General features: G+C 71.3%; 50 protein-coding genes and 1 pseudogene (1 of these 51 cut by a window edge). 25 read left to right on the top strand and 26 right to left on the bottom strand.

The features are described from left to right. Both V3T34_RS03730 and V3T34_RS03725 read right to left on the bottom strand, forming a co-directional pair. Positions 1 to 471, bottom strand: the 5' portion of a protein-coding gene (locus V3T34_RS03730) for a flavin reductase family protein (RefSeq protein WP_060846470.1). 156 nt of this gene lie to the left of the window's left edge; the window shows 471 of its 627 coding nt (coding positions 1-471); the start codon lies at positions 469 to 471; its stop codon lies beyond the left edge, outside the window. Between the two features lie 74 nt (positions 472 to 545). Continuing rightward, positions 546 to 1,109 (bottom strand): nitroreductase family protein, encoded by a 564-nt coding sequence (locus V3T34_RS03725; protein WP_305078022.1) that lies wholly within the window; start codon positions 1,107 to 1,109, stop codon positions 546 to 548. Positions 1,110 to 1,274: 165 nt separating this feature from the next. Between V3T34_RS03725 and V3T34_RS03720 the strand changes: the two genes are divergently transcribed. The 11 genes from V3T34_RS03720 to V3T34_RS03670 all read left to right on the top strand — a co-directional run bounded on the left by V3T34_RS03720 (position 1,275) and on the right by V3T34_RS03670 (position 15,447). Next, the gene (locus tag V3T34_RS03720) at positions 1,275 to 3,698 is read left to right on the top strand and encodes a glycosyltransferase family protein (protein WP_305078021.1); all 2,424 of its coding nucleotides are present in this window, start codon (positions 1,275 to 1,277) and stop codon (positions 3,696 to 3,698) included. After that, the gene (locus V3T34_RS03715; protein ID WP_305078020.1) at positions 3,670 to 4,617 is read left to right on the top strand and encodes a hypothetical protein; all 948 of its coding nucleotides are present in this window, start codon (positions 3,670 to 3,672) and stop codon (positions 4,615 to 4,617) included. Before V3T34_RS03720 ends, V3T34_RS03715 begins: the two co-directional genes overlap by 29 nt. A 208-nt stretch (positions 4,618 to 4,825) precedes the next feature. Continuing rightward, positions 4,826 to 5,374, top strand: a complete 549-nt coding sequence (locus V3T34_RS03710) for a TadE/TadG family type IV pilus assembly protein (protein WP_305078019.1) — start codon at positions 4,826 to 4,828, stop codon at positions 5,372 to 5,374. Next, on the top strand, positions 5,374 to 6,090 hold the full coding sequence (locus V3T34_RS03705) for a TadE/TadG family type IV pilus assembly protein (protein ID WP_305078018.1): 717 nt from the start codon (positions 5,374 to 5,376) through the stop codon (positions 6,088 to 6,090). Before V3T34_RS03710 ends, V3T34_RS03705 begins: the two co-directional genes overlap by 1 nt. After that, a complete protein-coding gene (locus V3T34_RS03700) occupies positions 6,084 to 7,520 on the top strand; it encodes a pilus assembly protein TadG-related protein (RefSeq protein WP_305078017.1) in 1,437 nt (478 codons plus the stop codon). The genes V3T34_RS03705 and V3T34_RS03700 overlap by 7 nt, the downstream gene beginning before the upstream one ends. A gap of 945 nt (positions 7,521 to 8,465) precedes the next feature. Further along, complete coding sequence (locus tag V3T34_RS03695; protein WP_236012980.1) at positions 8,466 to 10,472, top strand: methyl-accepting chemotaxis protein; 2,007 nt, start codon at positions 8,466 to 8,468, stop codon at positions 10,470 to 10,472. Positions 10,473 to 10,722: 250 nt separating this feature from the next. Beyond that, on the top strand, positions 10,723 to 11,820 hold the full coding sequence (alr, locus tag V3T34_RS03690; protein WP_305078016.1) for an alanine racemase: 1,098 nt from the start codon (positions 10,723 to 10,725) through the stop codon (positions 11,818 to 11,820). 229 nt (positions 11,821 to 12,049) lie between these two features. Next, positions 12,050 to 13,300, top strand: coding sequence for an acyl-CoA dehydrogenase family protein (locus V3T34_RS03685; RefSeq protein WP_305078015.1), 1,251 nt, complete (start codon positions 12,050 to 12,052; stop codon positions 13,298 to 13,300). 177 nt (positions 13,301 to 13,477) lie between these two features. Next, the gene (gene sfnG / locus V3T34_RS03680) at positions 13,478 to 14,578 is read left to right on the top strand and encodes a dimethylsulfone monooxygenase SfnG (protein ID WP_305078014.1); all 1,101 of its coding nucleotides are present in this window, start codon (positions 13,478 to 13,480) and stop codon (positions 14,576 to 14,578) included. A gap of 92 nt (positions 14,579 to 14,670) precedes the next feature. Beyond that, the gene (locus tag V3T34_RS03675; protein ID WP_305078013.1) at positions 14,671 to 14,925 is read left to right on the top strand and encodes a hypothetical protein; all 255 of its coding nucleotides are present in this window, start codon (positions 14,671 to 14,673) and stop codon (positions 14,923 to 14,925) included. A 51-nt stretch (positions 14,926 to 14,976) separates the two neighbouring features. Further along, positions 14,977 to 15,447 (top strand): opioid growth factor receptor-related protein, encoded by a 471-nt coding sequence (locus V3T34_RS03670; protein ID WP_305078012.1) that lies wholly within the window; start codon positions 14,977 to 14,979, stop codon positions 15,445 to 15,447. Here the strand turns inward: V3T34_RS03670 and V3T34_RS03665 are convergent. The 8 genes from V3T34_RS03665 to cyoA form a co-directional block, all read right to left on the bottom strand. Beyond that, a complete protein-coding gene (locus V3T34_RS03665) occupies positions 15,444 to 16,691 on the bottom strand; it encodes an acyl-CoA dehydrogenase (RefSeq protein ID WP_060846482.1) in 1,248 nt (415 codons plus the stop codon). The two genes, V3T34_RS03670 and V3T34_RS03665, sit on opposite strands and share 4 nt — an antisense overlap. 138 nt (positions 16,692 to 16,829) lie before the next feature. Beyond that, positions 16,830 to 17,366 (bottom strand): response regulator transcription factor, encoded by a 537-nt coding sequence (locus tag V3T34_RS03660; RefSeq protein ID WP_060846483.1) that lies wholly within the window; start codon positions 17,364 to 17,366, stop codon positions 16,830 to 16,832. 1 nt (position 17,367) lies between these two features. Further along, positions 17,368 to 18,738 carry an ATP-binding protein gene (locus V3T34_RS03655; RefSeq protein WP_091890514.1) on the bottom strand — a complete coding sequence of 457 codons (1,371 nt, stop codon included), beginning with the start codon at positions 18,736 to 18,738 and terminating at the stop codon, positions 17,368 to 17,370. 58 nt (positions 18,739 to 18,796) lie between these two features. Continuing rightward, on the bottom strand, positions 18,797 to 19,555 hold the full coding sequence (locus tag V3T34_RS03650; protein ID WP_407942664.1) for an SURF1 family protein: 759 nt from the start codon (positions 19,553 to 19,555) through the stop codon (positions 18,797 to 18,799). Next, on the bottom strand, positions 19,552 to 19,947 hold the full coding sequence (gene cyoD, locus V3T34_RS03645) for a cytochrome o ubiquinol oxidase subunit IV (RefSeq protein WP_060846485.1): 396 nt from the start codon (positions 19,945 to 19,947) through the stop codon (positions 19,552 to 19,554). The genes V3T34_RS03650 and cyoD overlap by 4 nt, the downstream gene beginning before the upstream one ends. Further along, positions 19,944 to 20,573 (bottom strand): cytochrome o ubiquinol oxidase subunit III, encoded by a 630-nt coding sequence (gene cyoC, locus V3T34_RS03640; RefSeq protein WP_060846486.1) that lies wholly within the window; start codon positions 20,571 to 20,573, stop codon positions 19,944 to 19,946. The genes cyoD and cyoC overlap by 4 nt, the downstream gene beginning before the upstream one ends. Before the next feature lie 10 nt (positions 20,574 to 20,583). Next, positions 20,584 to 22,629: a cytochrome o ubiquinol oxidase subunit I gene (gene cyoB, locus V3T34_RS03635; RefSeq protein WP_060846487.1), complete on the bottom strand. Its 2,046-nt coding sequence runs from the start codon at positions 22,627 to 22,629 to the stop codon at positions 20,584 to 20,586. A 131-nt stretch (positions 22,630 to 22,760) separates the two neighbouring features. Beyond that, positions 22,761 to 23,861, bottom strand: a complete 1,101-nt coding sequence (cyoA, locus tag V3T34_RS03630; RefSeq protein WP_091890468.1) for a ubiquinol oxidase subunit II — start codon at positions 23,859 to 23,861, stop codon at positions 22,761 to 22,763. A 145-nt stretch (positions 23,862 to 24,006) separates the two neighbouring features. On the opposite strand from cyoA, the gene V3T34_RS03625 reads away from it, so the two are divergent. Further along, positions 24,007 to 25,353 (top strand): MFS transporter, encoded by a 1,347-nt coding sequence (locus V3T34_RS03625; protein ID WP_305078011.1) that lies wholly within the window; start codon positions 24,007 to 24,009, stop codon positions 25,351 to 25,353. Between the two features lie 146 nt (positions 25,354 to 25,499). Here the strand turns inward: V3T34_RS03625 and V3T34_RS03620 are convergent, their stop codons facing one another. Next, a complete protein-coding gene (locus V3T34_RS03620) occupies positions 25,500 to 26,342 on the bottom strand; it encodes a chorismate mutase (RefSeq protein ID WP_305078010.1) in 843 nt (280 codons plus the stop codon). A 248-nt stretch (positions 26,343 to 26,590) separates the two neighbouring features. Between V3T34_RS03620 and metX the strand changes: the two genes are divergently transcribed. Next, entirely contained in the window at positions 26,591 to 27,763 is a 1,173-nt protein-coding gene (metX, locus tag V3T34_RS03615) for a homoserine O-acetyltransferase MetX (RefSeq protein ID WP_060846491.1), read from the top strand. Next, positions 27,760 to 28,416 carry a methionine biosynthesis protein MetW gene (gene metW, locus V3T34_RS03610; protein WP_060846492.1) on the top strand — a complete coding sequence of 219 codons (657 nt, stop codon included), beginning with the start codon at positions 27,760 to 27,762 and terminating at the stop codon, positions 28,414 to 28,416. Before metX ends, metW begins: the two co-directional genes overlap by 4 nt. Positions 28,417 to 28,437: 21 nt before the next feature. Here metW and V3T34_RS03605 read toward each other — a convergent pair whose 3' ends face one another. From V3T34_RS03605 to V3T34_RS03595, 3 genes are all read right to left on the bottom strand, one after another. Further along, positions 28,438 to 28,848: a type II toxin-antitoxin system HicB family antitoxin gene (locus V3T34_RS03605; RefSeq protein ID WP_305078009.1), complete on the bottom strand. Its 411-nt coding sequence runs from the start codon at positions 28,846 to 28,848 to the stop codon at positions 28,438 to 28,440. Positions 28,849 to 28,857: 9 nt separating this feature from the next. Next, positions 28,858 to 29,052 (bottom strand): hypothetical protein, encoded by a 195-nt coding sequence (locus tag V3T34_RS03600; protein ID WP_305078008.1) that lies wholly within the window; start codon positions 29,050 to 29,052, stop codon positions 28,858 to 28,860. Between the two features lie 199 nt (positions 29,053 to 29,251). Then, positions 29,252 to 31,348, bottom strand: coding sequence for an FUSC family protein (locus tag V3T34_RS03595; RefSeq protein ID WP_305078007.1), 2,097 nt, complete (start codon positions 31,346 to 31,348; stop codon positions 29,252 to 29,254). Between the two features lie 289 nt (positions 31,349 to 31,637). Here V3T34_RS03595 and V3T34_RS03590 point away from each other — a divergent pair, with 289 nt between their 5' ends. Both V3T34_RS03590 and V3T34_RS03585 read left to right on the top strand, forming a co-directional pair. Then, positions 31,638 to 32,042, top strand: coding sequence for a hypothetical protein (locus tag V3T34_RS03590; RefSeq protein ID WP_305078006.1), 405 nt, complete (start codon positions 31,638 to 31,640; stop codon positions 32,040 to 32,042). A gap of 17 nt (positions 32,043 to 32,059) precedes the next feature. Then, the gene (locus V3T34_RS03585) at positions 32,060 to 32,959 is read left to right on the top strand and encodes a polysaccharide deacetylase family protein (protein ID WP_305078005.1); all 900 of its coding nucleotides are present in this window, start codon (positions 32,060 to 32,062) and stop codon (positions 32,957 to 32,959) included. Positions 32,960 to 32,977: 18 nt separating this feature from the next. Here the strand turns inward: V3T34_RS03585 and V3T34_RS03580 are convergent, their stop codons facing one another. Next, entirely contained in the window at positions 32,978 to 33,766 is a 789-nt protein-coding gene (locus V3T34_RS03580; protein WP_305078004.1) for an enoyl-CoA hydratase, read from the bottom strand. A 214-nt stretch (positions 33,767 to 33,980) separates the two neighbouring features. Between V3T34_RS03580 and V3T34_RS03575 the strand changes: the two genes are divergently transcribed. The 3 genes from V3T34_RS03575 (at position 33,981) to V3T34_RS03565 (ending at position 37,117) form a co-directional block, all read left to right on the top strand. Beyond that, entirely contained in the window at positions 33,981 to 34,370 is a 390-nt protein-coding gene (locus V3T34_RS03575) for a DUF3140 domain-containing protein (RefSeq protein WP_060846497.1), read from the top strand. A gap of 311 nt (positions 34,371 to 34,681) precedes the next feature. Continuing rightward, the gene (locus tag V3T34_RS03570) at positions 34,682 to 35,899 is read left to right on the top strand and encodes a COG3904 family protein (protein ID WP_305078003.1); all 1,218 of its coding nucleotides are present in this window, start codon (positions 34,682 to 34,684) and stop codon (positions 35,897 to 35,899) included. Positions 35,900 to 35,989: 90 nt separating this feature from the next. After that, entirely contained in the window at positions 35,990 to 37,117 is a 1,128-nt protein-coding gene (locus tag V3T34_RS03565; RefSeq protein WP_305078002.1) for an FAD-binding domain-containing protein, read from the top strand. 63 nt (positions 37,118 to 37,180) lie between these two features. Here the strand turns inward: V3T34_RS03565 and katG are convergent, their stop codons facing one another. The 7 genes from katG to V3T34_RS03530 all read right to left on the bottom strand — a co-directional run bounded on the left by katG (position 37,181) and on the right by V3T34_RS03530 (position 44,349). Continuing rightward, entirely contained in the window at positions 37,181 to 39,490 is a 2,310-nt protein-coding gene (gene katG / locus V3T34_RS03560; protein WP_407942666.1) for a catalase/peroxidase HPI, read from the bottom strand. 276 nt (positions 39,491 to 39,766) lie between these two features. Next, entirely contained in the window at positions 39,767 to 40,381 is a 615-nt protein-coding gene (locus V3T34_RS03555) for a MerR family transcriptional regulator (protein ID WP_407942663.1), read from the bottom strand. A 32-nt stretch (positions 40,382 to 40,413) separates the two neighbouring features. Continuing rightward, positions 40,414 to 40,731 carry an integration host factor subunit alpha gene (locus tag V3T34_RS03550; RefSeq protein WP_091754730.1) on the bottom strand — a complete coding sequence of 106 codons (318 nt, stop codon included), beginning with the start codon at positions 40,729 to 40,731 and terminating at the stop codon, positions 40,414 to 40,416. A 133-nt stretch (positions 40,732 to 40,864) separates the two neighbouring features. After that, a complete protein-coding gene (locus V3T34_RS03545; RefSeq protein ID WP_305078000.1) occupies positions 40,865 to 41,842 on the bottom strand; it encodes a beta-ketoacyl-ACP synthase III in 978 nt (325 codons plus the stop codon). 29 nt (positions 41,843 to 41,871) lie between these two features. Then, positions 41,872 to 42,906 (bottom strand): phosphate acyltransferase PlsX, encoded by a 1,035-nt coding sequence (gene plsX / locus V3T34_RS03540; RefSeq protein ID WP_060846503.1) that lies wholly within the window; start codon positions 42,904 to 42,906, stop codon positions 41,872 to 41,874. 217 nt (positions 42,907 to 43,123) lie between these two features. Further along, positions 43,124 to 43,630 carry a YceD family protein gene (locus tag V3T34_RS03535; protein WP_305077999.1) on the bottom strand — a complete coding sequence of 169 codons (507 nt, stop codon included), beginning with the start codon at positions 43,628 to 43,630 and terminating at the stop codon, positions 43,124 to 43,126. A gap of 161 nt (positions 43,631 to 43,791) precedes the next feature. After that, entirely contained in the window at positions 43,792 to 44,349 is a 558-nt protein-coding gene (locus tag V3T34_RS03530; RefSeq protein ID WP_305077998.1) for a ubiquinol-cytochrome C chaperone family protein, read from the bottom strand. Between the two features lie 223 nt (positions 44,350 to 44,572). Here V3T34_RS03530 and V3T34_RS03525 point away from each other — a divergent pair, with 223 nt between their 5' ends. Next, positions 44,573 to 45,037, top strand: coding sequence for an outer membrane protein assembly factor BamE (locus V3T34_RS03525; RefSeq protein ID WP_060846506.1), 465 nt, complete (start codon positions 44,573 to 44,575; stop codon positions 45,035 to 45,037). Positions 45,038 to 45,389: 352 nt separating this feature from the next. Here V3T34_RS03525 and V3T34_RS03520 read toward each other — a convergent pair whose 3' ends face one another. After that, complete coding sequence (locus V3T34_RS03520; RefSeq protein ID WP_305077997.1) at positions 45,390 to 47,249, bottom strand: ABC transporter ATP-binding protein; 1,860 nt, start codon at positions 47,247 to 47,249, stop codon at positions 45,390 to 45,392. Between the two features lie 123 nt (positions 47,250 to 47,372). Here V3T34_RS03520 and V3T34_RS03515 point away from each other — a divergent pair, with 123 nt between their 5' ends. From V3T34_RS03515 to V3T34_RS03500, 4 genes are read left to right on the top strand one after another with little or no spacing between them, the layout of a single operon-like run. Then, positions 47,373 to 47,861, top strand: coding sequence for a tRNA (cytidine(34)-2'-O)-methyltransferase (locus V3T34_RS03515; RefSeq protein WP_091890498.1), 489 nt, complete (start codon positions 47,373 to 47,375; stop codon positions 47,859 to 47,861). Between the two features lie 8 nt (positions 47,862 to 47,869). Beyond that, positions 47,870 to 48,766, top strand: coding sequence for an oxygen-dependent coproporphyrinogen oxidase (hemF, locus tag V3T34_RS03510; protein ID WP_305077996.1), 897 nt, complete (start codon positions 47,870 to 47,872; stop codon positions 48,764 to 48,766). Positions 48,767 to 48,774: 8 nt separating this feature from the next. Further along, positions 48,775 to 49,683: a DMT family transporter gene (locus V3T34_RS03505; RefSeq protein WP_305077995.1), complete on the top strand. Its 909-nt coding sequence runs from the start codon at positions 48,775 to 48,777 to the stop codon at positions 49,681 to 49,683. Positions 49,684 to 49,716: 33 nt separating this feature from the next. Then, positions 49,717 to 50,892, top strand: coding sequence for a vWA domain-containing protein (locus V3T34_RS03500; RefSeq protein ID WP_305077994.1), 1,176 nt, complete (start codon positions 49,717 to 49,719; stop codon positions 50,890 to 50,892). Positions 50,893 to 50,905: 13 nt separating this feature from the next. On the opposite strand, the gene V3T34_RS03495 is transcribed toward V3T34_RS03500, so the two are convergent. From V3T34_RS03495 to V3T34_RS03485, 3 genes are all read right to left on the bottom strand, one after another. Then, positions 50,906 to 51,970 (bottom strand): methyl-accepting chemotaxis protein, encoded by a 1,065-nt coding sequence (locus tag V3T34_RS03495; protein WP_407942665.1) that lies wholly within the window; start codon positions 51,968 to 51,970, stop codon positions 50,906 to 50,908. Positions 51,971 to 52,267: 297 nt separating this feature from the next. After that, positions 52,268 to 52,588 carry a 2Fe-2S iron-sulfur cluster-binding protein gene (locus V3T34_RS03490; protein WP_060846512.1) on the bottom strand — a complete coding sequence of 107 codons (321 nt, stop codon included), beginning with the start codon at positions 52,586 to 52,588 and terminating at the stop codon, positions 52,268 to 52,270. A 139-nt stretch (positions 52,589 to 52,727) separates the two neighbouring features. Further along, positions 52,728 to 53,045, bottom strand: a complete 318-nt coding sequence (locus V3T34_RS03485; protein ID WP_060846513.1) for an Hpt domain-containing protein — start codon at positions 53,043 to 53,045, stop codon at positions 52,728 to 52,730. A gap of 444 nt (positions 53,046 to 53,489) precedes the next feature. Between V3T34_RS03485 and V3T34_RS03480 the strand changes: the two are divergent. Beyond that, a pseudogene (locus V3T34_RS03480) lies at positions 53,490 to 55,858 on the top strand (hypothetical protein); the annotation flags it as partial.

Genomic DNA, 55,858 nt, shown 5'->3' with positions numbered 1-55,858 from the left:
GTACATCGACACCACCTGGCCGATCACCATGAAGTAGGCCGCCTCGCCGCCATCGGCCGGCACCAGCGGGATGGTCTGGAGCCACTTGCATTCGAGGGCGGCGGGCGCGTCCGCGACCCGCGGCGGGCGGACCTTGCGCGAGGGGGCGGTGGCGAGGTGGGCGAAGTCGAACTCGCTCTCGCCCCGCGGCAGCGGCGCCGAGGACTGGTTCATCCCCTCGCGGGTGTCGAATGTGGCGAGGCTGCACACGAACTCGCCGCCCTCCTCCGCGAAGGTGAGCGCGTCCTTGCGGCCGAAGGACGAGAACATCACCATCTCGGGGTTGTCCCCGATGCCGTTGAAGAACGAGTAGGGCGAGAGGTTCAGCGCCCCGGAGGCGCCGATCGCGCTGACCCAGCCGATCGGGCGGGGCGCGACCAGCGCCTTGAACGGGTTGTGCGGCAGGGTGCGGGTCTCGGCGTCGTAATGCATCGGCGGCCTCTCTCGGCGGCGGCCCGTCGCTCGCGGGCTCGCCGCCGCCAGTTAGAGCATCCCGGGGCCCGGCGTCAGTACCGGGTGACGATCTCGGCGAGCGCCGGGCGCGGCCGGTCGGGGGGCACCTGCTCGGCCCGGCCGACATGGACGAAGCCCGCCAGGCGCTCGGCCGGGTCGAGGCCGAGCGCGTCGAGGATGCGGCGGTCGTAGGCCATCCACTCGGTGAGCCAAGCCGTGCGGAACCCCAGGGCATTGGCCGCCACGGTCAGGTTCATCGCTACGGCCCCGGCCGAGAGCACCTGCTCCCAGTCCGGGATCTTGGCGTGCGGCCCGGCCCGCGACACGATCGCGACGACGAGCGGCGCGTGGGCGAGGCGCCTGGCCTCGAGGGCGAGGCGGGCCTCGTCGGCCTCGGGGTGGTCGGCCCGGTAGGTCTCGGCGATCACCCGGCCGATGCGCTCCCGGCCCTCGCCCTCGATCAGGACGAAGCGCCAGGGCGCGAGCTTGCCGTGATCCGGCACCCGGGAGGCGGCCGCCAGGATGGCGTCCAGCTCCTCCGGCGAGGGGCCGGGGCCGGCGAGCTGGATCGGCGGAACCGAGCGGCGGGTGTGGAGAAGGTCGAGGGTCGCGTTCATCTCGGCTTCAGTGGCTTGAGCTACATCGTGCGGGACGGTGGAGGAGCGGCTGCCATCCTGGCGCCCCGATGCCCCCTTTAAGCACCATTCCGCCCCGGTCGGCCACGGCCGGGCCGTGACGAGACGCCCCGGGGCCCTCCCGGTGTCGAGGATGCCGACTGCACCATGACGCGCTCAGCCCTCCCTTCCCCCCATCCGCTCCATGCCTGGACCGCGCGGGACTTCTGGCTGGCGCTCGCCGCCGTCATGCTGTTCTGGGCCGCGGCCGCCGCGGTCTGGCCGCTCACCGGCGCGGTGGTGCCGTGGGATTCCAAGAACCACTTCTACCCGATGCTGCGCTACCTCGGCGCGGCGCTGGCGAACGGCGAATTGCCGCTGTGGAACCCCTACCACTTCGCCGGCCACCCCTCGGTGGCGGATCCGCAATCGCTCCTCTTCACCCCGACCATGCTGTTCTTCGCGTGGCTCGACCCCTCGCCGTCGATGGAGCTGTTCGACGCGGTGGTGTTCGCCCACCTGATCCCCGGCGCGGTCGCGACGCTGCTGCTGTTTCGCCGCCGCGGCTGGCACCCGGTCGGCGCCGTGGCGGCCGCGATGGTGTTCGTGCTCGGCGGCTCGGCCTCGGCCCGGCTGCAGCATACCGGCATGATCATCTCGTACGGCTTCGTGCCGCTGGCCTGGTGGCTGCTGGAGGAGGCGCTGGCGCGCCGCTCCTACGTCTTCGGTCTCGCCTTCGCGGTGGTGGCCGCCGTGATGACGGTGGGGCGCGACCAGGTGGCGTTCCTGTGCGGCCTGAGCCTGATCGGCGTCGCCGTCCACGCGATCCTGACCGCGCCGGCGCCGCTGTCCTACCTGCGCGCCCGGATCGGGGTGCTCGCCGCGATGGGCGTGGTCGGGGGGGCGCTGCTCGCCGTGCCCTCGCTCCTCACCATGCAGTTACTGATGACCTCGACCCGGCCGTCCTTCGGCTACGGCGCGGCCATCATGGGCTCGCTGCCGCCCTCGAGCTTCGCCACCGCCCTCTTCGCCGACGTGTTCGGCTCGCTGCGCTGGACCTACGATTACTGGGGTCCCGACTGGCAGTCGATGGACGGCAATACCTGGACCGACCGGGCGGTGAACTACCTTTTCGCCGGCACCCTGCCGGCGGTGCTGATCCTCTGGCACGGCATCGCCGGCGGGCGCCTCGCCGCCCGGGAGGTCCGCTACCCGGTGATCGTGCTCGCCGCCGCGATCCTGTACGCGCTCGGGCGCTACACCCCGGTCTTCGCGCCGATCTTCGACCACTTCCCCGGTGTCGACCTCTACCGCCGGCCCGCCGATGCGACCTTCGTCGTCAATATCGGGCTCGCGCTCACCGCCGGCTACCTCGTCCACCGCTACGTCATGGAGGGCGCGCCCCGGCTGCGAACCGGCCTCCCCGCCTTCCGCGTCGCCCTGCCGGCCCTGGCGGTCGCGGGCCTCGGCGGCATCCTGTTCGTGTCCTACGCCTACGCGGCGAAGGCCCACCACCTGCCGGACGCGCTGCGCGATGGCCTGATCGGCACCGGCATCGCGCTCGCCGCCGTCGCGGCGATGCTGTGGGCCGGTCCGCGCCGGCGGACGCTCGCCGCCGCCGGCCTCGTCGCGCTGCTCGGCGCGGAACTCGTCTGGCGCAACGCCGGCAACTCGCTCAACGCCGAGCCGGCGGGGCGCTACGCGGTGTTCCAGCAACTGCCGCCCGAGCAGCTCCAGGGGCTGACGGCCCTCAAGGCCGAGCTCGACGCGCGCCACGCCAAGGGCGAGCACCCGCGGGTCGAGATCCTGGGCCTGGGCGGTGCCTGGCAGAACGCCTCGATGGTGCTCGGGCTCGAGGACACGATCGGCTACAACCCGCTGCGCCTCGCCGATTACGAGCGCGCCGTCGGCCCGGGCGAGAACGCCGCGGACCCGAACCTGCGCCAGTTCCCGGGCCTCTTTCGCGGCTACCGCTCGCGGCTCGCCAGCCTGCTCGGCCTCGAATATCTCGTCCTCGACCGGCCGGCCGAGCGGCTGCCCAAGCACTTCCCGCAGCTGACCGGCGCCAAGCTCCTCTACGGCTCGGGCCAGATGTGGATCTACCGCCTCGATCCGGCCAAGCCCCGTGCCTACCTGGCGACCCGCCTCGTCCCGGTCGATTCCGAGAGCGTCCTCGACCAGGACGAACTGCCCGAGTTCGAGGGCAGCGAGACCGCCCTCGTCGACCGCGACAGCGTGCCGAAGATCAAGGGCGAGTTCGGCCTCAACGACCCGGCGGCGCCGGTCGTCGCGGCCAAGGGCACGGCGACGATCCTGGCCTACCGCCGCAATGTCGTCACCGTGGAGGTCGAGACCGACCGCGACAGCGTGCTGGTGCTGCACGACATCTTCTATCCGGGCTGGCAGGCCCGGGTCGACGGTGCCCGCCGCCCGATCCTGCGCACCAACCTGCTCTTCCGCGGGGTCGAGGTGCCGGCGGGCAAGCACGTGGTCGAGTTCAGGTTCCGCCCGCTCTCGGTCGACAACCTGGTGGCGGCGGCGAGCGAATTGTTGGCGAGGGACGATGACGCGGGCGAGACGGCGGTTCGGTAAGGCCCTGGCGCTGGCCGTGCTCTGCGGCGGCCCCGCCGCGGCGCAGTCCCCGGGTCCTGCCCCCGCTCCTGCACCCGTCCCCACGCTGCCCCCCGGCGTGGCGCCGCGAGGCGTCGCGCCCCAGGGCGTGACGCAGGGGCCTCCCCCGGCTCCCGCGCCCGCCGAGGCCAGCCTGTCGCTGCGGGCCGTGCTGACGAGCGAGGCCAAGCCCCTGCGCGGCGGCCTGACCTGGCGGATCTACGAGGACCGGCCGGAGGGCGGAAAGCCCGTGGTGCTCGCCCGCTCCGAGGAGGCGCAGCCGACCTTCCGGCTGCCGCCCGGCAGCTACCTCGCCAACGTCACCTACGGCTTCGTCAGCACCTCGAAGCGCGTGACCCTGAACTCGGGCGCGGGCAGCGAGCAGCTCGTCGTCAATGCCGGGGCGCTGCGCCTGTCGGGCGCGGTCGGCGAGGCGCGGATCCAGCCCGGCCAGCTCGCCTTCTCGGTCTTCGTGCCGATCGGCAACAACCCGGAGGGGCGGCTCGTTCGCGACGGCGTCAAGGCCGGCGAGATCGTGCGCCTGCCCGAGGGCACCTACCACGTCGTCTCGACCTGGGGGGATTCGAACGCGATCCAGCGCGCCGACCTGAAGGTCGAGAACGGCCGGCTGACCGATGCGACCCTCAACCACCGCGCCGCCACCGTGACCCTGAAGCTCGTCGCCTCGCCGGGCACCGAGGCCTTCGCGGGCACCGCCTTCAGCGTGCTGACGCCGGGCGGCGACACGATCCGCGAGGCGATCGGCGCCTTCCCGCAGGTGACGCTCGCGGAGGGCGAGTACCAGCTCATCGCCCGCCACGACGGCAAGGTCTACACCCAGGACTTCAAGGTCGAGAGCGGCGTCGACCGCGACATCGAGGCGATCGCCAAGGATCCGTGAGCGCCGGAAAGCCCCGGCGACGCTCCTCGACGGGTGTTCTCGATCGGACCGCCCGCGCGGGCCGGGGACCGGTTGTCGGCGAATCGATCCACCAACCGTTAAGCCCATCGGCACCGCGGGCGGTGCCGCCCCGCAATGCGGCCGCGGAACCCCATGTTTAGAGGGGTCGGTTATCCGGCTTTTAACGGCCTGACCCTACGGTCGCGCCATGCGACATCCGCTGGGCCTCATCCGTGACGAGAAGGGATCGACTGCGGTCGAGTTCGCCCTGGTCGGCATGATGTTCATGGCCGTCATCCTGTTCACGATGGTCGTGGCGGAGATCCTGTACTTCGGGCAGAAGCTCGACTTCGCCACCGAGCAGGCGTCCCGTCAGGTCATCGTCGGCAAGGCGCAGCAGCAGGCGACGCCGCCCACCCTGGCGGACTTCACCCAGGCCCTGTGCGGCAAGCTCCCGGCCGCGATGTCCTGCAGCGACGTGATCGTCAACCTCTACGTCGTCCCGAAAGCGACGGCGCCGGGCTACTACGCCTACGTCAAGGCCGACCAGAGCGGCCTGGCGCTGCCGGCCCTGACGCCGGGAAGCGGCCAGTTCACCCTCGGCAGCCAGGGCGACTACCAGTACCTGCAGGTCATCTATCCGATCACGTTCCTGCCGTCGTTCATGACCGCCTGGCTCGATGCTTCGACGATGTACAACGGCAAGCCGGCCTACCTCGTCATCTCGACCGCCGCCTTCCGCGTCGAGAGCTACTGATGCGGTCCGTCCTCATGTCCCGCATCCGGCGCTTCCGAAGCGCCGAGGACGGCCTCGCCGCCGTCGAGATGGCGTTGATCATGCCGGTCATCCTGGTGATCATGCTCGGCGGCATCCAGGTCGTGTCGTACATCAACGCCGTGCGCAAGGTCGAACTGGTGGTCCGTTCGATCAGCCAGATGATCTCGCAGACCCAGCCGCCGAGCGGCTCGACCGTCGCGATGGTCAACGCGGGCGACCTGCATTTCAGCTACGATTCCGCGCTGGTGCTGTTCCCGTACCTGATGGCCGAGGGACGCCGCCGGGGCCAGGCGTGGTGGCAGGTCGTCACGATCAACTACGCCAGCATCAAGTTCACCCAGACGGCGACGACCTGCACGGATGGGAGCGACCTGTCGGCCTGCTACCGCGCCGACGTGGTCTGGACCAGCACGGGCACGACCCAGCCCGCGACCGGGGTCGCCTACCGGCCCTGCGGCACGCCCCAGATCGCGGCGTCGAACACCGCCCCTCCGAGCCGCACGGCCCTGCCGCGCTCCCTGTTCGGGCCCGCGGCGGCGGTGGTGATCGACGTGGCATTCACCTTCACGCCGACCTTCGGCGCCAACTACCTGCCTTCGCTGCGGATCGCGCGCACGGCCTACATCCAGCCGCGCTACGCGACGCTCGTCGATTTCGACACAACCAACAACGACGGAATCGCCTCGAAATGCTGACCTCCGCATCCCGGTTCGCCGCCGCGGCGGCATCGTTCCGCCGCTGCCGCAACGGCGGCATCAACATGCTGTTCGGGCTCAGCCTGATCCCGATGGTCGGCCTGATCGGGCTCGGGGTCGATTACGGCGTCGCGGTGACCAATCGCTCGCGGCTCGACCGGGCGGCCGACGCCGCCGCCCTCGCCGCGATCGTGACCGCCAAGACCTACATCGCCGCCAACTCGTCGCAGAGCGGCGTGCTCGAGTCCGCGAAGGCGGCGGGCCGGACCCAGGCGGTCAACAGCTTCAACGTCAACATCGGCAACGTGCCCCTCGGAAGCGCGAACCTGCAGACGCCGGACGTCCAGATCGCCGGCCAGACCATCACTGCCAAGATCACCTATACGGCAACGATCCAGAACAGCTTCTCGAAGCTCTTCCTGGTACCGACCACCACGGTGGGCAATACGGTGACCGCCTCGGTCGACCTGCCGAGCTACCTCGACTTCTACCTGATGGTCGACGTGTCGGGATCGATGGGCCTGCCCACGACGGCGAGCGGCATGACGCAGCTCGCCAAAGACAACGACGACATGTACAGCGACTACAAGCAGGGCTGCCAGTTCGCCTGCCACTTCCCCGGCTACAAGGGCTGGGGCCTGGCGGCGGGCAAGATCCAGCTGCGGTCTGACGCGGTGAACAACGCGGTCTGCGCGCTCCTGCAGAGGGCGGGCTTCCCGACCGTGCCGAACCAGTACCGGATCGGCATCTACCCGTTCATCAACCAGCTCGCGACCCTGGCCGGCATCACCGGCGACGTGAACTCGCTGAAGACGTCCGCCCAGTGCGCGAATTCCTGGCCGCTCGCCTTCACCAACCTCCTCGATACCGGGTCGACCCAGCTCAACAGTCCCAACGACCCGACCACCGGCGTCGGCGCGGGCGGCACCCATTTCGAGGTCGCCTTCCCGCAGATGAAGACGATCGTGACCCAGAACGGCTTCGGCGACGGATCGACGAGCACGAACCGCAAGCCGTTCGTGTTCCTCGTCACAGACGGGATGCAGAACGGGCAGCACTTCTTCGTCAAGCCGGGCACGCAATACGCCTATCCGGGCAATCCGTCGAAGTTCCCAGGCTGGGGCGATGCCTGGTGGGACGGCTCGCAGCCCTCACAGATCGACGCGAAGAACTGCGATGCCCTTAAGGCCGCCGGGGCGACGATCTCGGTCCTCTACATTCCGTACAACCAGATCTCGTTCACCGACAAGGGCGGCGGCATCGCCTGGGAGAACAAGCGGGTCAACGGTTTCAGCCCGACGCTCGGCACGGCGCTCCAGTCCTGCGCGTCGCCGGGCTACTTCAAGACCGCCAATTCTCCCGAAGACATCACCGCGGCCCTCAAGGCGATGTTCGACCAGGCGCTCAAGGTCGCCCGCCTGACCCAGTAGGCGAGGAGACCGGTCGCAGGCCCGAGAGGATCGACGCCGCCACCGCCCGGCGGCGGTGCTCCCCGCGCCTCCAAGTCGGCCGCGACGCCGCCGGGCGTCGGGTCGAGCACGAGGTCGGCGGCGATCCGGCCCTGCCACGCCGGTCCGACGGGTTCCCGTACGAGGTCGGCACGTACCATCCCCTGATGTGCTCGACCGACGGTCATGATCGGCGTCATCGTTGCTCACCAACACGCCGACGGGGATCGTCCTTTGAAGGCCGCGGGACGGCACTGACCTGCAGGGTGCGGACGGATCGCTCCTCGACCGACGACCTGCTTGCAATCAGGTATGCCGATCGTGAGGAACTGCCGATTCGCGCTCGCTACGCTGGTCGCGATCTCCCTGGCGACACAAGATTTTCAGGAAATGCAGAGATCTCGCGCCGACCCCGCATCGTCACTATTCCGGTGACCTAGGGCAACACCTTCGATCGAGACCCCGGCCGGCCGTATGAATAAAATCATCCGGTCTGGCACAGCGGTGGATCGAATGTCCCGGCCAGGCGCCGCGAGCTGATTGATCAGCTCGATTCACGCAAGCGACCCGCCCTTAGATCGAAATGCAAAATTTTGAGCAGCATTATCTCTTCGATTATCACTGATGTCTTCTCTCTCTGAGAAATTTTATCAATCTAAAAAACGCCATGGCTCGGACGGCGCGTTGATTCCCATGGGTACAATAACCTGTGATGCTGCCTTGGCCGGATTACGATGAACAAAACAGTCTGTCGATTTATATTTCCAGCGTATTTTCTTGAATGAATCGCCAAATAGAGCATACGGCAACGCATGACGCAAAATCAATCCGCCATGCCGAGAAAAATATCAAGATGTGACAATTTTTCGTAACGAATTTTTATGCTCTGATCTGTCACTGGAAGGTGAGTTTGCTGGGACAGAGAAAATGGCCTTCAACGTAACGGACAGCATTCGCCCGGCCGCGCCCGCAGGCCGCCGATACATCGGCGTCTCCGGCCGCGCCACGGCGATGATCCTGGCGACCGTCTGCGCCGCGTTCGCCGTCGGCTCGACCTACATCTACGTCACGCAAGCCGACGCCCTGCAGCGCGACGTCACCGCCAACATGGCCAAGCTCGGATCGACCGCCTCGCGCAGCGTCGGGAACTGGCTGCGCGGCAAGATCGACCTGACCCAGATGCTCGCCCAGCAGGCCGCGCTCCACGGCATCGATGCCGCCTCCGACCGCGCCCTCGACCTGCCCATCTCGCGCGACAGCTTCCTCATCAGCTACGTCAGCCGCACCGACGGCTTCTTCTCGCAGATGCCCAAAGAGGACCTGCCCCCCGGCTACGACCCGCGCAAGCGCCCCTGGTACCAGGCCGCCGTCGCCGCCAACGGGCCGATCCTCACCGAGCCCTACGGCGCCGCCGCCCGATCCGGCAGCCTGACCATCACCAGCGCCGCCCCGATGCGCGATGCCAACGGCGCCCTGCTCGGCGTCGCGGGCAGCGACTTCGACCTCGGCGCCCTCGCCCGCATGATCAATGCCGTCGACACCGGCGGCACCGGCTACGCCTACCTGGTGTCGCGCGCCGGCAAGATCCTGATCCACCCCCGCGCCGAGCTCAACGGCAAGCCCCTGTCCGACCTGATCACCGGCCCCCTGCCGGCGATCGGCCAGGAGACCGCCGAGACGCGCGAGGGCGAGCGCCCGACCCTGACCGCCTTCGCTCGGGTGCCCGACCTCCCCGCCTCCCTCGACTGGTACGTCGCCCTCTCGGTCGACCGCGCCCACGCCTTCGCCCCCGTCACCCGGCTGGCCACCGCCCTCGCGGCGACCACGATCCTGGTGCTGCTCGTCCTCGCCGTGGTGGTGAGCCGGCTGATGTCGGTCACCGTCGCCCGGCCGTTGAACCGTCTGGTCGCCGTCCTGCAGCGCATGGCCGGCGGCGACGTCGAGGCCCGGATCGACGTGGCGGCGCGCCGCGACGAGATCGGCGCGGTCGGCCGCGCCGTCGAGGCGATTAAGGAGATGGTGGCGCGTACCGCGCGCGAGCAGGCCGAGGTGAAACGGGTCGCCGAGGCGGCGGCGGAGGCCGAGCGCCGGCGCACCATGCTGGCGCTCGCCGACGGGTTCGAGCGGGCGGTCGGGGGAATCGTCGGCATGGTGTCGTCCTCGGCGACCGAGCTGCAGGCCACGGCCCAGGTCATGACCGCGACCGCGTCGCAGACGGCGGCGCAATCGATCAGCGTCGCGGCGGCGGCCGAGCAGGCTTCGGCCAATGTCGGCACGGTGGCGGTCGCCTCGGAAGAACTCGGCACCAGCGTGCAGGAGATCGCCCGCCAGGTGGCGGGCTCGGCCGCGCTGGCGCAGGGCGCGGTGGCGGAGGCCGGCCGGACCTCGCATCTCGTCGGGGAATTGTCGGCGGCGGTGTCGCAGATCGGCGACGTGGTCGAGCTGATCTCGACGATCGCCGGGCAGACCAACCTGCTCGCGCTCAACGCGACGATCGAGGCGGCGCGGGCCGGCGAGGCGGGCCGGGGCTTCGCCGTGGTGGCGGCCGAGGTCAAGGCGCTGGCCAACCAGACCGCCAAGGCGACCGGTGAGATCGCCGGCCACATCCAGCGCATCCAGGGCTCGACCGGCCAGGCGGTGACGGCGATCGACGTGATCGAGGGGCGGATCCGCGAGATCGACGGGGTGGCGTCCTCGATCGCGGCGGCGGTGGAGCAGCAGGGGGCGGCGACGCGGGAGATCGTGCGCAACGTGCACGAGGCGGCGACCGGGGCGGGCGAGGTGACGACGACCATCGCGGGCGTGGCCGGGGCGGCCGAGGAGACCGGCGCGGCGGCGTCCCAGGTCCTGTCGGCCTCCTCGGAGCTGTCGCGTCAGTCCGAGCACCTGTCCGCCGAGGTCGCCCGCTTCCTCGCCACCGTGCGGGCGGCCTGAGCCCGGATCGTACCCCGTCCATCCGGCGCCGCTCGCAGTTGCGGGGCTCATGGCCTCGCCACGCGGGCCGCGTCTGTGGCGTTCGACGACGGACTGGAGTGGCGCCCTGGTGTCCCTGGACCTCTACCGCGGCGTCGGGTTGGCCCTCGGCCATGACGGCCGGGTGCCACCCCGGCCGGGACAGGAGACGGACGGGACATGCGGCACGGCTGCCTTGGCGGCGCGGACGCGCCGGGCTAGACAAGCCGGCATGACCGATCTCCCTCCCCTCGGCCATGGCGGCCGCCTGACGATCGACCTCGCGGCCCTGCGGGCGAACTGGCGCCGCCTCTCGCATGAGGCGCAATGCCCGGAGACGGCGGCGGTCATCAAGGCCGACGCCTATGGCTGCGGGATCGCCGAGGCCGGCCCGGCCCTGTGGCGGGAGGGCTGCCGGACCTTCTTCGTCGCCCACCTGTCGGAGGGCGTGCGTGCGCGAGCCGCCCTGCCGGAGGCCGCGATCTACGTGCTGAACGGCTTTCCCCCGGGCAGCGCGCCCGCCTACCGGGAGGCGGATCTCCGCCCGGTCCTCGGCTCGATCGAGGAGGTCGCCGAGTGGGCGGCGGCGAACCGGGCCGAGGGCACGACCCGCCCGGCGGCGCTCCACGTCGATACCGGCATGAACCGCCTCGGCCTCTCGGTCGCCGAAGGGCTGGCGCTCGCCGGCGATCCGGTGGTGGCACAGGCCGGCATCGACCTCCTGATGAGCCATCTCGTCAGCGCGGAGGTCGAGCACGACCCCCTCACCGACCATCAGGCCGCCGAGTTCGCCCGGGTGCGCGCCGCCTATCCGGGCCTCCGGGCCTCGCTCGCCAACTCGTCGGGCGATTTCCTCGCTTCCTGCCGCGCCGACCTGGCGCGTCCCGGCTACGCGCTCTACGGCGGCAATCCGCGGCCCGGGCACGACAACCCGATGCGGCCGGTGGTGCGGCTCGAGGCCACCATCCTGCAGGTCCGCGAGGTCGCGGCCGGCGAGACCGCCGGCTACAACGCCCGCTGGACCGCCTCCGGGCCGCGCCGCCTCGCCACCCTGTCGCTGGGCTACGCCGACGGCTTTCCCCGCGCCTCGACCGGCCGCGGTGAGGCGGTGGTCGGCGGCGTGCGATGCCCCTTCGTCGGCAACGTCTCGATGGACCTCATCATCCTCGACGTCACCGGTGCACCCGCCGAGGCGGCGGTCCGCTGCGCCCCCGCGACGCTCATCGGCGACGGGCTCGATCTCGACACGGTGGGGCGCCACGCCGGGACCATCGGCTACGAGATCCTGACCGGCCTCGGGCGGCGCTACGCGCGGGTGTATCGGGACTGACATCCGCCGGGTCATCCGGGGGCTCGCCGAGGGCGAGAACCCGGGATGACGCCGAGGGTGTGAGCCGCGTCGAGCGATTGGCAGCACCTTAGAAGACTCGGTACGCCGCCGCCGCGGCCCACGCGTCTCCCCTCTTTCGAAAAGACGGTTTTGCTGAGCGCCGGTTGGCGCTAGGCTCCCGCCCGGGAATGCCGGGGCCGAAGACCCCGGCCACGGGAGGATCGCGGGCATGGACTTCACCCTCTCCGAGCGGCAACGCCACTGGCGCGACCGGGTCCGGGCCTTCATGGACGAGCATGTCCGCCCGGCGGTGCCGGCCTACAAGGCCGAGATGGAGGCGTTCGGCGCCGACCGTTGGCAGCCGGTGCCGGTGATCGAGCGGTTGAAGCCCAAGGCTCGCGAGGCCGGGCTGTGGAACCTCTTCCTGCCGCCCTCCCCCGATCACGACGACGGCGATTTCCGCGGTGCCGGGCTCACCAACCTCGATTACGCGCTCTGCGCCGAGGAGATGGGCAGGATCCAGTGGGCCTCCGAGGTGTTCAACTGCTCGGCGCCCGATACCGGCAACATGGAGGTGCTGCACCGCTACGGCACCAAGGCCCAGAAGGAGCGCTGGCTCACCCCCCTCATGGCCGGCGAGATCCGCTCGGCCTTCCTGATGACCGAGCCGGACGTGGCCTCGTCGGATGCCACCAACATCGAGACCCGCATCCGCCGCGACGGCGACCACTACGTCATCAGCGGCCGCAAGTGGTGGTCGTCGGGCGTCGGCGATCCGCGCTGCGCCGTTGCCATCGTGATGGGCAAGACCGACACCAGCGCCCCCCTGCACCAGCAGCAGTCGCAGATCCTCGTGCCCCTCGACACCCCCGGGATCGAGGTGGTGCGGATGCTGCCGGTCTTCGGCTACGACGACGCGCCGCACGGCCATGCCGAGGTGATCCTCAACGACGTCCGGGTGCCGGCCGAGAATCTTCTGCTCGGCGAGGGCCGCGGCTTCGAGATCGCGCAAGGGCGCCTCGGGCCGGGGCGCATCCACCACTGCATGCGCACCATCGGCGTCGCGGAAGAGGCGCTGGAGAAGATGGCCAAGCGCCTGCTGACCCGCGTCGCCTTCGGCAAGCGCATCGCCGACCATTCGGTCTGGGAGCAGCGCATCGGCGAGGCCCGCACCGACATCGAGATGACCCGCCTCCTCTGCCTCAAGGCGGCCGACATGATGGACAAGGTCGGCAACAAGGGCGCCAAGCTCGAGATCGCGATGATCAAGGTCGCGGCCCCCCGCATGGCCTTGAAGATCATCGACGACGCGATCCAGGCCCATGGCGGCGCCGGCGTCAGCAGCGATGCCGGCCTCGCCTATTCCTACGCCCGCATCCGGACCCTGCGCCTCGCCGACGGGCCCGACGAGGTCCACAACCGCTCGATCGCCCGGCTGGAACTGGCGCAGTACGGCAACCGCGAGCGGCCGAAGGCCTGACGGAAGATCATCCGCACGGAAGCCGCGTTCGAGAGAACGGCTTTCCCGCGCGGACCGCAAAAAAGCACGACGATGCTTTTGACGGCGCGGAAACGGCCTTCGATACTGAAGGTCAACCGCGCCGTTCGACCATGACGGCGCCGGCTCTTCTATAGATCGACGAGCGAGGATCCGCCCATGACGCAGCAAACCCCCGAGCCGATTCGCTTTGCCTACTGGGTGCCGAACGTCTCCGGCGGTCTCGTCGTCAGCAAGATCCCCCAGCGCACGGGCTGGGACGGCGACTACAACCGCGAGCTGGCGCGCATCGCCGAGACGGCCGGCTTCGACTACGCCCTGACCCAGATCCGCTTCACCGCCGGCTACGGCGCCGAGTATCAGCACGAATCGGTCGCCTTCAGCCACGCGCTGCTCGCCGCCACGGACAAGCTGAAGGTGATCGCCGCGATCCTGCCCGGGCCGTGGAACCCGACGATCGCGGCAAAGCAGATCGCCACGATCTCGCAGCTCACCCACGGGCGCATCTCGGTCAACATCGTCAGCGGCTGGTTCTCGGGCGAGTTCCGGGCGATCGGCGAGCCGTGGCTCGACCACGACGAGCGCTACCGCCGCTCGGAGGAATTCATCCGGGCCCTGCGGGGGATCTGGACCGAGGACAACTTCACCTTCCGGGGCGATTTCTACCGATACAGCAACTACACCCTGAAGCCGAAACCGGCCGAGCCGCTGCCCGAGATCTTCCAGGGGGGCTCCTCGCGGGCGGCGCGGGACATGGCGGCCCGGGTCTCCGACTGGTACTTCACCAACGGCAACACGCCCGACAAGATCCGCGCCCAGGTCGACGACATCCGCCACAAGGCCGGCGCCGAGGGACGCAGCGTGAAGGTCGGCGTCAATGCCTTCGTGATCGCCCGCGACACCGAAGAGGAGGCCCGTGCCGTCCTGCAGGACATCATCGACCAGGCCGACCCGGACGCCGTGCGCGCCTTCGGCCACGAGGCGAAGAATGCCGGCGCCGCCTCGCCCGAGCGCGAGGGCAATTGGGCGAACTCCACCTTCGAGGACCTGGTCCAGTACAACGACGGCTTCCGCACCAACCTGATCGGCACGCCCGACCAGATCGCCGAGCGCATCCTGGCGCTCAAGGAGGCCGGCGCCGACCTGGCGCTGCTCGGCTTCCTGCACTTCCAGGAGGAGGTGAAGTATTTCGGCGACGAGGTGATTCCGCGGGTGCGGGCCCTGGAGGCGGCGCGGGCCGAGCGCAAGGAAGCCGCTTGAGCGGTCTCCCCGGCGCAACGATGAAGCGCAATTTAATCGACCCGCCGCGCGGGTGAACCGATCATCGGGCCGTTCCGCACGGCGGCCCGGTGATGATCGACCTTCGCTCCAGCACGACCCTGCTCCTCCTCGCGCTCGCGGTGATGCCCGCTTCGGCCATGCCGGGGGCGGAGCGGGCGCGTGCGCTGACCGAGCCGGTCTATGTCCGGCCGATCTACGGGGCCTACCGGCAATGCGGCGGCGCCTGCCTCAAGAGCGGCAGCCTGTCGTGGTTCTGCGGGGCGCGCCAACACTGCAGCCTCGATTGCGCGACCGCGCCGCCTGTGCGCCGCTGCGCCTCGCCTTAGATCGAAATGACGAGGCGAGAGGGCCCGGCAAGGCAGCGGGAGGCGCAAGGCATGACCGAGGCGGATGCAGGTCCGATCCACGCCTTCCTCGCCGGCCGCGGCCGCGATGGGAGCGGGCGCCGCCTCGCCGGGGTGCTGGCCTTCGACGACGCCCGGATCGAGGGCGTGCACGACTTCATCCAGTGGCTGTTTCCGCTCGATGCGCCGAGCCGGGCGGTGCCGGGGGCCCCGGTGCTCGGGCCCGCGGAGGCGGCGGCGATCCGGGCCGACCCGGCGGCGCAGGCCGGGCTCCTCGCCGCCCGAGACCGGATGCTGCGCTTCTACGCCGGGACGACGGGCTGGCGGCGGGCTTTCGACCACAACCACCTGCGCATCACCCGCATCCTTACGGCGCTGCGCGACCTCGCGGGGATCGACGAGGCGCGGGGCTTCCACGAGGCCGTCCTCGGCTTCATCGCGGAGGCAGGCTCCCCGGTGAACCCGGAGAGCCTGGACTATTGGCGACGGGCGGTCGACGACTAGAAGAACGCCTGCAGCCCGGTCTGCGCCCGGCCCAGGATCAGGGCGTGGACGTCGTGGGTGCCCTCGTAGGTGTTGACCGTCTCGAGGTTCTGGGCGTGGCGCATCACGTGGTATTCGCCCATGATGCCGTTGCCGCCGTGCATGTCGCGCGCCTCGCGGGCAATGGCGAGCGCCTTGCCGCAATTGTTGCGCTTGACCAGCGAGATCATCTCGGGCGCCATCCGGCCCTCGTCGAACAGCCGACCCACCCTCAAGCTCCCCTGAAGACCGAGCGCGATCTCGGTCTGCATGTCGGCGAGCTTCTTCTGCACCAGCTGGGTCTGGGCGAGCGGCCGGTCGAACTGCTTGCGGTCGAGGGTGTATTGCCGCGCGCGGTGCCAGCAATCCTCGGCCGCGCCGAGCGCGCCCCAGGAGATGCCGTAGCGGGCCCGGTTGAGGCAGCCGAACGGCCCCTTGAGCCCCGAGACGTTGGGCAGCAGCGCCGATTCCGGCACCTCGACGCCGTCCATCACGATCTCGCCGGTGACCGAGGCGCGCAACGAGAGCTTGCCCTTGATCTTGGGCGCCGAGAGACCCTTCATCCCCTTCTCGAGGATGAAGCCGCGGATCTGGTTGTCGTGGGACGGCGACTTCGCCCAGACCACGAACACGTCGGCGATGGGGGAGTTGGAGATCCAGGTCTTGGCGCCCGACAGGCGGTAGCCGCCGTCGATCTTCTCGGCCCGGGTTTTCATGCCGGCCGGGTCGGAGCCGGCATCCGGCTCGGTCAGGCCGAAGCAGCCGACGAACTCGCCCGAGGCGAGCTTCGGCAGGTACTTCTTCCGCTGCGTCTCGTCGCCGTAGGCATAGATCGGGTACATGACGAGCGAGGATTGCACGCTCATCATCGAGCGGTAGCCGGAATCGATCCGCTCCACCTCGCGGGCGACGAGGCCGTAGGCGACGTACGACGCGCCGGCGCAGCCGTACTCCTCCGGCAGGGTGACGCCGAGAAGCCCGAGCTCGCCCATGGCGTTGAACAGCGAGCGGTCGGTCTTCTCCTCGGCATAGGCCTCGACGATGCCGGGCAGCAGGCGCTCCTGCGCGAAGCTGCGGGCGGAATCGCGGATCAGGCGCTCGTCGTCGGTGAGCTGGTCGTCGAGCAGGAAGGGGTCGTCCCACCGGAACGCGCCGCGGGTGCCTTCATGGGGCTTCGCCGGGCTGAGGTTGGTCTGGGTCGCGACCGCGGCGGACGGGGGGTTCATGGCGTCTCCTCCTTGCATTTCGGGCTGGACGTTACCGCGGGTGCGCCGCCTTCGCCAGGATGCGAAACCGCATTCCGCACGGCCCAGCCATGCAGGCAGCCCAAGGCCGCGTAAGCTGGCGGCCCGGGACGGGACGGGTCACTTCACCTGCTGCTTGTCGAGCTTGCGGGCCAGCGTGCGCCGGTGCATCCCGAGCCGCCGGGCGGTCTCCGAGATGTTGAAGTCGGTCTCGACCAGGGTCTGGTGGATGCGCTCCCATTCGAGCGTCTTGATCGAGGTCGGCCGGCCGTCGAGGGAGACGTCGACGTCTCCCGCCGCCTTGGAGAACGCCGCCTCGATGTCGTCGGTGTTGGCGGGCTTCGCCAGGTAGTGGCAGGCGCCGAGCTTGATCGCCTCGACGGCGGTGGCGATGCTGGCATAGCCCGTGAGCACCACCGTGAGGATCTCCGGATCGTGGTCGTGCAGCGCCTTGACGCAGGCCAGGCCCGATTCGCCGTTGAGCTTCAGATCGACGACCGCGTAGGTCGGCGTGCGCTCGGCGAGCAGGGCCTCGAGGGGTGCGAGGCCTGGCAGGCTCACCACCGTGTAGCCGCGGCGCTCGAACGAGCGGGTCAGGGTGGCGGCGAAGCGGTCGTCGTCCTCGACGATGACGAGCAGGCGGTCCTCGTCGGCCATCTCACACCGTCAGGCTCGCGAGCGGCAGGCTGATGGTCACGACGGCGCCTCCATAGCTGCGGTTGCGGGCCTCCACCGTGCCGCCGAGCTTGCGCACGACGTTGACGACGAGGAACAGCCCGAGCCCGCCGCCGAGGCGGCCCTTGCTCGATGTATAGGGCTGGCCGAGGCGCGCCAGCATCTCGGGCGCGAAACCCGGGCCGCGGTCGGTGACCGAGAGCCGCAGGGTGTCGCCGTCGCGCAGGAGCACCAGCTCGACGAAGGTCGGCGACATGTCGAGGGCGTTGTCGAGGACGTTGAACAGCACCTGCTTGAGGGCGGTGTCGGAGACGATCTCCTGGTCGTCGCCGAACTCGTCGCGGACCTGGAGGCAGAAGCAGGAGCGCATCCGGCGCCAGTCGCCGGCGAGCTCGGTGACGAAGCCCCGCACGGTGGTGAGGTGCGGCGCCTCCCCCCGGGCGGCCCCGGCGGCGAGCAGGATGCCGGTGACGATCGCCTTGCAGCGCCCGACCGCCTCCTGCATCTCCTCGATCTCGCGGGCGATGTCGGGCGAGGCGGTGAGCTCAGGCATCCGGCGCCAGTCGCCGAGGATGACCGAGAGCGAGGAGAGCGGCGTGCCGAGCTCGTGCGCGGCGCCCGAGGCCAGGAGCCCCATGCGGACGATGTGGTCCTCTTCCGCCGCGCGCTGGCGCAGATCGGCCAGACGGGCATCCTGCCGGCGCAGGTTGCGCGAGACCCGGGTGACGAACACCGCGATCAGGGCCGCGTCGATGACGAAGCTCACCAGCATCCCGACGAGGTAGAGCCGGAACAGCTCGGTCTCGCCCTCGCCCTGCGGCAGCACCAGCGGCCGGTAGGCCAGCATCAGCACGCCGAGCGCCGCGGTGGTGAGCGCCACGAGGCCGATCGTCGCCCGGCTGCTCAGCAGCACCGCCGCCAGGGTGAGCTGGAGCAGGAACAGCGACGTGAACGGGTTGGTGGCGCCGCCGCTGAGCGAGAGCTGCGCCGTGAGCGCGGCGACGTCGAGGAGGAGCGCGACGAACAGCGTCGCCTCGGTGACGCGGCCGCCGCGGGCGATCCAGGCGAGGCTCACGAGGTTGAGGAGCACGAGGCCGGCCAGCACCACCGCCATCGCCCCGAGCGGCAGGGCGATGCCGAGGCCCGCTTGCGCCACCGCGATGGTGACGACCTGGCCCGCCACCGCGATCCAGCGCAGCTGCACCAGGAGCAGCAGGTTCTGCCGGCCGCCATCCTGGTCGTCGTCGGACGGCTCCGCCTCGCCGAGGCCCGCGAGCGAGCCGATGCCGAGGTGCCGGGCGGCCGCGATCAGGGTGGCGCGGGCGGTGCGGCGGAGTTCCGCCCAGTCGGTCATGGCTGTCCCGTTCGCCCGCGCGCCCGACATCGACTTCATCACCCGGAAGACACCCGCCTCACCGCTCGCGCAGCAGCCGAAAGACCGCATATCCCGCCATCAGGGCGAGGCCAAACCACGTCAGCGCGTAGATCAGGTGGTGATTGCGAAACGTCACCACGGTCAGGCCGCCGACCGGCTCGCCCGGCCGGTTGCCGGATGCGTCGGCGTCGATGAAGTAGGGCGCCACGTCCCCGAGACCCTTGGCGGCGGCGATCGCGGCGACGTCGCGCGAGTACCAGCGGTCGTGGGCGGGGTCGTTGCTGCGCAGGAAGCCGCCGCCGGGCTCGGGAAGTCGCAGGAGCCCGGCGACCGTCACGGTCCCCTCCCCGTCCCCGGCCGGCGCGCTCCGGTCGGGCGGCACCGCACGCCAGTCGGGCGGCACGAAACCGCGATTGACCAGGATCGTGTCGCCGGCGGGCGTGACGAGCGGCACGAGCAGCCAGGAGCCGGCGCCCTTCTCGGTCAGGGCCGTGGTGCGCACGGCGCGGTCGGACAGGAAGCGGCCGGTCGCCGTCACCCGCCGATACTCGTCGGCGTCGCGGGTGATTCGTGGCCAGTCGGCGCGGCCCGGCGCCGGAACCGGGGGGGCGGCGAGCCGTGCCTCGACGCGGGCGATGAGGTCGAGCTTCCAGGCCCGGCGCTCGACCTGCCAGATGCCGAGGGCGACGAACAGGGCCGTCGCCAGGAGGCAGAGCGCGACAAGCAGGAGGCGCTTGGACCGGGGCGGCGCGGCCGCCCCGGCAGGGTTCGCGAGGTCGCCGTCGGCCACCGTCACGGCATGTTGCGCATGTCGCCCGGCGACATCGGCATCATGTTGGTGTTGAGGTGGTACATCACCCAGAGCGAGCCCGAGAGCGCGATCACCACGAGCACGACCGTGAAGATCAGCGCCATCATGGTCCAGCCGCCTTCCGACCGCGCGTTCATGTGCAGGAAGTAGACCATGTGGACTACGATCTGCGCCACCGCGAAGGCCATGATGACGAGCGAGGTGACGCGGGAGTCCGAAAAGACCTCCGCCATCACCAGCCAGAACGGGATCGCCGTCAGGATCACCGACAGGACGAAGCCGGTGATGTATTCCCGCCGGCTGCCGTGGCCGGCCTCGTGATGGTCGTGGACGACCTCGACGTGCACGTTGTCGGAGACGGGAGCGCGGGCGCTCATTTCAGGGACCCCATCAGGTAGACGAAGGTGAAGACGCCGATCCAGATCACGTCGAGGAAGTGCCAGAACATGCTCAGGCACATCAGGCGGCGGCGGTTGGCCGGGATCAGGCCGCGCTGGTGCACCTGCACCATCAGCGTCACGAGCCAGATCAACCCGAAGGTGACGTGGACGCCGTGCGTTCCGACCAGGGTGAAGAACGAGGACAGGAAGGCACTGCGCTGGGGCGTGGCGCCCTCGTGGATCAGGTGGGCGAACTCGTAGAGCTCGAGGCCGATGAAGCAGAGGCCGAAGGCGCCCGTGACCGCGAGCCAGCGCTGGGTCATGCGCTGGTCGCCCTTCTCCATCTCCAGCATGGCGAAGCCGTAGGTGATGGAGGAGAACAAGAGCATGGAGGTGTTCACCGCCACGAGCTTGAGGTCGAACAGGTCCGCGCCGGACGGCCCCGCCGCGTAGTTCCGTCCGAGCACGCCGTACGTCGCGAACAGGATCGCGAAGATCAGGCAGTCGCTCATCAGGTAGAGCCAGAACCCGAGCATGGTCCCGCCCTCGGCGTGACCGTGCTCGTCGGCGACGTAGAAGTGCAGCTCGCCGTCGTCCGCTGCGGCCGTGTGTGAGTGTGCCATGGCGGGGTCCTCAGGCTCCGACGGGGGTGGCGGCCGGGGCGGTGGCGAGCGCGCGGGTGCGCTCGTCCTCGCTCCGCGTCACCTCGTCGGCGGGAATGTAGTAGTCGCGGTCGTAGTTGAAGGTGTGGGTGATGGCGGCCGCGATCACGCCGACGAAGGTGAGCGCCGCGAGCCACCAGACGTGCCACACCATGGCGACGCCGAATACGGTGGCGATGGCCGAGATGATGAGGCCCGCGCCGGTGTTCTTGGGCATGTGGATGGCCTTGTAGCCCTCCAGCGGACGCTTGTAGCCGCGGCTCTTCATGTCCCACCAGGCGTCGCCGTCATGCACCATCGGCGTGAAGGCGAAGTTGTAGGCCGGCGGCGGCGAGGAGGTCGCCCATTCCAGGGTGCGGCCGCCCCACGGGTCGCCGGTGACGTCGCGCAGCTGCTCGCGCCGCAGGATGCTGACGGCGAACTGGACCAGCATCGCGCCGATGCCGCAGGCGACGAGCGCCGCTCCGAAGGCCGCGATGACGAAGAGCGGCTGGTACTCCGTGCCCGAGAACGAGCTCATGCGCCGGGTCACGCCCATCAGGCCGAGGATGTAGAGCGGCGTGAAGGCGACCCAGAAGCCGACGACCCAGCACCAGAACGAGACCTTGCCCCAGAACGGGTCGAGGCGGAAGCCGAAGGCCTTCGGCCACCAGTAGTAGATGCCGGCGAAGAGGCCGAACAGCACGCCGCCGATGATCACGTTGTGGAAGTGCGCGACCAGGAACAGCGAGTTGTGCAGCACGAAGTCGGCCGGGGGTACGGCGAGCAGTACGCCGGTCATGCCGCCGACGACGAAGGTCAGCATGAAGGCGACCGTCCACATCATCGGTAGATCGAAGCGGATCCGGCCGCGATACATCGTGAACAGCCAGTTGAAGATCTTCGCGCCGGTCGGGATCGAGATGATCATCGTGGTGATGCCGAAGAACGAGTTGACGCTCGCCCCCGACCCCATGGTGAAGAAGTGGTGCAGCCAGACCAGGTAGGACAGGATGGTGATGACGACCGTGGCGTAGACCATCGAGGCGTAGCCGAACAGGCGCTTGCCCGAGAAGGTCGAGGTCACCTCGGAGAAGATGCCGAAGGCCGGCAGCACCAGGATGTAGACCTCGGGGTGACCCCAGATCCAGATCAGGTTCACGTACATCATCGGGTTGCCGCCGAGATCGTTCGTGAAGAAGTTGGTGCCGACGTAGCGGTCGAGGGTGAGCAGCGCCAGCACCGCGCCGAGCACCGGGAAGGAGGCGACGATCAGGATGTTGGTGCAGAGCGAGGTCCAGGTGAAGACCGGCATCTTCATCATCGACATGCCCGGCGCCCGCATCTTGACGATGGTGGCGATCAGGTTGACGCCCGACAACGTCGTGCCGACACCCGCGATCTGCAGCGCCCAGATGTAGTAGTCGACGCCGGTACTCGGCGAGTAGGCGATGTTCGACAGCGGCGGATAGGCGAGCCAGCCGGTGGCCGCGAACTCGCCGACGAACAGCGACATCATCGTGAGCACGACGCCGCCGGCGGTCATCCAGAAGCTGAAGTTGTTGAGGAACGGGAAGGCGACGTCGCGGGCGCCGATCTGCAGCGGCACCACGAAGTTCATCAGCCCGGTGACCAGCGGCATCGCCACGAAGAAGATCATGATCACGCCGTGGGCGGTGAAGATCTGGTCGTAGTGGTGCGGCGGCAGGAAGCCCTCGGCGCCGCCATGCGCGATCGCCTGCTGCGAGCGCATCAGCACCGCGTCGGCAAAGCCGCGCAGCAGCATGACGAGCCCGAGGACCATGTACATGATCCCGATCTTCTTGTGGTCGACGCTGGTCAGCCAGTCGCGCCACAGCGGGCCCCAGAGCCGGTAGCGGGTCAGGAGGCCGACGACGGCGAGGCCGCCGACCGCCACCGCCAGGAAGGTCACCACCACGATCGGCTCGTGGAGCGGCAGGGATTCGAGGGTGAAGCGGCCGAACAGCAGCCGCCACCAGTGCGGGTAGGCTTCGATCGGATTGTGCTCGGAGTTCATGGTTCAGCCTGGAGTGCAGGTAGCGTCGTCGGGGGTCCGGGCCGGCGGACCCGCGCGGGGCGGTTCCGGGAGGCGCGTCGTTCCCGCGTCAGTGTCGCCGCCGGACCGGTGACCGGTCCGGCGGAAGCGGCTCAGTTCAGGCGCGGCGTCGCGTTGGCGGCGGCCGTCTTGGCGTTGCCGAGGCCGTAGGCGTCGGCCGGGGTGCAGAGCGCGGTGACGAAGGTCGCCTGCTGGGTCGCCCCGGTGCCACGGCGCACCGCCTTGTCGTAGGTCAGGCTCATCACGCTGTGCAGGCCCTCGCGGCCGCCGCCGCCGCGGGCGTCGATCGCCGCCATGTCGTGCATGCACATCTTGGCGCGGTCGACGCACATGTTGAGGATCGCGTCGTAGAGATCGGCGTCGACGGTCTTGTAGTAGCGCACCGGCTCCTTCTCGCTCGGGCGCTCGAGCTTCAGGTAGTCGGCCCGGTTCAGGCCGCCGCCGTCCTGCTTGACCTTGGCGACCCAGGCGCTGAACGCACCCTCGTCGAGGCCCTTGAAGGTGAAGCGCATGTGCGAGAACCCGGCGCCGCTGTAGTTGGCCGAGAAGCCCTCGTAGTCGCCGGTCTTGTTGATCACGGCGTTGAGCCGCGTCTGCATGCCCGGCATGGCGTAGATCTGGCCGGCGAGCGCCGGGATGAACAGCGAGTTCATCACCGACGAGGAGGTGATGCGGAACTCGATCGGCCGGTCGACGGGCGCGGCGACCTCGTTGAGCGAGGCGATGCCCTGCTCGGGGTAGAGGAACAGCCACTTCCAGTCGAGGGCGACGACCTGGACCACCAGGGGCTTGCCCGAGACCATCGGATCGCCGACGCTCGACACGATCGGCTTCGACGCGCTGATGCGGCTGACCGGCCGGTAGGGGTCGAGCAGGTGGGTGCCGAGCCAGGTCAGCGCGCCGAGCGCGATGATGATCAGGAGCGGCGCCGACCAGATCACCACCTCGAGCCCGGTCGAGTGATGGAAATCGGGATCGTAGACCGCCTTCTTGTTGCCCTCGCGGTAGTGCCAGGCGAAGGCGACCGTGAGCGCCATCACCGGAACGATGATGAGGAGCATCAGCACCGTGGAGGCGATCAGCAGGTTACGCTGTTGCAGCGCCACGTCGCCGGACGGCGAGAGCAGCACCATATTGCATCCTCCGGTGAGGAGGATGAACGGAAGTACGAGGAGGAGGCGCAAGTGTTTCACGGGCAGCCCGGACGATCAGCTTTCGGCTCCTGTCCTGTACGCCGACCGCGGCCCCCGCGGGATTGGACGTTTTGTCCAGGCCCCCAAACGGCCGGTTCTCCTCTAAGGAAGAGACCTTCGTAGAGTGACGGAGCAGGATTCCGATATGGCCACGATCTCGGCGGACGCTGCCGCCGCCTCCTCCTCCAAGCCGGAACGGGACGCCCGCCTGGCCTCGTCGGAGCCCGGCCACGTCGCCCCCGGCGAGATCGCCCTCGGGGTCATCATCGGCCGCACCTCCGAGTTCTTCGACTTCTTCGTGTTCGGCCTCGCCTGCGTGCTGGTGTTCCCGCGCCTCGTGTTCCCGTGGGCCGACGCGGTGACCGGCACGCTCTATTCCTTCGGGCTGTTCGCCCTCGCCTTCGTGGCCCGCCCGATCGGCTCGGTGCTGTTCATGGCGATCGACCGGCGCTACGGCCGGGCCACCAAGCTCACCATCGCGCTGTTCCTGCTCGGCCTCTCGACCTGCCTCATCGCCTTCCTGCCGGGCTACGAGACCATCGGCCACTGGTCGGCGGTGCTGCTCGGGCTGTGCCGCATCGGCCAGGGACTGGCGCTCGGCGGCGCCTGGGACGGGCTCGCCTCGCTGCTGGCGCTCAACGCCCCCAAGACCCGCCGCGGCTGGTACGCGATGCTGCCGCAGCTCGGCGCGCCCGTCGGCTTCATGCTGGCGAGCGGGCTGTTCGCGTTCTTCCAGCTCCAGCTGTCGGACGCCGACTTCATGGGCTTCGGCTGGCGCTACCCGTTCTTCGTCGCCTTCACGATCAACGTCGTGGCCTTGTTCGCGCGCCTTCGCCTCGTCGCGACGGAAGAGTTCCGCCGCCTGCTCGAGGCCGACGAGCTCGAGCCCGAGCCGGTCGTCGAGACGGTGCGGGCGAGCGGCCGCAACATCCTGGTCGGCGCCTTCGTGCCGCTGGCCTGCTACGCCCTGTTCCACCTCGTCACGGTATTTCCGGTCAGCTGGATCAACCTGTTCACCGGCCGCTCGGTCGGCGAGTTCCTGATGGTGCAGTTTGCCGGCGCCGTCATCTGCACGATGACCATCATCATGTCGGGCCTGATCGCCGACCAGATCGGCCGGCGCTCGACCATCGCGCTCGCCGCCGCCCTGATCGGCCTGTTCGCGCTGGGCAGCATCATCGCCCCGCTGCTCTTCGGCGACAGCATGCCCGGGCAGACGATCTTCGTCGTCGTCGGCTTCGCGCTGCTCGGCCTCGCCTACGGCCAGAGCTCGGGCGCCATCGCGGAGAACTTCGGCACCAAGTACCGCTACACCGGCTCGGCCCTGACCTCGGACCTCGCCTGGCTCGTCGGTGCCGGCTTCGCGCCGCTCGTCGCGCTCTACGCCTCGAGCCACCTCGGGCTGCCGTGGGTCGGCGTCTACCTGCTCTCGGGTGCGGTCTGCACGCTCGGCGCGCTCGGCCTCAACCGGCGGCTCGGGGTGTCGGCCTAGAACCTCTCCTCTCCCCCCTGTGGGGGGAGGGGTCGTGGGGATCGAAGATCCCGCGTGGGGGTGGTGCAGGAGGCACCACCGAGCTCTATTCGGCACCACCCCCACCCCTGTCCCTCCCCACAGGGGGGAAGGGAAGTGCCACATCCTCAGGCGGCCCCCACCCGGAACCGCGCCGCGTGGCTGCCGATCTCCTCGAAGGCGCCAGGCGTCGCCCCGGCCTTCGCGAGCGCCGCCTGCGCCTCCTCCGGGCTCACGTGCCCGGGCAGCGCCAGGAGCTGGCTCAGGCCCCCGCTGACGCCGGCGCTCGCCACCACCTCGCCCCCGAGCGCCTCGACGGCCTCCATCGCCTCGTCGCGCCAGCGCTCGAACCGGGCGGCGTAGAGCACCCAGTCGCGCTGGGCCGCACTCGGGTCGTCGAGGGGCTTGGCGACGCAGAAGACCGGAGTGCCGGCCGGGTGGCCGGGCCGCTCGATGAAGGGCAGCCGGGCGATCACCTTCGGGCGCCCCGGTCCCGCGAGCTGGCGCCACCAGGCCCCGGCGGTCACGCCCTGGTCGAGGCGAAAGACCCCGAGATCGCCTCGCGAGGCGGCGACCGCCGCGATGACCGCCGCCGCACTCGGATGGGGCCGGTACGGCACCGTGAAGCCGAAATGGAACCGGGCCGAATCGCGCATCGGCGCGTCGCCGCCCGAGACGTCGGCATGAACCGCGAACGGCGCCTGCACGTAGGTGAAGGTCGCGATGATGACGCGCCAGATCCCCTCCACGGTATCGAGCGGCAGGAGCCCCTGGTGGCGCTCGGCGATCATGCGCATCATCGAGGCCTCGCGGCCGGGCCGGAAGGCCGAGCCGGAGGCGGAGGTCTTCTTGACGGCGATCAGCCGGTCGATGATCCGGCCGCGCTCCATCAGGAGGTCGTGCATCGCCGAATCGATGCGGTCGATGTCGGCCCGGAGGGCGGCGAGGTCGGTGGGCGGGGGCGACGTCATGGCTTAGCGGGATGAGGCGGCAGGAAGATCCGTCTTACGACCGCCGCCGCCCGCGGACCAGGGCCGGCATCGTACGGGCCTCCGGAGATCGTTCTTCCGTCGATTGACGGCGCGACAGCGAAGCCCTACCTCTTTCGTCCGTTGAAGCGGAAATTTCGGACGCTTTAACGGCCGGTCCGGTTTGGAGAACGAACGACTTCCGGATTTTTCGTTAACGCCCGCCATCCGGCGCCAGCCCCGTGAGAAGCATGGCCACACCTCTCCTGAAGCCCGGGACCGAGGCCGCCTCCCAGGCGGTCGAGCCGACGAGCCCCGTCGCCCAGTTCGGGCCCGACGCGCCGCTGATGATGGATGCCGGTGTGGAGCTGGCGCCCTGGCAGATCGCCTACCAGACCGCCGGCACGCTCAACGCCGAGCGCAGCAACGCGGTGCTGGTCTGCCACGCCCTCACCGGCGACCAGCACGTCGCCAACACCCACCCGGTCACCGGCAAGCCCGGCTGGTGGGAGCGCTTGGTCGGTCCCGGCAAGCCGGTCGACACCGACCGCTACTTCGTGATCTGCGCCAACGTGGTCGGGTCGTGCATGGGCACGACGGGACCGGCCTCCCTCGACCCGGCGACCGGCCGGGCCTACGGCCTCGACTTCCCGCTGGTGACGATCCGCGACATGGTGCGCGGCCAGGCGATGCTGCTCGACCGGCTCGGCATCAAGGACCTGTTCCTGTGCATCGGCGGCTCGATGGGCGGGATGCAGGTGCTGCAATGGGCGGCGAGCTACCCCGAACGGGTCTTCGCCGCGATGCCGATCGCGACGGGTGCGCGCCACTCGGCCCAGAACATCGCCTTCCACGAGGTCGGACGGCAGGCGATCCTCGCCGATCCGAACTGGCATGGCGGGCGCTACCTCGACGTCGGCACGCGCCCCGCCAAGGGACTCGGCGTCGCCCGGATGGGTGCCCACATCACCTACCTGTCCGAGCCGGCGCTCCACCGCAAGTTCGGCCGCCGGCTGCAGGACCGGGACGCCCCGACCTTCTCGTTCGACGCCGACTTCCAGATCGAGAGCTACCTGCGCCACCAGGGCATCACCTTCGTCGAGCGCTTCGACGCCAACGCCTACCTCTACCTGACCCGGGCGATGGACTATTTCGACCTCGCCGCAGACCACGGCGGCGTGCTCGCCAACGCCTTCCGGGGCACCAGGACGCGGTTCTGCATCATGTCCTTCACGTCCGACTGGCTGTTTCCGACCGCCGATTCGCGGGCGATCGTCCACGCGCTCAACGCCGCGGCGGCGCCGGTCGCCTTCGTCGAGGTCGAGAGCGACAAGGGTCACGACGCCTTCCTGCTCGACGAGCCGGCGATGACCTCGGCCGCCAAGGGCTTCATCGCGGCCGCCGCCCGGGAGCGCGGCCTGTGAACGCCTCCGCTCCCCTCGCCCCCGCGATCCTGCCCCAGGACGCCACCGGCTCCTCGCGCATCGACCACCTGGTGATGCTGAACCTCGTCGAGCCCGGCTCCCGGGTCCTCGACGTCGGCTGCGGCGACGGCTCGCTGCTCGCGCTGCTGCGCGACCGGCGCGGCGTCGACGGCCGCGGCATCGAGCTCTCGCGTCAGGGCGTCAACGCGTGCCTCGCCCACGGCCTGCCGGTGATCCAGGGCGACGCCGACACCGACCTCGCCGCCTATCCGGACGACGCCTTCGACTACGTGATCCTGTCGCAGACGATCCAGGCGACGCGCCAGCCCAAGGCGGTGCTGGAGCACCTCCTGCGCATCGGCCGCCACGCGATCGTGTCGTTCCCGAATTTCGGCCATTGGCGGGTGCGCAGCGAGCTGATGCTGCGCGGCCGGATGCCCGTGACCGACACCCTGCCGGATCCCTGGTACGAGACCCCGAACATTCACCACTGCACGATCCGGGACTTCGTGGGCCTGTGCCGCCTCGTCGGCGCCCGGATCGAACGCGCCTCGGCGCTCGACGCATCGGGCCACCCGATGCGCTTCGCCCTGCCGTGGTGGGTGTGGAACCTCGTCGGCACGCAGGGGGTGTTCCTGCTCCGGCGGGAGTAACGGATCGTCGCCGACGAGGTCCTACCCGTCGGCCATGATCTTGTCCCGAGCCGCCGAAACCAGGAAGGCCGAGCGCGTCACGCCGCGCTCCTGCGCCGCGCGGTCGATCATCGCCAGGGCGCCTGCATCCAGCGAGAGGTTCACCCGCACCGTGCGGCCCTCGTCCAGGACGAGCGGCACCGTGGCGACCAGGATGGCATCGCGCATCGCCGCCGCCTCGTCCGGGTCGGCCATCAGGGCATCGGCCTTGCGCGGCTCCGGAGCTCCGAGGCCGGACGCCAGACGATCGCCGATCCATTCGCGCAAGGCCGCTCCGGCATCGGCGATGGCCTCGTCGATCGTCGCCCCCATGGCGGTGCAGCCGGGGCAATCCGGAAAGGCGGCCCCGTAGCCACCGGGCTCGCCGTCAATCAGGGCAATGTAGCGCGGCATGTCGTCCTCTCAGATCCAGCCGGCGGCCTTGGCGATGACGCGGGCGACACCGGGCGTGAGAATCCGGTGACGGGGCACCATGATCTTCACGCCGGGCCGGTCCGCGACAGCGAACTTCTCGTGCTTCGTCCCACCCTCGCTGACCCAGCCCTCGGCCAGGAGCCGCGCCACGATCGCCCGGGCCTCCGTTTCGACCTTCGGCATCGTCACGCTCCGTGTGTAGATATTTCTACACGGAGAGGTCGCCGACGCAAATACCCGCGAAAGGTCCCGGACATACCGCGGCAGGGTCGATGGCGGTGACGGCGCGGCGTGCGAATGTCCGATACCGGAGGTGATCCGGCTTTCCGCGCTTGGGTCGGACCCGACCGGCGACTTCCCGGAGACCGGCCTTGAGATAGCCTCACGTCGAGCTGCCGGCCTCCCGGGGGCCGATCCCGGCTCGCTTCAGCGTTCCGGCCAGAAGCTCGATCTGCGCGGCGATGCGCCCGAACGCCGTCGACTCCGCCTGCTCGGGCTTGGGCGGCAGCCGCTCGCCGGCAGCGGTGGCGGCGAGCGCCCGGGACAGCCAGTCGCGCCAGGCCCGCCACGTCGCGGCCTCGGCGCCCGCGGGCTCCGGTTCGTGGCGCAGGATCGCCAAACGCCCGGCCATGCGGCGGAGCGTGGCGTCGGCGACCATCGCGGCCTCGATGCGGGCATGCCCGCGGCGGCGCGGCTCCTGCAGGGCGCGGGAGAGCGCGGCCTCCAGGTTGTTGCTGGCAAGCCCCGCCGCCCGGGCGGCGGCCTCGGCGGCGGCGGACTGGGCGTCACCCAGGCGCTCCGCCACCACGGCGTCGGCGTAGCGGGCATGGGTCTCGAGGGCGGTGCGGAGCGCGTCGCGCACCCGGGCCGGCTCCCAGAGCGGCCACAGCAGCAGGCCCGCCAGCACCGCGACCGCCCCGCCCAGCACCGTGAACAGGGCCCGCATCCCGACGATCTCCCAGGACGAGTGCCCGGGCTCGACGAGCTCCACCAGCACCACGACGAGGGGCGTCAGGCAGGCGATGAAGGTGCCGTAGCTGACGCCGCGGGCGGCGAAGCCGAGGACGCTGAGCGGCACCATCATGGCGGCGAGGACCGGCGGCGAGGTGGCGTAGAACGCCAGCACCGCCCCGATCAGCCCGCCCAGCACCGTGCCGCCGACGCGCTCCAGCGCCCGCTGCCAGGTGGCGGCGTAGAAGGGCTGCATCGTCAGCACCACCGTGATGGTGAGCCAGTGGGTGAACGGGCCCGGCCACCAAGCAGTGACGGCGAGCGCCGGCAGCGCCACGACGGTCGCCCGCACCGCGTGGCGCAGGTTGGCCGAGGACCAGGTGAGGTTGGCGCGCAGCGGCTGCAGCACGGTCTCGCGCCAGGGCGGGGCCGGCGCCCCGGCGAGCCCGCCGCCGCCGGCCAGGTCCTCCGGCCCCGACAGCTTGGCGCCGATCCGCACCCGGTCGAGGATGCGCTCGGCCATCCGCCGCAGCGCCGGATCGGCACCCGGGCCTGGCCGGGCCCGGGCGAGCGCCCGCTCGATCCGCGCGAGGTCCACCGGCCGGTCGCGCCGGATCGCCCGCGACAGCACCTTCAGGGCCGGCGGCAGGAGGCGCAGGAGCCGGGCGGCCTCGGCCCGCTGCGCCGGGGTCGCGCGCTCGAGGTAGTCCGAGAGGGCGATCATCGTGCCGAAGAGCTGCTCGGCGGCCTCCAGCCGGATCAGCGCCCGGGCGTTGCGCTCCGACAGGCGGGCCCGGCTGCGGGCGAGGTCGAGCACCAGGGTGCGGGCGGCCTCGATCGCATCGCGCACCGCCCGCCGGTGGCCGCGGGCATGGGCCTCCCAGATGGCAGGACCGGTCTCCTGCGGCTCGCCCGCGAGCCGGCGCAGGTCGCGGGCGAGCCGCGACAGGCCGCGCCAGACGTCCCCGATCGCCGCATGGGCCGGCCGGTAGGGGTGGAGCCGCCACACCACGAGGGCGAGGAAGGCTGCCCAGAGCCCGCCGGCCCAGAACATCGCGGCGACGACGACGCCCTGGTGCAGGCTCAGCGCGCGGTCGAGGGCGAGGCAGAGCACCACCACCAGCACGTTGCCGACGGTCTGGGCCGGCACGCCCCAGACCCGCGCGAAGGTGCAGCAGAAGATGACCGCGAGCGCGACCGGCAGCACCAGGGCCGGGCCGTAGCCCTCCATCACCCCGAAGGCGCCCCAGAACAGGCCGCCGAGACCCGCGAAGGCGAGGAGCGCCCGCAGCCGCGGCCGGATCGGCCCGCCGATGTCGCAGAAGCAGGTCAGGTTGGCGGCGAGCGCCATGGTGAGGAGCGGCGGCCAGGCGAGCCAGGTGTGCAGCAGGATGATCGACCCAAAGGCCAGGGCCGCCCGCAGGCCCTCGATCACATTGATCCCGGTGAGGTCGGGGGCCATCGGCAACCGGGCGAGGTCGGGGCCAGGCTCGCGCAGGGTCCCGCGGCGGATCGGGGCGGGCTTCATCGGGCGGAACGGGGCACGGGGGGCGCTCGGGTCGCGGAGTCGGTGGGGCCCCGCGATCCGCACCGGGGCAAGCGGCATGCCCCTCGGCAGGCGACCGAACGGCGCGGTGCGGGTCCCGTCCCCGTTATAGGACGCCGGGCGGCAGCGTGCACCGCATCACGCCGACAGGCGTGCCCCGGGACGACGGAGATACCCGCCCTGGCGCGCGGGTGGGGTCGCGCTATGTCGCCTCGTGTCGAGCGAGCCCGGCCGCAGACCGGGCCGTCCCTGACGGAGGATTCGTTTGCCGATGCGCCTCTCCCGCCTGCCCGCCCTCACCGGCGCCCTTCTCGCGCTCGCCTGCGGCGGGGCCGCCGCCCAGGGTATCCGCAATGCGCCGCCGCCGCGGGCGCTGGAGACGGCGGCCTACATCTTCGCGGCGGCCAACGTCTGCGGCTACCGCATCGGCACCGAGGCGTTCGAGGCGCTGCTCGCCCGCTACCAGGTGACGATCGACGACGTGCGCCCGCCGCGCGGGCCCTTCGGCGCCAAGGTCCAGACGATCTTCACCCTGATGTCGAACCAGATGATGCAGAACCGCGACGCCGCCTGCCTGGCGGTGGCCGGCGAATACGGCCCCGAGGGCAAGGTCGTCCCGGGCATCCTCCTGCCCGCCGCCCCGGCCGAGGCGCCGGCGCCCTCCAAGCAGCCCTGACCGGCACGGAGACACGGATGAGCGACGAGACCCGCCCGCACGGGCGCTACGGCTACAGCGCCCTGCCTCAGCGCCTAGTCTACGACTGGCCCGGGGGGAAGCGGCTGGCGGTCTACGTCGCCCTCAACGTCGAGTGCTTCGCGTTCGGCGGCGGGCTCGGGGCCGAGCTGGCCCCGGGCGGGCCGCAGCCCGACGTGCTGAACTACGCCTGGCGCGACTGGGGCAACCGCGTCGGCGTCTTCCGCCTGGCGGAGCTGTTCGACGAGGTGTCGCTGCCGGCCTCGATCCTCGTCAACAGCCGCATCTACGCCGAGTGTCCCGGCCTGATGGAGGTGTTTCGCGCCCGCGGAGACGAGGTGGTCGGTCACGGCCGCAGCAACGCCGAGCGCCAGGGCACCCTGCCCGAGGATGAGGAGCGGGCGCTGATTGCCGAGGCGACCGCGGTCCTGGCCCGGGCCGAGGGCAAGGCGCCGGCCGGCTGGCTCGGCCCCTGGATCTCGCAGAGCCGCGCCACCCCGGACCTCCTCGCCGAGGCCGGGTACCGCTACCTCCTCGACTGGTGCCACGACGACCAGCCGACCTGGTTCACGACCCGCGGCGGCGGCCGCATCCTCTCGGTGCCCTACCCGCAGGAGCTGAACGACATCCCGTCGATCGTCGGGCGCAAGGATTCCGGCGCGCAATTCGCCGAGATGATCGTCGACACCTTCGAGGAGATGCGCGCCGCCGCCGAGGCCGCCCCGCTGGTGATGGGCATCTCGCTCCATCCCTACCTCGTCGGCCAGCCGCACCGGCTGCGGCCCCTGCGCCGGGCGCTGGCGCACATCGCCGAGGCCCGGGACGCGGTGTGGATCACCCGCCCCGGCGCCATCGCCGACCATGCGATGGCGCTGCCGGAGGGCATGGTGCCCGGATAGGTACTTTTCGCGAAGGGGTCAGCGCCCCGTCCAGCGCGGCGGGCGCTTGCCCAGGAACGCCTCCATCCCCTCGCGGAAATCGGCGCTCGTGTAGCAGCTCAGGATCAGATCGTCCCCGGCCTCGGACGGAGCCTCGTCGCGCACGCGGCGCAGGCCCTCCTTGGTGGCGGCGAGCGTCAGCGGCGCATGCCCGGCCACCAGATGCGCGAGGGCGCTCGCCCGCTCGGCCAACGCCGCGGCATCCTCCACCACCTCGCTCACAAGCCCGATCGCCCGCGCCTCCTCGGCCTCGATCAGGCGGGCGGTGAAGATCATCTCCTTGACCCGGGCGGCGCCGACGAGGGCCGAGAGCCGGCGCAGGTTGGCGACCGACAGGCAGTTGCCGAGGGTACGGGCGATGGGAAAGCCGAACCGCGCGTCGCGGGTGGCGATGCGCAGGTCGCAGGCGGCCGCGATCGCCGCGCCGCCGCCGGTGCAGGCCCCGGCGATCGCCGCGATGGTTGGCTTAGCGCAGCGCTCGACCGCGCCGAGCACCCGGTCCATGAAGCGCTCGTAGCCGAGCGCGTCCTCCGCCGTCGAGAAGGCGCGGAACTGGGCGATGTCGGTACCGGCCGCGAAGGCGCGCCCGCCCGCACCCTGGATCACCACCGCGCGGACCGCCGGGTCGGCATCGATCGCCTCGGCGAGGCCGTGCAGCCGCTCGTACATCGCGAAAGTGAGGGCGTTGCGCGCCTGCGGCCGGTTGAGGGTGATGCGGGCGATGCCCGCCTCGTCGACCTCGTGGAGCAGTTCGTCGGTCTCGGTCATGGCGGGCGCATCCGGGTGGGCTTCTGCGCCCGAGCCTAAGCATCATTCGCCGGGACGGTCACCGGTGGAGCGGGGCGAACGACGCGCGAATCGGCAGTGCGGTGCCGCTCCGCCGGCGGCCCGCCTCGCGGCCTGCCGAAGATCCGCGCGCGACGACGAACGCCGGGGCGCCCGCGACGTTGATGCGCGACCGGAATCGAGCAGGAGACGACGCATGAGCAAGCAGGCGGCATCCGATAAGGATCACGAGAAGAGCGACCACGAGGAAACCTGGACGGCCTTCCGCGAGGCGGTGAACATGAGCCCGGGCGAACTCGAGAAATGGCTCGACACCGAGGAGAGCCGCTCGGTCGGCTGGAGCGACGGCGCCAAGAAGGAGAGCGCCAAGGGCGGCGAATCGGTCGGCCATCACCAGGGGCGCCGGATCGTCGAGATCAAGCACACCAAGAAGGCTGACCTCACCGACGAGGATTACGCCGACATGCGCAAGGTCGCGTCCTACGTCAAACGTCATCTCGCCCAGGGCGGGCCGGAAAAGGACGCCGAGACCTCGCGCTGGCGCTACTCCCTCATGAACTGGGGCCACGATCCGCTGAAGGATTGAGGCATAGCCGCCACAGCGACATGGTGGCGCGGGGCAAGGCGCAAGTTTCTCCCGCGTCGCCGCATTTCGACAACTCTGTTCGCTCTCGGGCCGCACTGACGAAACGAACCATGCTCCGGCCGCAGTTCGGCCCGGATCTTGCTGACCCTTGCCCATGCCCCAGGGTCTTCGCATCGCTCCGGCGATGTGGCTGACTGGGGTCAAGCCGTAAGGCATCGCGAAAAGCGGGCATATGGGGGTCCGGGATGGTGGGAGCGGATGTGCGGCGGCGCCGGGCATGGTCCGGCGCGCGGGCGGGTGTGTGGGCCGGCATGCTGGCCGTCGTCCTCGCGGGTCTCGGCTTCGCCGACCGGGCCGGGGTCCCGGCGCTCGCCGTCCTGCCCCGCCCCGCCGAGGCTCCCCCCGACACCGCGCCCGACGGGCCGCCGACCCGGATCACGCTCGGCCCGGGCGGGCGCGACGTTCGCCTGTGGGGCGACCTCAACGACGGCGCCGCCGCGCGGCTGCGTCGCGTGCTCGACGCCAACCCGGGCGTGGCCCGCCTGCACCTGACCAGCGACGGCGGGCTCGTCGACGAGGGGGTGGCGATCGGCGAATTGGTGGCCGAGCGGGGTCTCGTCACCTACGTGCCGGATTACTGCGTCTCGGCCTGCACCCTCGCCTTCGTGCGCGGCCGCGAACGCCTGATCGTCGAGGACAGCCGGCTCGGCTTCCATGCCCCCTACGAGCCGGGCGCCTTCGGCAGCATGGTCCAGGTCGATTCGACCGAGGAGCGCGGCCGCTACCTCGCCGCCGGCCTCGAGCCCGGCTTCGTCGATCAGGCCCTCGCCACCCCCTCCCGTGACATCTGGATCCCCGACGCGGCACGCCTGCGCGCCGCAGGCGTCGTCACCCGGGTGGTCGGGCCGGGCGACCTGCCGGATTCGACCCTCGACGACGACGATTCCCTCGCCGGCGCCCGTGCGGCGGTGCTTCGCGCCGTCGACCTCCTCGCCCCGTTCGCGGCGCAGCGGCCGGGGGTGCTCGACGGGATCGCCGCCCGCTACCGCGACGCCTACCGCCAGGGCCGCAGCGAGAGCGAGGGGCTCGACCTCATCCGGGCCGAGGCCGCGGGCGCGATCCGGACCGCCTTCCTGGGCACCGACGACGCCACCCTGGCGGATCTCGGCCGCCTCGTCCTCGACGCCATGGCGGCGAGCGGCAGCGAGGAGGCCTGCCGCGCGGTCGGGCGGGACGGCGATCTCGTGGCCGCCGCCGAGGCCCTGCCGGATCGCAGGGGCCCCGGCCGCCTGGGAGACCTCCTCGACCGGGCGTTCGCCGGGCCGGCGCCCCTCGCCGCGCGGGTCCGGCCGACGCCGCCGCTCCTGGCCGCCGCCTCGCCCCTGCACGGCCACGCGCCCGGCTGCACCGCCCTGCGCCACCGCCTCGCCGGGATGCTGGCCCGCGGCGACACCTTGCGGCTGCGGGAGGCCCTGCTCGGCCGTACGGCCCGGCGCCTGGAGGCCTCGGCCCTGCCGGGAGAGCCATGACGCCGGCCGGTTGCGGCCGATCCGCCCAGCCCGGCCGCCGGACGTCCGCCACCCCCTGGCGCGCGTCGCGCCCGGACTAGTTTCCGCGGCATGTCCCATCATGCCATGACCCGGGCCGCCGGCCTCGATCGTCTCGCCGGCTTCCTGTCCGGCCCCGGCGCCGACTACGCCGCCGCCCGCAACACCGATCCCGGCCGGGACGGGGCGCCGACGACTTCGTGCCTCTCGCCCTACCTGCGCCGCCGGCTCCTGACCGAGGAGGAGGTCGCGCGGGCCGCGGTCTCGGCCTTCGGGGAGCGGGGGGCGGAGAAATTCGTCTCGGAGATCTTCTGGCGCACCTACTTCAAGGGTCATCTCGAGACCCACCCGGAGGCCTGGGCGGGCTACCGGGCCGGGCGAGAGGCCGGGAGGGTGCGCCTGTCCGACGAACCGGGCCTGCGCCGGACCCACGAGCGGGCGATCGCCGGCGAGACCGGCATCGACGGGTTCGACGCCTGGGCGGCGCAGCTCGTCGCGGACGGCTTCCTGCACAACCACGCCCGGATGTGGTTCGCGTCGATCTGGATCTTCACCCTGCGGCTGCCCTGGGAGCTCGGCGCGGCGTTCTTCCTGCGCCACCTCCGCGACGGCGATCCGGCGAGCAACACCCTGTCCTGGCGCTGGGTCGCGGGACTGCACACGCGGGGCAAACCGTACCTCGCGAGGCGCGACAACATCCGCGAGTTCACGCGCGGCCGTCACGATCCCGCCGGCCTGAACGAGGGCGCCGCCTCGCTGGATAAGGAGATGCCACCCCGGGAGGTGCCCCTGCCGCCGGCCGACGCCGCGCCCGACGGGCCGGTCGCCCTGCTCCTCCACCTCGACGACCTGAACCCGGAGACCCTGCCCCTCGGCGCCGCCCGGGTGATGCGCGTCGCCGGCCTCCTCGTCTCGGCCGAGGAGGCGTGCGAGACGGTGCGGGCGGCGGACGCGGCGGCGATGGCGGATGCGCTGGCCCGGGCGGCGGCGCATTTCGGCTGCCCCGTGGAGCCGATGCGGGACGGCTGGGCCGGCGGTCTGCCGGTGGCGACGCCGTACGCCCCCGTCGGCCCCTCGGCCGATGCCCTGCCGGCGAGCTGCTGCCGGATCCGGCGCGACTGGGACGAGCGGGCCTGGCCGCTGTCGAACCGCGGCTATTCGCGGCTGCGCGGCGCGATTCCGAAGCTGATGGCACCCTGACGGTACGAGGTCCCCTCTCCCGGGCGGGAGAGGGGATGCGTCTTCACGGGAACGACGACCCGCTCACGCGGCCTTCGGCGCCCCGGCGTCGTTGCGCTTCGCGTCGTAGCGGTCGAGCATCATCAGCTTGTGCCAGACCTTGACGAAGTCGCGCACGAACCGCTCCTGCCCGTCGCGGCCGGCATAGATCTCCACCACCGCCCGGAGTTGCGCGTTCGCGCCGAAGACGAGGTCGCAGCGGGTCGCCGTGAACTTCGTCTCGCCGGTCTGCCGGTCGTCGAGGGTGAAGGCGTGGCCCGCCCCGTCGGTCTTCTTCCACTCGTAGTCCATGCTGGTCAGAACGGTGAAGAAGTCGTTGGTGAGCGCGCCGACGCGGTCGGTGAAGATTCCGTGCCGCGAGCCGTCGTGGTTGAGGTTGAGCGCCCGCAGGCCCCCGGTCAGCACCACCCATTCGGGCGCGGTCAGCGCCAGGAGGTTGGCCTTGTCCAGGAAGACCTCCTCGGGCGCGACGCGGCCCTGGGTGATCTCGGCGAAGGACGGATCGACGTAGTTGCGGAAGCCGTCGACCAGGGGCTTCAGCCACTCGAAGCTGTCGGCGTCGGTGAGCGCGTCGGTGGTGTCCATCCGGCCCGGCACGAACGGCACCGGGGTCGCGGTTCCGGCTGCCTTCGCCGCCTCCTCGACGGCGGCGCAGCCGCCGAGCACGATCAGGTCGGCGAGCGAGACCTTCTTGCCCCCGGCCGCCTTGCCGTTGAACCCGGCCATAATGCCGCGCAAGCGCTCGATCACCGGCAGGGTGCGACGGTTGACGGTCCAGCCCGATTGCGGCGCGAGCGCCAGCCGCGCGCCGTTGGCGCCGCCGCGCTTGTCGCTGTTGCGGTAGGTCGCGACCGACGAGAAGGCCGTGAAGGCGAGGTCGGAGACCGACAGGCCGGTGGCCAGAATCTCCGCCTTCAGGGCGGCGATGTCGGCCTCGTCGACCAGCGGGTGGTCGACCGGCGGGATCGGATCCTGCCAGAGGAGATCGTCCTCGATCTTGGTCTCGGGGCCGACATAGCGCTCCTTCGGGCCCATGTCGCGGTGGGTCAGCTTGTACCAGGCCTTCGAGAACTGGAGCGTGAAGTAGTCGAAGTCGGACAGGAACTTCTCGCAGATCTCGCGATAGACCGGATCGGTCTTGAGCGCGATGTCGCTGGTCATCATCATCAGAGGATGCGACTTGCCCGGGATGTGGGCGTCGGGGGTGCGCGGCGCGTCCGGGTCGGTCGGCTCCCATTGCAGGGCGCCGGCGGGGCTGCGGGTCTGCTTCCACTCGAACTTGAACAGGTTCTCGAGGTAGCTGTTGTCCCAGGTCGTCGGGTTCTGCGTCCACGAGCCCTCGATGCCGTTCGTCATCGTGTGCTCGGCCGCGCCGGAGCCCTCCGGATTGTGCCAGCCCAGGCCCATCGCCTCGATCGGGGCGATCTCCGGCGGCGGGCCGATCCGGTCGGCCTTGACCATACCGTGGCTCTTGCCGAAGGCGTGGCCGCCGGCGATCAGCGCCACGGTCTCCTCGTCGTTCATCGCCATGCGGGTGAAGGTCACCCGGATGTCGCGGGCCGAGCCCATCGGGTCGCCGTTGGCGTAAGGGCCCTCCGGGTTGACGTAGATCAGCGACTGGTGCGAGGCGGCGAGCGGGTTCTCGAGGTCGTAATCGGCCTCGCCGTTCTTTCCGCGCCAGCGCTTGTCGCGGTTGACCATCTCGTCGAACGACTTGACGTTGGTCGGGTCCCACAGCTCGGGCCCCCAGTAGGTCGCGTTGTCGGCCTCCCAGGCATCCTCGCGGCCGCCGGCGAAGCCGTAGGTCGGGAAGTTCATGATCTCGAGGGCGATGTTGCCGGTGAGCACCATCAGGTCGGCCCAGGACAGGGCGCTGCCGTATTTCTGCTTGATCGGCCAGAGCAGGCGGCGCGACTTGTCGGTGTTGCCGTTGTCCCACCAGCTGCTGATCGGCGCGAAGCGCTGCAGGCCCTGGCCGGCGCCGCCGCGGCCGTCGGCGATGCGGTAGGTGCCCGCGGAGTGCCAGGCCATGCGGATCATCTGCGGGCCGTAATTGCCGTAATCGGACGGCCACCACGACACCGAGCTGGTCAGGAACTGCCTGATGTCGCTCTTCAGCGCCTCGTAGTCGAGCGACGCGAAGGCCGCCCGGTAATCGAACTCGGCTCCGAGCGGGTTCGCCTGCGGGCCGTTCTGGTGCAGCGTCTCGACGCGCAGGCGGTCGGGATACCACTGCTCTAGGGTCGGCGGCGTCGCCTGGGCGCCGCCGACGCGGTCGCCGCCGAACGGGCATTTGCCGGACAGGACGTCTTTATAGGTTTCCACGCCGTCGATCCTTCTGTGCCGATCGCGCTCGGGCGATCGGGAGGGGCGAGCGGGCGGCTCCGGTACGGGAACCGGGCTGCCCGCGAAGTCGCGCGCTGATGGGTCTGGGGCACTATACTGGTACAGGGTATCAGAAGCGGATCGCCGTATCGGGCGTCGGACGAAACCGACCTCCGCGCCGAGCGTGAACGACGACCCTTCATCCCGAACCCGAACCGACCATACGGTGCGCGGACGCAGATAGGCGCCGCTTCCGTTGCGGCCACTAAATTCGCGTTCACCGCGTCACGGCGTCTCGGCTGGACATGCCTGCGGGCTCGCGGCGGCGACGGTCGCGGGGTCGGAGCCGGACGGTGCGGTGCGCGTCGGCTGTCCGCCCGGAGCGTCGGCCGACGGGGCGGGCGGATGGAGGCCGGCGAGAAGGCGCCGGCAAGCCCGCAAGTCGTCGAGGACGGCGGTCAGGCTCGCCCGGTCGGCGCGGCCGAGCGGCGGCGGGGGCGAGGCCTCCGGTTCCGGCTCGTGGTCCGATTCGACGAAGGCCGGGGCGACCTGCTCGCCGCGGCCGACCGCCTGGACGAAGCGCATGCCGCGCTCGCGCAGGACCCGCTGGGCGCCCCGGATCGTGTAGCCCTGGCCGTAGAGAAGCCGGCGGATGCCGCGCAGGAGGTCGACGTCGTCGGGACGGTAGTAGCGCCGGTTGCCGCCGCGCTTGAGCGGGCGGACCTGGGTGAAGCGCGTCTCCCAGAACCGCAGCACGTGCTGGGGCAGGTCGAGATCCTCGGCGACCTCGCCGATGGTGCGGAAGGCACCGGGTTCCTTCTCGGGCAGGAGGGCCCGGCCGGGGGCGTCGGCCCCGCCGGCCTCCGACCCGTCGTCGCCCTCGATCGGCATCCCGGTCATCGGCCCGATCCCGCGTCAGCCCGTGCCTCGGTTCAGGCGTCGTCCTCGTCCGGGGCGGCGTCGCCGTTGATCCGGGCCTTGAGCACGTTCGAGGGCTTGAACACCATCACCCGGCGCGGCTCGATCGCCACCTCGACGCCGGTCTTCGGGTTGCGGCCGACCCGCTTGCCCTTGTCGCGCACCACGAAGGAGCCGAACGAGGACAGCTTCACGGTCTCGCCGGAGGACAGGCAGCCGCAGATCTCGGACAGGACCGTCTCCACCAGGGCGGCGGATTCCGTGCGCGACAGGCCGACCCGCTGGTAGACGGCCTCGCTCAGATCGGCCCGCGTGACCGTCTTGCCTGCCATCGTGCTGCTCCCCCGGCGGCTGATTCACGAACTAACGTATGTCTATGATCGCGCACGCTAATCGGCGTTGCGCGCCGGGTCAACCGGGCGTCCGGCGGGATCCCGGATAGTTTGCGGGTCGACCGGTGCGGGCCTACCAGCGGATCAGCGCGCTGCCCCAGGTGAAGCCGCCGCCGATCGCCTCGATCATCACGAGGTCGCCGCGCTTGATCCGGCCGTCGCGGCAGGCCGCGTCGAGGGCGAGCGGGATCGAGGCCGCCGAGGTGTTGCCGTGGCGGTCGACGGTCAGCACCACCTTCTCGCGGGCGATGCCGAGCTTGTCGGCCGAGGCCTCGATGATGCGCCGGTTGGCCTGGTGGGGCACGAACCAGTCGAGGTCGTCGGCGGTGGTGCCGGTCGCCTCGAAGGCTTGCGTCACCACGTCGGTGACCGAGCCGACGGCGAAGCGGAAGACCTCCTTGCCGACCATGCGCAGCTTGCCGGTCGTGCCGGTCGAGCCCGGGCCGCCGTCGACGTAGAGCTTCTCGCGGTGGCGGCCGTCGGAGCGGAGCTGGCTCGTCAGCACGCCGCGGTCGCTCGCGAGGCCCTCGCCTGCTTGCGCCTCGAGCACCAGGGCGCCGGCGCCGTCGCCGAACAGCACGCAGGTGGTGCGGTCCTCCCAGTCGAGCAGGCGCGAGAACGTCTCGGCACCGACGACGAGGGCGCGGGTGGCCGCTCCCGTCGCCAGGAACTTGTCGGCGGTGGCGACCGCGTAGACGAAGCCGGCGCAGACCGCCTGGAGGTCGAAGGCGGCCCCCGTCCGGATGCCGAGCCCGGCCTGGATCTGGGTCGCCGTCGACGGGAAGGTGTGGTCCGGCGTCGAGGTCGCGCAGATCACGAGGTCGATCGAGGCGGCGTCGATGCCGGCATCCTCCAGGGCCGCCCGCGCCGCCTTGATGCCGAGCACCGAGGTCGTTTCGTCGGGTTGGGCGATGTGGCGCTGGCGGATGCCGGTGCGCTGGACGATCCAGTCGTCCGAGGTGTCGACCCGGGCGGCGAGGTCGTCGTTGGTGACGGTGGTCCGCGGCAGGTAGGAGCCGCAGCCCCGCACCACCGAGCGAAGGCGGGTCATGATGCGTTCTCCTTGAGCCGAGGCGGTCGTCACGCCGACGCCTGGGCCGGCGTCGCGTCGAGGCGCTCCCGGATCGTCCGCATCAGGTCGTGACGGGCCATGTCGTAGGCCAGATCGATCGCCGCGGCGAAGCCCTCGGCGTCGGCGGCGCCGTGGCTCTTGATGACGATGCCCTCGAGGCCGAGGAACACGCCGCCATTGGCCCGGCTCGGGTTCATCTTCTCGCGCAAGGCCCGGAAGGCGCCGCGGGCGAACAGGTAGCCGATCTTCGCCATCAGGGTCCGGCCCATCGCGCCCTTGAGGTAGGCGGCGATCTGCTTGGCCGTGCCCTCGGCGGTCTTGAGCGCGATGTTGCCGGTGAAGCCCTCGGTCACCACCACGTCGACGGTGCCGCGGCCGAGATCCGTGCCCTCGACGAAGCCGTGGTAGGCCAGCCCCGCCAGGTCGGCTTCGCGCAGCATCCGGGCGGCTTCCTTGACCGCCTCGTTGCCCTTCATCTCCTCGGTGCCGACGTTGAGGAGCCCGACCGTCGGCCGGTCGAGGTCGAACACGATGCGGGCCATCGCGGCGCCCATCACCGCCATGTCGACGAGGTGGTTGGCGTCTGTGCCGATCGTCGCGCCGACGTCCAGCACCACGCTCTCGCCGCGCACCGTCGGCCACAGGCAGGCGATCGCCGGCCGCTCGATGTGCGACATCGTCTTGAGGCAGATCTTCGACATCGCCATCAGGGCGCCGGTATTGCCGGCCGACACCGCGGCGTCGGCCTCGCCGTCGCGCACCGCCTGGATCGCCTTCCACATCGACGACTTGCCGCGGCCGGAGCGCACCGCCTGGCTCGGCTTCTCGTCCATCGCCACCGACACGGCGGTGTGGCGGATCTCGACCGCGCCCTTCAGGCGCGGCTCGGCCGCGACCAGGGGAGCGAGCACCGCCTCGTCGCCGAACATCAGGAACGTCGTCTCGGGGTGGCGCTCGCGGGCGAGCCCCGCACCGGGCACGACCGTCGAGGGGCCGTGATCGCCGCCCATCGCGTCGAGCGAGATGCGCACTCTCTGGGACATGGGGGTGTCGAACAGCCTCTCGGATCCGCCGCGGGCAGAGCGCCACCGGATTTGGGACTAACGGCCGGATGCCGTCCAGGGGGTCCGCAGCGCGGCGGAAAATAGCGACACCGCGCCGGGCCGCAAACGAATTCTGAAGGCTTTCTCGCACCAAGCGTCCGGGACCGGCGCGAGGATCCCGGCCGCAGCCCCGCCGCGCTCGCGGCCGGGCGCTCCGTCAGGCCTCGTCGCCCTTAAGAGTCTGGAGCGCCGCGAAGGGCGTCTCCTTCCCGGCATCCGCCGGAGCCTCGAAGGCGACGCCGGGCTTGCGCGGATAGGGATCGAGGCCGAGCGCCAGGAACTCCGCCGCGAGGCTGCCGAGGTCGATGCGGCCGTTCACGATCGGGTCGGGGATCTCGGCATCTTCCGCGGCGGTGCCCGCGAAGGCGTCCTGGTCGGCGAAATCGACGTCGACCTCCTCGGACACGGTCGTGTCGAAAGGCTCCAGCGTGACGACGCAGGTCTGAGTCAGCGCCGATTCGACGGTGCCGGTGACCTGAAGCCGGTGGAGCGAGCCCGAGAGCCGGAAGGTCGCGACGAGCCGGGCGATCCCCGGCAGGCCGAAATCTCGGGCGAGCGCGGCACGCTCCTCCTCGCCGGCCTCGACGGTGACGGGCTGGCCCGTCCGCAGGGTGCGCTCGACCAGGATCGGACGGGAGAACGGGCCGACGCTGTCGGGGGTCATGCTGGCTCCTTTGGGGATCCTGGGGTGGTGGGGCGCCGCGCCGGCGCCGCAGCGGGGGCGCGCGCTTCGCGGCTTCGCCCGAGATGCGTCGCGCGCGGTCCCGGCGCAAGGGGCCCGGAAACGGGCGGCCACTCTACCGGACGCTCGGCGCGGCCGTACCGTCAGGACCGTGCGGCGGTGCCGGCGAAGCGCGCCGGGTCGGGCAGGACGGGGCCCTCGGCCATCAGCGCGTCGAGGTCGGTCGCGGCGAGCCCCGCATCCGCCGCCCCGACATAGGTGGCGAGGCCGCGGGCCGCCTCCGGCTCGTCCCGGGCGAGCACATTGCGGGCGAGCGACGCCGCGAGCGCGTCCGCATCGCCCGCGTCGAGGGCGGCGTCGTAGGCGGCGGCCCGGCCGTAGAAGGCCTGGGCCAGCTTCTTCATCCGCTTCGACACGCCCATGTCGCCGACGCCGAGCTCGCGCAGGGACGAATCGAGCTGCTCGAACACCGAGTTGACGAGGTCCTGGGCGATGTCGGCCGCCGGGGCCGGCAGGCGGCGCAGGTGGCGCAGCACCAGGACGACGTGCAGGCACAGGGCCTCGAACCGGCCCTCGACCGTGTCGGGCACGCCGAGGTCGAGGTAGAGCGCCGGGACGCGGGCGCCCGCATTGACCCGGCTGTGCAGCGCCCGGATGGCGCGCTCGCGGGAATCCTCGCGGCGGAAGGGATTGCGAATCATCTCAAGCTCTCGATTGTCCCGCGCGCACCCCGACGGGGACGGAGCCGGGCACGCCCCGCCCGCCGCACCGGGTCGTCACACCCCTGGCCGAACACCCGTGGCGGAACCTTGGCCGTGCCTTGCCAACGCCACAACCCCGGGGTACGGCAACGGTCGCTTCTCGCGCAAGGTCGCCAACCGGCCGGCCGATACACCGTCCCGTACACGTTTCCCCGAGGTCTCGATGCCGCGCCGCTTCACACCGTCGCTTCTCCGCCTCGCCGCGGCCGGTCTGATCGGTCTGTCGGCCGCGGGCTGCGTGATCGGCGAAGAGTTCCGGCACGGCTACATCATCGACGATGCCGCCGTCGCCCAGGTCCGCCCCGGCGCCAGCGCCGAGCAGGTGCTCCAGCTCCTCGGCACGCCGACCACCGTGTCGACCGTCGGCAACAAGTCCTGGTACTACATCAGCCAGAACACCCAGCGCACGGTCATGTTCCTGGGCGAGCGCCCGAGGGACCAGCGCGTCCTGGCCGTCTACTTCAACGCCGGCTTCAAGGTCGAGCGCGTCGCCCTCTACGGCGAGCAGGACGGCCGCGTGTTCGACTTCATCTCCCGCACCACGCCGACCAGCGGCGGCGAGCAGGCCTTCCTCGGCCAGCTGATGCGCGGCCTGACCAAGTTCGAGCCTTTCGGCAACGCTCGGTAATCCTCGGATCTTTGCGCGGCGGGCCGGGCGTGTCGCCCGGCCTTTCGTTTGTCTGGGGATGACGCGGGACCGGGCAGGAGGCGAACCGCGTCGCAGGTCCGGGTTCGAGGCAAGAACGATCCCTTCGGAGATCGAGCGCGGGTTTCCCCCTCTCCCCGCGGGCGGAAAGAGGGCTGTGCTTCCGCTCAGTAAGCACAGCAAGCGGAGGCGAAGACCGGAGCGAGGGTGAGGGGGTCTCAACGGATGAGGCTCCCCCCGGCACTACCCCCTCACCCTCGCCCTGCAGGCTTGCTGCCGACCCGACAAGGGGTCGTCAGCCCTCTCCCCGCTCGCGGGGAGAGGAGATTTCCCCCTACTCCGCCGCCGCCCGCTCCGCGTCGTCCCCCAGGAACCCGCCGGACTGGCGCGCCCAGAGCCGCGCATAGAGCCCCCCGGCCTTGACGAGGTCGGCGTGGCGCCCTTCCTCGACGATGCGCCCTTGATCCAGGACGACCAGCCGGTCGAGCGCCGCGATGGTCGAGAGCCGGTGCGCGATGGCGAGCACGGTCTTGCCCTGCATCAGCCGGTCGAGGGAGCCCTGGATCGCCGCCTCGACCTCGGAATCGAGGGCCGAGGTCGCCTCGTCGAGGATCAGGATCGGCGCGTCCTTCAAGATCACCCGGGCGATGGCGATGCGCTGGCGCTGGCCGCCCGACAGCTTGACGCCGCGCTCGCCGACCTGGGCGTCGTAGCCGCCGCGGCCCTTGTGGTCGGAGAGGTCGCGGATGAAGGCGTCGGCGTGTGCGGCACGCGCCGCCGCGACGATCTCGGCCTCGGTGGCGTCCTCGCGGCCATACGCGATGTTGTCACGGATGGTGCGGTGGAGGAGCGAGGTGTCCTGCGTCACCACGGCGATCTGGCGGCGCAGCGAGGCTTGCGTCACCGCCGCGATGTCCTGCCCGTCGATCAGGATGCGCCCGCCCTCGAGGTCGTGCAGGCGCAGCAGCAGCGAGGTGAGCGTGGTCTTGCCCGCCCCGCTCGGGCCGACGAGGCCGACCTTCTCGCCGGGCGCGATGCGCAGGGTCAGGTCCTCGATGATCCCGCCTTCGGCCTTGCCGTAGTGGAAGCTCGCGCCCTCGAAGCGAACCTCGCCCCCGGTGACCGCGAGGTCGCGGGCGCCCGGGCGATCGGTGAGCGCGTGGGGCCGGGCGATGGTCTGCATGCTCTCCTGGACCGTGCCGATATGCTCGAACAGGCCGCGCACGGTCTGCATCACCCAGCCCGACATCGCGATCAGCCGCAGCACCAGGGCGAGACCCGCAGCCCCCTCCCCGGTCGTCATCTGGCCGCGCGACCAAAGCGCCAGCACCACGCCGGCGGTGACCACGATGAGGATGCTGTTGAGGAGCGAGAGCGTGCCGGTCACCGCCGTGATGAGCCGGAACGAGTGCAGGTAGGCGTCGGTGTGCTCGACCGTGGCGTTGCGCACCGCCGAGCGCTCCTCGCGGTCGCGGGCGAAGAGCTTGACGGTGAGGATGTTGGTGTAGCTGTCGACGATGCGGCCGACGAGGGCCGAGCGGGTATCGGCGACCTGGAGCGAGCGCGCCCGGGCGCGGGGCACGAAGTAGGCCGTGAGCCCCGCATAGGCCAGGATCCAGACCAGCACGGGCAGGACCAGCCACGGGCTGATCGAGCCGAACAGGCTCACCGCCGTGACGGCGAAGATCGCGACGTAGAGCAGCGTGTCGATGACCACGACCGCGAGTTCGCGCACCGCGACCCCGACCTGCGTCACCCGGTTGGCGAGGCGCCCGGCGAAATCGGCCTGGAAGTACGACAGGGCGTGGCCCAGGGTGTAGAGGTGGGTGCGCCAGCGAATGAGACCGGTGGTCTGCGGCACCACGAGCTGGTTCGAGATCGCCTCGTGCGCCCAGGCGAGGAGCGGCCGGACCACCAGGATCAGGGCGGCGGCGAGCATCAGGCCGGTGCCATGGTCGCGCCACAGGGTCTCCGGGCCCGACCGGGCCAGGATGTCGACGAACCAGCCCATCAGCAGGTAGAGCGAGGCCTCGACGCTGCCGGCGGTGAGCGCCGTCACGAACAGCACCGCGAGGGGCTTGCGCACCGGCCGCAGGTAGAACCAGGCGAAGCCCGCCACCGTGCCGGGCGGGCGCTCGGCCTCGTCGAAGGGCGCGAAGGGATCGATGCGGCGCTCGAGCCAGTCGAGGAACATGCGGGCTCCCGTGAGGATCAGGGCCTTCAGCTATGCGGTGGGCACCGCCCGCCAACCGGGGGGTGATGCCGCAGGCGGCGCGCCGGGCTATGTCGGGGACACGACCCGACACCCCCCGGACCCATGCTGCGCCTCGCCCTCTACCAGCCCGACATCCCGCAGAACACCGGCACGATGCTGCGCCTCGCCGCCTGCCTCGGCGTCGCCGTCGAGATCATCGAGCCGGCGGGGTTCGACGTCTCCGACCGGCACCTGCGCCGCTCCGGCCTCGACTACCTCGACCACGTCGCCATCACCCGCCACCGCTCCTACGCCGCCTTCGACGCCTGGCGGCGGGAGGCCGGGATCCGGCTGGTGCTCGCCACCACCGCCGGCTCGGTGCCCTACACGACGCATGCCTTCGCGGACGGCGACTGCCTGATGGTCGGGCGCGAATCGGCCGGCGTGCCCGAGGCGGTCCACGCGGACGCCGACGCCCGCGTGGCGATCCCGATGCGGGCGGGCCTGCGCTCGCTCAACGTCGCGGTGGCGGCCGGGATGATGCTGGGGGAGGCCTTGAGGCAGACAGGCGGCCTCGCGGGGCCTTGGCCCGGGCCCGGCGCTGTGGGATGACACCAGCCATGACCGAGCCCGCTCCCGACCTCGCCGCGCTCAAGGCTACGGCGACCACCTGGTTCTCCACCCTGCGCGACCGGATCTGCGCCGCCTTCGAGGAGATCGAGGCGGAGGCGACCGGTCCCTTCGCCCCCGAGGCCGGCGGGCCGGGGCGGTTCGAGCGTACGCCCTGGGAGCGCACCGACCATTCCGGCGCGGCCGGCGGCGGCGGCACCATGGCGATGCTGCGCGGCCGGGTGTTCGAGAAGTGCGGCGTCCACGTCTCGGCGGTGCACGGCGAATTCGCCCCGGAGTTCCGCGGCCAGATCCCGGGCGCCGCGGAGGATCCCCGCTTCTTCGCCACCGGCATCTCGCTCATCGCCCATCCGTGGAACCCGCACGTCCCGACCGTGCACATGAACACCCGGTTCGTCGCCACCACCAAGACATGGTTCGGCGGCGGCGCCGACCTAACCCCGGTCCTCGACCGGCGCCGCACCCAGGACGATCCCGACACGGTGGCGTTCCACGCCGCCTTCGAGGCGGCCTGCGCCAAGCACCCGGCGGCCGACTACGCCCGCTACAAGGCCTGGTGCGACGAGTACTTCCACCTCAAGCACCGCAACGAGCCGCGCGGCATCGGCGGCATCTTCTACGACTACCATTGGACCGGCGACACCGAGGCCGACCTCGCCCTCACCCGCGAGGTCGGGCAGGCCTTCCTCGGCGTGTATCCCAGGATCGTGCGGCGCAACCTCGCCACCCCCTGGACCGAGGCCGACCGCCACGAGCAGCAGGTCCGGCGCGGCCGCTACGTCGAGTTCAACCTGCTCTACGACCGCGGCACGATCTTCGGCCTGAAGACCGGCGGCAACGTCGCGTCGATCCTGTCGTCGATGCCGCCGACGGTGCGGTGGCCTTAAGGCTCTCGGTGAAGCCCCTCCCCGACCTCGTCGCCGTCGTCCTGTGGATGGCGGGCGCGCTCCTGTCGTTCTCGGCCACCGCCATCGCGGTCCGTGAGGTGGCGCCGGCGCTCGGGCTGTTCGACATCTTGGCGGCCCGGGCGGCGGCAGGCGTCGCGATCGTCGGGACGGTCGCGTTCCTGCGCCGCCGGCCGCTGCCGGCGCGGCGGATGCGCCTGCACCTCGCCCGCAACCTCGTCCATTGGGGCGGCAACTACGCCTGGTCGTACGGCGTCACGCTCCTGCCGCTCGCCGTCGTCTTCGCCCTCGAATTCACCACGCCGGCCTGGGTGACGCTGCTCGCGGTCGTGATCCTGCGCGAGCGGCTGACCGCGAGCCGGCTCGCCGCGGTCGTTCTCGGCTTCCTCGGCGTGCTGGTGGTGCTGCGGCCGGGCCTCGCCGCCCTGCAGCCGGCGAGCCTCGTGGTGCTGCTCTCCGCGGTGATGTTCGCGCTGACCGCGGTCGCCACCAAGGCGCTGACCCGGACCGAGAGCGTGCTGTCGATCCTGTTCTGGATGAACCTGATCCAGCTGCCCCTCAACCTCGTGGCCGGCCGGCTCCTGCCCGGGGTGCCGGCCCACCCCTTCGAGGGGCACCACGCCCTGGCGCTGGCGGTCCTCTGCATCGCCGGCCTTACCTCGCATTGGTGCCTGACCAGCGCCTACCGGCGCGGCGACGCGATCCTGGTCATGCCGCTCGACTTCCTGCGCATCCCGCTCATCGCGGTGCTGGGCTGGCAGCTCTACGGCGAGACCCTCGACCCGTGGCTGTTCGTCGGCGCCGGGCTGATCGTCGGCGGCATCGTCTGGAACCTCGCCGCGGAGGCGCGGCGTCAGGCCCCGGCGCCGGTCGCCGAGGAGGCGGCGAAGGGGGCTTGACCCGGGGACGGCGCTCGCGCGTTGATCGGCGCCATGCTGCTGTCCTTCTTCACCGCGCTTCGCGCCGCCAAGGTCCCGGTCTCGCTGCGCGAATACCTGACCCTGCTCGACGCCCTCGACCGCGACCTCGCCGACAAGCGGGTGGAGGATTTCTACTACCTCGCCCGCACCGCCCTGGTGAAGGACGAGCGCAACCTCGACAAGTTCGACCGGGTGTTCGGCCAGGTCTTCAAGGGCGTCGTCAGCCTGGGCGAGGCGGTGGAGCCGCAGGCGATCCCCGAGGAATGGCTGCGCAAGCTCGCCGAGAAACACCTCACCGAGGAGGAGCGGGCGCAGCTCCAGGCGCTCGGCTGGGACAAGCTGTTCGAGACGCTCAAGCAGCGGCTGGCCGAGCAGAAGGAGCGCCACCAGGGCGGCTCGAAATGGATCGGCACCGGGGGCACCTCGCCGTTCGGCGCCTACGGCTACAACCCGGAAGGCATCCGCATCGGCCAGGACGGCAACCGCAACTTCCGGGCGGTGAAGGTCTGGGACCAGCGCACCTTCAAGGACCTCGACGACTCGGCGGAGCTCGGCGCGCGCACCATCCGGCTGGCGCTACGGCGCCTGCGCCGCTTCGCCCGCACCGGGGCGGCGGAGGAACTCGACCTCGACGGTACGATCCGGGAGACGGCGCGCCACGGCATGCTCGACCTGCGCCTGCGGCCGGAGCGCCGCAACGCCGTCAAGGTGCTGCTGTTCCTCGATGTCGGCGGCTCGATGGACTGGCACGTCGAGCTGGCCGAACAGCTCTTCTCGGCGGCGCGCTCGGAGTTCAAGCACTTCGAGCATTTCTACTTCCACAACTGCCTGTACGAGAAGGTGTGGAAGGAGAACCGGCGCCGCCACACCGAGGCGACGCCGCTCCTCGACGTGATCCGCACCTATCCGTCGGATTATCGCGTGGTCTTCGTCGGCGATGCCGCGATGTCGCCCTACGAGATCGCCATGGCGGGCGGCTCGGTCGAGCACTGGAACGAGGAGGCCGGCCAGGTCTGGTTGAACCGGGTCCTCGACCACTTCCCGAAGGTCGCCTGGCTGAACCCGGTGCCACAGGCGCAGTGGGGCTACACCCAGTCGAACGCGATGATCCGGCAGATTTTTTCCGACCGGATGTACCCGCTGACGCTGGAGGGCATCGATCAGGCGACGCGGGCGCTGCTGCGCTGACGGCGCCCGGGCCTCAGCCCGCCGCCTGCACGATCACCCCGTACCAGCCGAGACCCCGGTAGGTCTCGTAGCCGGGAGTGCGGTGGTAGGCGACGCGGCCCTCGCCGCCGGGCGCCGGCACCACCCCGCTGACCGGGTCGTCCACGTCGAGCCGCAGCCGCTCGCTCAGGAGGCCCCTGCCGTCGCTCGCCGCGATCACCCGGTGCGCGGCGTCGACAAGCAGCACCCGCGTGCGGGCCCGGTCCTCGGGCGCCACCCGCACGCCCTCGACGATCGCCCGCGCCTGCGGCGCCCAGTCGAAATGCACCGCCAGCACCCCGATCGGCCGGCCCGACGCCTCGCCGCCCTCGCGCAAGGCGGCGCCGTAGGTCGCCACCTGGGCACCGCCGAGGCGGGGCTCGGCCCGGATGTCGGCGGCCGCGTACGCGTCGCCCGAAAGGGACGCGGCCTGACGGAACCAGGGCTCCTGCGCCACGCTCTGGCCGCGCAAGCCGGGGAACCGGTCGGGACGGCCGGTGGCGAGGATGCGGCCGTCGAGATCGCACAGCCAGATGTCGAGATAGACCGTGTAGGCGGACAGGATGACGCCGAGGCGCTTCCCGGCATAGGCGGCCGCCGCCTCGTTCGGCTCCGCCGCGCAGGCCACCAGGGCCGCGTCGGTCGCCCACCAGCGCACGTCGCAAGTCCGCTCGTAGAGGTTGCGGTCGATCAGCTCCACCGCGTTGAGAGCGAGGTCGACCAGGCGCTCGCCCTGGGCCCGGGTCACCAGACGGGCGACCTGATCCTGGAGCCCGACGATCTGCCCGTCGACATCCGCCTCCAGTTCCCGGGCCAGTCCGGCGATCGCGTCGCCGACCGCGCCGACCTCGTTGGCCACTACCGTGAAGCCGCGGCCGTGCTCGCCCGCCCGGCTGCTCTCGATCCGGGCGTTGAGGGCCAGCATCTTCACCTGGCTGGTGATCCGGCGGATGCGCTGCGTCTTGTCGTGGGCGGCCTTCCGAAGGGTCGTCGCCGCGGTGGCGATACCCGCGAGGGAGCACGCCTCGCGGGCCCGATCGTCGACCGTTGCAGGGGCCAGATTCGTCACACGCGCCTCCCCGCCCGGCGATGCCGGGAACGGGGACGATGATCGGGCAAAGACGCTTAATAAGTCATAAGATCGGCGCGCAGCGCCCAAATATCGCGACAGTCTTGCCGGCGGTCTTGCCGTTGCGTCCGCACGCGAGACTTGCACCTCGCAAACGACTCGCCTCTTGCGACGCTTCTCGTACCGTTCCATCGGCATCGGCTCGATCACGAGGCCGGATCGAGCGGATGGGGAGGGCCGGCCCTGAACGATCCGTCCTCAGGAATCCGGACCGCGGGCCGCGATTCGTCAGCCCTGGCGGGCCGGGGTCGTGACCGTCAGGCCGTCGAGCTCGGGCTTGAGACGGATCTGGCACGACAGGCGCGAGGTCGGCCGCACGTCCGAGGCGAAGTCGAGCATGTCCTGCTCCATCGGCTCGGCCGGGCCGACGGCCTCGGCCCAGTCCTCGCCGACATAGACGTGGCAGGTGGCGCAGGCGCAGGCACCGCCGCATTCCGCGTCGATGCCCGGCACGTTGTTGCGGATCGCGGTCTCCATCACGGTCGAGCCGACCTCGCCCTTCACGGAGCGGGCCGTGCCGGCGGCATCGACGTAGGTGATCTGGACCATCTGTGACTCCGGAAGCCTCGAGCGCGGCCGCGGATCGGACGAGGACGCGGCGGGGCCTGATTGGCGGCTGGCGCACCGGAAAGCAAGCGCGCCGTGCGTCGCGCGGCACTCCGGTCGCGCCTTCGCCGCCCGCAGGCCGTCAGATCAAGGCCAGGGTCTCGCGCACGGCCTCCGCCAGGGCCGGCGCGAGGGAGTCGGCGGCTCCGGCATCGCCGTCCCGCACGGCCGTCTCGATCCGTCCGGCGAGAGCGGCGACCCGAGCGGCGCCGACTCCGAGAGCGGAGCCCTTCAGCGTATGGGCTAGGTCCGCCCGCGCCGCGGGGGAGAGGGCGGCATCGAGGATGCCGGGCAGGAGCCGCCCGCATTGCCCGGAGAACAGCGCCAGCACCTCCCGGGCGAGGTCGTCGTCGTCGAAGGTCTGGCGCGCCAGGTGCGCGCGGTCGAGGAGGGGCTCCATCGGGGCGTCTCGTTGAGGCCAGCGGGGTCGCGACGCGTCGGATTCCGCAAGGACGCGCCGCGCGCAAGACCCGCGGCGCGGCGCCCGAGGGCGGACGGCCCTCCCCGCGATCTGTTCCCGGCAAGGCGGTGGAGGCCTGTCCACAGCCGGATGCGGGCCCGGCGGGGCTCTCCGTGCGGCGGTCAAACCCCAGATTCTGCGGCAGGATAGCGGCGGCGCGGGAGCGCGCCCGGAGGCATGGTAACCATTCCCTTAAGCTTTTTGGGAGGGTTCGCCCCGTCCGGGTATCCCGCTGGTACTCCTTGCGTCTAAGGTTCTCGTGGTAAACCGCTGAGATCGCGTCGGCTGGCGGCACGGCGCGGGTTTCGCGGGATCTCGGGGATGATGCGGCGCGGCGGCTCGTGAGGGCTGCCCGGCGGCGTTCACGGCGTAACGGGGCGTTCGATGGCGACGGAAAAGAAGCTCAAGGATCCGGCGGAAGCGGCGCTGTCGGCGATTGAGCAGGCCCTGAACCTGGACCATCCGGCCGGGGGTCAGGAATCCCGGTCGCCGGACGCCCGCGTCCTCGACGGGACCCTGGAGGGGAGCCGGGTCGAGCCGCGCCTGCCCGACGTGCACGATGCCGACCCCCTCGCCGCCGCCGGGCGCGAGCCGGCCTTCGACGGCAGCGCCCTGCCCGGCCCGCGCGACGGCCGCCGCGACGGCGGGCTGCTGCCGCCCGACCGCTCGCTCGTCGCCAACGACGACCGCCGCAGCGTCGGTGCCCTGCAGCAGACCCTGCGGGTCGAGCCCTCCCGCGCCCCCTACGCCATCGCCAGCCTCGCCGCCCTCCTCTGGCTCTCGGGCTTCGCCGCGCTCGCCTGGGCGCAGTCGGGCGGGGACCTGCGCGGCCTTACCGCCGGGCTGACCGGCCTCCAGGGCGCCATCGGCGCCGCGGCGGTGCTCGCCCCCGTGATGCTGTTCTACATCGCCGCGATGCTGGCGGTGCGCGCCCAGGAGATGCGCCTCGTCGCCCGCGCCGTCGGCGAGGTGGCGATCCGCCTCGCCGAGCCGGAGGGTTTTTCCACCGATGCGGTCCTGACCATGTCCCAGGCGGTCCGCCGCGAGGTCGCGGCGGTCGGCGACGGCGTCGAGCGGGCGCTGGCGCGGGCCGGCGAGCTCGAGACCCTGGTCCGCGGCGAGATCTCGACCCTGGAGCGCGCCTACTCGGACAACGAGATCCGCATCCGCACCCTTGTCGACGAGCTGGTGGCCCAGCGCGAGTCGATCGTCGCCAACGCCGAGCGGGTGCGCGGCGCGATCCAGGGGTCGCACCAGAACCTGACCCAGGAGCTCGACACCGCGGCCGAGCGGATCGTCACCGCGGTCGACGGCGCGGGCGAGCGGGTGACGCACGCCCTCGGGGCCCGCGGCGAGGCGATCACCGCCGCGCTCGGCGAGCGGGGCGACGCGGTCACGGTGGCGCTCGCCGCCGCGGGCGAGCGGGTGGTCGAGGCCGTGGCCGGCCGCGGCGACGACCTCGTCCAGCGGCTCGTCTCCACCAGCGAGGGCGTGAAGGCCGATCTCGACGGCGTCGGAGAATCCCTGAGCCGCGCCCTCGAGAGTCGCGCGGTCGAGGTGACGGAGGCGTTCGAGCGCACCGGCGGCCTGCTGACCCGGACGCTTGCCGAGAATGCCGGCGAGGTCGCCCGCACGCTCGCGGAGACCGGTGCCGGCGTGATCGAGGCCCTCAACCGCGAAGGCACGCAGGTCCGCGAGACCTTCGAGCGCTCGGCCGTCAGCCTCGAGGAGCGCTTCCTCGCCCGCGGCACCGATCTCACCGAGCGCTTCGCCGAGACCGGCGCCGGCATCACCGAGCGCTTCGCCGCCTCCGGCAGCGCCATCGCGGCCCATATCGCCGATCGCGGCATCGCGCTGCGCGAGGAGATCGAGCAGGCCGGCACCGGCGTCGCCGCGGCGATCGGCGCCCGCGCGGCCGAGGCCGAGGCCGGGCTCGCCCGCGCCAGCGACGGCGTCATCACCGCCTTCGGCGACCGGGCGATCCGGGTGCGCGACGACCTCTCGACCCTGGTCGAGGACGCGGCGCAGGCGCTCGGCGTGCGCGGCGCCGACCTCACCGCCCGCCTCGAGGAGACGATCGGGCGCGTCGAGGAGGTGCTGATCGGCCACGGCGGCAGCCTGGAGCGCAACCTCGACCGGACCGGCGAGCGCGTCGCCGCCCTGGTGAGCGAGCGCACCGCCGAGGCCGAGGGCCGCATCGAGCAGGCGCTCGGCGGCCTCGCCGCGGCCTTCGACGCCAAGAGCCGCGACCTCATCGAGGGGCTCGACCGGCGCACCCAGGAGACCGAGGCGGCCCTGTCCGTCGCCGCCGACACCCTCCAGGATCGCTTCGCGGACCGTACCGCCGGCGCCGGCGAGGCCCTGCGCCGCACCGCCGACGAGATCGCGACCGACCTCGACGCCCGCGCCGTGGCGCTCTCCGAGCACTTCCGCAAGGCGGCGGAGGCCGCCACGCTCCATGTCGGCGACCAGACCGAGGAGGCCGCCACGGCCTTCGCCCGTGCCGCCGAGGCGGCCGGCGAGGTCGTCGCCCTGCGCGCCCAGACGCTCGACGCGACCCTGCGGAGCGCGGTCGGCGGCTTGACCGAGCGGGCCGAGGCGCTCGCAGCCGCGATCGCCGGGGCCGCCGAGCAGGCGACCGGGCAGTTCGATGCCCGTACGCTGGCGGCGGCGACCGCCTTCGCGAAGGCCGCCGACGAGGCCGGCCGACTCGTCGCCGAGCGCACCGACGCCACCGACGCGACCCTGCGCGC

Origin of the sequence: Methylobacterium ajmalii (assembly GCF_036448855.1) — a bacterium.
In the GTDB taxonomy this organism is placed as follows: Bacteria; Pseudomonadota; Alphaproteobacteria; order Rhizobiales; family Beijerinckiaceae; genus Methylobacterium; species Methylobacterium ajmalii.
The sequence above is the reverse complement of the archived record's forward strand: the minus strand, read 5'-3'. Positions and strand labels throughout refer to the sequence as shown.

What these genes read in the sequence shown, in the direction of transcription:
- alr (WP_305078016.1), top strand. Translation starts at nt 10,723, where the DNA reads ATGACCGATCTCCCTCCCCTCGGCCATGGCGGCCGCCTGACGATCGAC.
- metX (WP_060846491.1), top strand. Translation starts at nt 26,591, where the DNA reads ATGGCCACACCTCTCCTGAAGCCCGGGACCGAGGCCGCCTCCCAGGCG.
- V3T34_RS03705 (WP_305078018.1), top strand. Translation starts at nt 5,374, where the DNA reads ATGCGGTCCGTCCTCATGTCCCGCATCCGGCGCTTCCGAAGCGCCGAG.
- V3T34_RS03535 (WP_305077999.1), bottom strand. Translation starts at nt 43,630, where the DNA reads ATGACCCCCGACAGCGTCGGCCCGTTCTCCCGTCCGATCCTGGTCGAG.
- V3T34_RS03695 (WP_236012980.1), top strand. Translation starts at nt 8,466, where the DNA reads ATGGCCTTCAACGTAACGGACAGCATTCGCCCGGCCGCGCCCGCAGGC.
- plsX (WP_060846503.1), bottom strand. Translation starts at nt 42,906, where the DNA reads ATGTCCCAGAGAGTGCGCATCTCGCTCGACGCGATGGGCGGCGATCAC.
- V3T34_RS03570 (WP_305078003.1), top strand. Translation starts at nt 34,682, where the DNA reads ATGCTGGCCGTCGTCCTCGCGGGTCTCGGCTTCGCCGACCGGGCCGGG.
- V3T34_RS03655 (WP_091890514.1), bottom strand. Translation starts at nt 18,738, where the DNA reads ATGACCGACTGGGCGGAACTCCGCCGCACCGCCCGCGCCACCCTGATC.
- V3T34_RS03525 (WP_060846506.1), top strand. Translation starts at nt 44,573, where the DNA reads ATGCCGCGCCGCTTCACACCGTCGCTTCTCCGCCTCGCCGCGGCCGGT.
- sfnG (WP_305078014.1), top strand. Translation starts at nt 13,478, where the DNA reads ATGACGCAGCAAACCCCCGAGCCGATTCGCTTTGCCTACTGGGTGCCG.
- V3T34_RS03670 (WP_305078012.1), top strand. Translation starts at nt 14,977, where the DNA reads ATGACCGAGGCGGATGCAGGTCCGATCCACGCCTTCCTCGCCGGCCGC.
- V3T34_RS03530 (WP_305077998.1), bottom strand. Translation starts at nt 44,349, where the DNA reads ATGATTCGCAATCCCTTCCGCCGCGAGGATTCCCGCGAGCGCGCCATC.
- V3T34_RS03520 (WP_305077997.1), bottom strand. Translation starts at nt 47,249, where the DNA reads ATGTTCCTCGACTGGCTCGAGCGCCGCATCGATCCCTTCGCGCCCTTC.
- V3T34_RS03580 (WP_305078004.1), bottom strand. Translation starts at nt 33,766, where the DNA reads ATGACCGAGACCGACGAACTGCTCCACGAGGTCGACGAGGCGGGCATC.
- V3T34_RS03675 (WP_305078013.1), top strand. Translation starts at nt 14,671, where the DNA reads ATGATCGACCTTCGCTCCAGCACGACCCTGCTCCTCCTCGCGCTCGCG.
- V3T34_RS03595 (WP_305078007.1), bottom strand. Translation starts at nt 31,348, where the DNA reads ATGAAGCCCGCCCCGATCCGCCGCGGGACCCTGCGCGAGCCTGGCCCC.
- V3T34_RS03685 (WP_305078015.1), top strand. Translation starts at nt 12,050, where the DNA reads ATGGACTTCACCCTCTCCGAGCGGCAACGCCACTGGCGCGACCGGGTC.
- V3T34_RS03575 (WP_060846497.1), top strand. Translation starts at nt 33,981, where the DNA reads ATGAGCAAGCAGGCGGCATCCGATAAGGATCACGAGAAGAGCGACCAC.
- V3T34_RS03725 (WP_305078022.1), bottom strand. Translation starts at nt 1,109, where the DNA reads ATGAACGCGACCCTCGACCTTCTCCACACCCGCCGCTCGGTTCCGCCG.
- V3T34_RS03545 (WP_305078000.1), bottom strand. Translation starts at nt 41,842, where the DNA reads ATGACCCGCCTTCGCTCGGTGGTGCGGGGCTGCGGCTCCTACCTGCCG.
- V3T34_RS03565 (WP_305078002.1), top strand. Translation starts at nt 35,990, where the DNA reads ATGTCCCATCATGCCATGACCCGGGCCGCCGGCCTCGATCGTCTCGCC.
- V3T34_RS03710 (WP_305078019.1), top strand. Translation starts at nt 4,826, where the DNA reads ATGCGACATCCGCTGGGCCTCATCCGTGACGAGAAGGGATCGACTGCG.
- cyoB (WP_060846487.1), bottom strand. Translation starts at nt 22,629, where the DNA reads ATGAACTCCGAGCACAATCCGATCGAAGCCTACCCGCACTGGTGGCGG.
- cyoD (WP_060846485.1), bottom strand. Translation starts at nt 19,947, where the DNA reads ATGAGCGCCCGCGCTCCCGTCTCCGACAACGTGCACGTCGAGGTCGTC.
- V3T34_RS03600 (WP_305078008.1), bottom strand. Translation starts at nt 29,052, where the DNA reads ATGCCGAAGGTCGAAACGGAGGCCCGGGCGATCGTGGCGCGGCTCCTG.
- V3T34_RS03700 (WP_305078017.1), top strand. Translation starts at nt 6,084, where the DNA reads ATGCTGACCTCCGCATCCCGGTTCGCCGCCGCGGCGGCATCGTTCCGC.
- V3T34_RS03720 (WP_305078021.1), top strand. Translation starts at nt 1,275, where the DNA reads ATGACGCGCTCAGCCCTCCCTTCCCCCCATCCGCTCCATGCCTGGACC.
- V3T34_RS03490 (WP_060846512.1), bottom strand. Translation starts at nt 52,588, where the DNA reads ATGGTCCAGATCACCTACGTCGATGCCGCCGGCACGGCCCGCTCCGTG.
- V3T34_RS03590 (WP_305078006.1), top strand. Translation starts at nt 31,638, where the DNA reads ATGCGCCTCTCCCGCCTGCCCGCCCTCACCGGCGCCCTTCTCGCGCTC.
- V3T34_RS03625 (WP_305078011.1), top strand. Translation starts at nt 24,007, where the DNA reads ATGGCCACGATCTCGGCGGACGCTGCCGCCGCCTCCTCCTCCAAGCCG.
- V3T34_RS03665 (WP_060846482.1), bottom strand. Translation starts at nt 16,691, where the DNA reads ATGAACCCCCCGTCCGCCGCGGTCGCGACCCAGACCAACCTCAGCCCG.
- hemF (WP_305077996.1), top strand. Translation starts at nt 47,870, where the DNA reads ATGACCGAGCCCGCTCCCGACCTCGCCGCGCTCAAGGCTACGGCGACC.
- V3T34_RS03585 (WP_305078005.1), top strand. Translation starts at nt 32,060, where the DNA reads ATGAGCGACGAGACCCGCCCGCACGGGCGCTACGGCTACAGCGCCCTG.
- cyoC (WP_060846486.1), bottom strand. Translation starts at nt 20,573, where the DNA reads ATGGCACACTCACACACGGCCGCAGCGGACGACGGCGAGCTGCACTTC.
- V3T34_RS03605 (WP_305078009.1), bottom strand. Translation starts at nt 28,848, where the DNA reads ATGCCGCGCTACATTGCCCTGATTGACGGCGAGCCCGGTGGCTACGGG.
- V3T34_RS03550 (WP_091754730.1), bottom strand. Translation starts at nt 40,731, where the DNA reads ATGGCAGGCAAGACGGTCACGCGGGCCGATCTGAGCGAGGCCGTCTAC.
- V3T34_RS03485 (WP_060846513.1), bottom strand. Translation starts at nt 53,045, where the DNA reads ATGGAGCCCCTCCTCGACCGCGCGCACCTGGCGCGCCAGACCTTCGAC.
- V3T34_RS03555 (WP_407942663.1), bottom strand. Translation starts at nt 40,381, where the DNA reads ATGACCGGGATGCCGATCGAGGGCGACGACGGGTCGGAGGCCGGCGGG.
- V3T34_RS03500 (WP_305077994.1), top strand. Translation starts at nt 49,717, where the DNA reads ATGCTGCTGTCCTTCTTCACCGCGCTTCGCGCCGCCAAGGTCCCGGTC.
- V3T34_RS03620 (WP_305078010.1), bottom strand. Translation starts at nt 26,342, where the DNA reads ATGACGTCGCCCCCGCCCACCGACCTCGCCGCCCTCCGGGCCGACATC.
- V3T34_RS03715 (WP_305078020.1), top strand. Translation starts at nt 3,670, where the DNA reads ATGACGCGGGCGAGACGGCGGTTCGGTAAGGCCCTGGCGCTGGCCGTG.
- V3T34_RS03660 (WP_060846483.1), bottom strand. Translation starts at nt 17,366, where the DNA reads ATGGCCGACGAGGACCGCCTGCTCGTCATCGTCGAGGACGACGACCGC.
- V3T34_RS03515 (WP_091890498.1), top strand. Translation starts at nt 47,373, where the DNA reads ATGCTGCGCCTCGCCCTCTACCAGCCCGACATCCCGCAGAACACCGGC.